Origin of the sequence: Helcococcus sueciensis DSM 17243 (assembly GCF_000423145.1) — a bacterium.
In the GTDB taxonomy this organism is placed as follows: Bacteria; Bacillota; Clostridia; order Tissierellales; family Peptoniphilaceae; genus Helcococcus; species Helcococcus sueciensis.
Map to the genome: position 1 here is coordinate 1 of NZ_AUHK01000007.1, position 57,671 is coordinate 57,671.

Annotated in this window: 43 protein-coding genes and 1 tRNA gene (1 of these 44 running past the window's edge); 37 read left to right on the forward strand and 7 right to left on the reverse strand. The window is 27.6% G+C overall.

Going from position 1 to position 57,671, the window contains the following annotated elements; genetic code table 11:
• Positions 1-50 precede the first annotated feature (50 nt).
• The 3 genes from uraA to G534_RS07760 form a co-directional block, all read right to left on the reverse strand.
• Entirely contained in the window at positions 51-1,316 is a 1,266-nt protein-coding gene (uraA, locus tag G534_RS0102960; protein ID WP_156896571.1) for a uracil permease, read from the reverse strand.
• A 184-nt stretch (positions 1,317-1,500) separates the two neighbouring features.
• Positions 1,501-2,253 (reverse strand): exodeoxyribonuclease III, encoded by a 753-nt coding sequence (locus tag G534_RS0102965; protein ID WP_027347800.1) that lies wholly within the window; start codon positions 2,251-2,253, stop codon positions 1,501-1,503.
• Entirely contained in the window at positions 2,253-3,449 is a 1,197-nt protein-coding gene (locus G534_RS07760; RefSeq protein WP_034595923.1) for a glycosyltransferase, read from the reverse strand. Before G534_RS07760 ends, G534_RS0102965 begins: the two co-directional genes overlap by 1 nt.
• A 225-nt stretch (positions 3,450-3,674) precedes the next feature.
• Between G534_RS07760 and G534_RS0102975 the strand changes: the two genes are divergently transcribed.
• Positions 3,675-4,382: an aldose epimerase family protein gene (locus G534_RS0102975; RefSeq protein ID WP_027347801.1), complete on the forward strand. Its 708-nt coding sequence runs from the start codon at positions 3,675-3,677 to the stop codon at positions 4,380-4,382.
• A gap of 54 nt (positions 4,383-4,436) precedes the next feature.
• Here the strand turns inward: G534_RS0102975 and murC are convergent, their stop codons facing one another.
• Positions 4,437-5,828 (reverse strand): UDP-N-acetylmuramate--L-alanine ligase, encoded by a 1,392-nt coding sequence (murC, locus tag G534_RS0102980; protein WP_027347802.1) that lies wholly within the window; start codon positions 5,826-5,828, stop codon positions 4,437-4,439.
• Between the two features lie 138 nt (positions 5,829-5,966).
• Here murC and glmU point away from each other — a divergent pair, with 138 nt between their 5' ends.
• The 9 genes from glmU to dinB all read left to right on the forward strand — a co-directional run bounded on the left by glmU (position 5,967) and on the right by dinB (position 19,856).
• Positions 5,967-7,340: a bifunctional UDP-N-acetylglucosamine diphosphorylase/glucosamine-1-phosphate N-acetyltransferase GlmU gene (gene glmU, locus G534_RS0102985; protein WP_027347803.1), complete on the forward strand. Its 1,374-nt coding sequence runs from the start codon at positions 5,967-5,969 to the stop codon at positions 7,338-7,340.
• Between the two features lie 10 nt (positions 7,341-7,350).
• Positions 7,351-8,322, forward strand: coding sequence for a ribose-phosphate diphosphokinase (locus tag G534_RS0102990; RefSeq protein ID WP_027347804.1), 972 nt, complete (start codon positions 7,351-7,353; stop codon positions 8,320-8,322).
• Positions 8,323-8,895 (forward strand): aminoacyl-tRNA hydrolase, encoded by a 573-nt coding sequence (pth, locus tag G534_RS0102995; RefSeq protein WP_027347805.1) that lies wholly within the window; start codon positions 8,323-8,325, stop codon positions 8,893-8,895. It begins immediately after the preceding gene.
• Positions 8,896-8,898: 3 nt separating this feature from the next.
• The gene (mfd, locus tag G534_RS0103000) at positions 8,899-12,354 is read left to right on the forward strand and encodes a transcription-repair coupling factor (protein ID WP_027347806.1); all 3,456 of its coding nucleotides are present in this window, start codon (positions 8,899-8,901) and stop codon (positions 12,352-12,354) included.
• Positions 12,354-13,352, forward strand: a complete 999-nt coding sequence (locus G534_RS0103005; protein WP_027347807.1) for a peptidylprolyl isomerase — start codon at positions 12,354-12,356, stop codon at positions 13,350-13,352. The genes mfd and G534_RS0103005 overlap by 1 nt, the downstream gene beginning before the upstream one ends.
• Positions 13,353-13,534: 182 nt before the next feature.
• Positions 13,535-13,813 carry an HU family DNA-binding protein gene (locus G534_RS0103010; protein WP_027347808.1) on the forward strand — a complete coding sequence of 93 codons (279 nt, stop codon included), beginning with the start codon at positions 13,535-13,537 and terminating at the stop codon, positions 13,811-13,813.
• Positions 13,814-13,967: 154 nt separating this feature from the next.
• Positions 13,968-16,016 (forward strand): efflux RND transporter permease subunit, encoded by a 2,049-nt coding sequence (locus G534_RS0103015; RefSeq protein ID WP_027347809.1) that lies wholly within the window; start codon positions 13,968-13,970, stop codon positions 16,014-16,016.
• A 4-nt stretch (positions 16,017-16,020) separates the two neighbouring features.
• Positions 16,021-18,426 carry a YhgE/Pip domain-containing protein gene (locus G534_RS0103020; protein ID WP_027347810.1) on the forward strand — a complete coding sequence of 802 codons (2,406 nt, stop codon included), beginning with the start codon at positions 16,021-16,023 and terminating at the stop codon, positions 18,424-18,426.
• Positions 18,427-18,650: 224 nt separating this feature from the next.
• Positions 18,651-19,856 carry a DNA polymerase IV gene (gene dinB, locus G534_RS0103025; protein ID WP_027347811.1) on the forward strand — a complete coding sequence of 402 codons (1,206 nt, stop codon included), beginning with the start codon at positions 18,651-18,653 and terminating at the stop codon, positions 19,854-19,856.
• 57 nt (positions 19,857-19,913) lie between these two features.
• Here dinB and G534_RS07765 read toward each other — a convergent pair whose 3' ends face one another.
• On the reverse strand, positions 19,914-21,746 hold the full coding sequence (locus tag G534_RS07765; protein ID WP_051177400.1) for an ATP-dependent helicase: 1,833 nt from the start codon (positions 21,744-21,746) through the stop codon (positions 19,914-19,916).
• A 191-nt stretch (positions 21,747-21,937) separates the two neighbouring features.
• On the opposite strand from G534_RS07765, the gene G534_RS0103035 reads away from it, so the two are divergent.
• The 5 genes from G534_RS0103035 (at position 21,938) to G534_RS0103055 (ending at position 30,570) form a co-directional block, all read left to right on the forward strand.
• Positions 21,938-22,168 carry a hypothetical protein gene (locus G534_RS0103035; protein ID WP_027347812.1) on the forward strand — a complete coding sequence of 77 codons (231 nt, stop codon included), beginning with the start codon at positions 21,938-21,940 and terminating at the stop codon, positions 22,166-22,168.
• 120 nt (positions 22,169-22,288) lie between these two features.
• The gene (fic, locus tag G534_RS0103040) at positions 22,289-22,870 is read left to right on the forward strand and encodes a protein adenylyltransferase Fic (RefSeq protein WP_027347813.1); all 582 of its coding nucleotides are present in this window, start codon (positions 22,289-22,291) and stop codon (positions 22,868-22,870) included.
• 91 nt (positions 22,871-22,961) lie between these two features.
• Complete coding sequence (locus G534_RS0103045; protein WP_027347814.1) at positions 22,962-24,065, forward strand: hypothetical protein; 1,104 nt, start codon at positions 22,962-22,964, stop codon at positions 24,063-24,065.
• A 188-nt stretch (positions 24,066-24,253) separates the two neighbouring features.
• Positions 24,254-29,398, forward strand: coding sequence for a SpaA isopeptide-forming pilin-related protein (locus G534_RS0103050; RefSeq protein ID WP_027347815.1), 5,145 nt, complete (start codon positions 24,254-24,256; stop codon positions 29,396-29,398).
• A gap of 77 nt (positions 29,399-29,475) precedes the next feature.
• Complete coding sequence (locus G534_RS0103055) at positions 29,476-30,570, forward strand: Mbeg1-like protein (protein ID WP_027347816.1); 1,095 nt, start codon at positions 29,476-29,478, stop codon at positions 30,568-30,570.
• 58 nt (positions 30,571-30,628) lie between these two features.
• Here the strand turns inward: G534_RS0103055 and G534_RS0103060 are convergent.
• A tRNA-Leu gene (locus G534_RS0103060) sits at positions 30,629-30,716 on the reverse strand.
• A gap of 139 nt (positions 30,717-30,855) precedes the next feature.
• Between G534_RS0103060 and polA the strand changes: the two genes are divergently transcribed.
• The 17 genes from polA to pheS all read left to right on the forward strand — a co-directional run bounded on the left by polA (position 30,856) and on the right by pheS (position 50,046).
• Complete coding sequence (polA, locus tag G534_RS0103065; RefSeq protein ID WP_027347817.1) at positions 30,856-33,492, forward strand: DNA polymerase I; 2,637 nt, start codon at positions 30,856-30,858, stop codon at positions 33,490-33,492.
• Positions 33,482-34,087: a dephospho-CoA kinase gene (coaE, locus tag G534_RS0103070; protein ID WP_034595927.1), complete on the forward strand. Its 606-nt coding sequence runs from the start codon at positions 33,482-33,484 to the stop codon at positions 34,085-34,087. Before polA ends, coaE begins: the two co-directional genes overlap by 11 nt.
• Entirely contained in the window at positions 34,074-34,706 is a 633-nt protein-coding gene (locus tag G534_RS07770) for a lytic transglycosylase domain-containing protein (protein ID WP_051177401.1), read from the forward strand. The genes coaE and G534_RS07770 overlap by 14 nt, the downstream gene beginning before the upstream one ends.
• Before the next feature lie 181 nt (positions 34,707-34,887).
• On the forward strand, positions 34,888-36,204 hold the full coding sequence (gene rsxC / locus G534_RS0103080; protein ID WP_027347819.1) for an electron transport complex subunit RsxC: 1,317 nt from the start codon (positions 34,888-34,890) through the stop codon (positions 36,202-36,204).
• Positions 36,205-36,212: 8 nt separating this feature from the next.
• Positions 36,213-37,133 carry an RnfABCDGE type electron transport complex subunit D gene (locus G534_RS0103085; protein WP_027347820.1) on the forward strand — a complete coding sequence of 307 codons (921 nt, stop codon included), beginning with the start codon at positions 36,213-36,215 and terminating at the stop codon, positions 37,131-37,133.
• Positions 37,130-38,650: an FMN-binding protein gene (locus G534_RS08375; RefSeq protein ID WP_051177402.1), complete on the forward strand. Its 1,521-nt coding sequence runs from the start codon at positions 37,130-37,132 to the stop codon at positions 38,648-38,650. The genes G534_RS0103085 and G534_RS08375 overlap by 4 nt, the downstream gene beginning before the upstream one ends.
• Positions 38,651-38,662: 12 nt before the next feature.
• The gene (locus tag G534_RS0103095) at positions 38,663-39,262 is read left to right on the forward strand and encodes an Rnf-Nqr domain containing protein (protein WP_027347821.1); all 600 of its coding nucleotides are present in this window, start codon (positions 38,663-38,665) and stop codon (positions 39,260-39,262) included.
• Complete coding sequence (locus G534_RS0103100; RefSeq protein WP_027347822.1) at positions 39,259-39,831, forward strand: Rnf-Nqr domain containing protein; 573 nt, start codon at positions 39,259-39,261, stop codon at positions 39,829-39,831. The genes G534_RS0103095 and G534_RS0103100 overlap by 4 nt, the downstream gene beginning before the upstream one ends.
• Positions 39,832-39,934: 103 nt before the next feature.
• A complete protein-coding gene (locus G534_RS0103105; protein ID WP_027347823.1) occupies positions 39,935-40,429 on the forward strand; it encodes a hypothetical protein in 495 nt (164 codons plus the stop codon).
• Between the two features lie 276 nt (positions 40,430-40,705).
• A complete protein-coding gene (gene nrdD / locus G534_RS0103110; protein WP_027347824.1) occupies positions 40,706-42,850 on the forward strand; it encodes an anaerobic ribonucleoside-triphosphate reductase in 2,145 nt (714 codons plus the stop codon).
• A complete protein-coding gene (nrdG, locus tag G534_RS0103115; protein WP_027347825.1) occupies positions 42,847-43,353 on the forward strand; it encodes an anaerobic ribonucleoside-triphosphate reductase activating protein in 507 nt (168 codons plus the stop codon). Before nrdD ends, nrdG begins: the two co-directional genes overlap by 4 nt.
• Before the next feature lie 174 nt (positions 43,354-43,527).
• On the forward strand, positions 43,528-44,094 hold the full coding sequence (locus G534_RS0103120; RefSeq protein ID WP_027347826.1) for a DNA-3-methyladenine glycosylase I: 567 nt from the start codon (positions 43,528-43,530) through the stop codon (positions 44,092-44,094).
• A 106-nt stretch (positions 44,095-44,200) separates the two neighbouring features.
• Complete coding sequence (locus tag G534_RS0103125) at positions 44,201-45,172, forward strand: glycosyltransferase family 2 protein (protein WP_027347827.1); 972 nt, start codon at positions 44,201-44,203, stop codon at positions 45,170-45,172.
• 7 nt (positions 45,173-45,179) lie between these two features.
• Positions 45,180-46,670, forward strand: coding sequence for a hypothetical protein (locus G534_RS0103130; protein ID WP_027347828.1), 1,491 nt, complete (start codon positions 45,180-45,182; stop codon positions 46,668-46,670).
• A 45-nt stretch (positions 46,671-46,715) separates the two neighbouring features.
• Positions 46,716-48,275 (forward strand): ABC-F family ATP-binding cassette domain-containing protein, encoded by a 1,560-nt coding sequence (locus G534_RS0103135; protein WP_027347829.1) that lies wholly within the window; start codon positions 46,716-46,718, stop codon positions 48,273-48,275.
• 74 nt (positions 48,276-48,349) lie between these two features.
• A complete protein-coding gene (locus G534_RS08380) occupies positions 48,350-48,862 on the forward strand; it encodes a hypothetical protein (RefSeq protein ID WP_027347830.1) in 513 nt (170 codons plus the stop codon).
• Between the two features lie 161 nt (positions 48,863-49,023).
• Positions 49,024-50,046 (forward strand): phenylalanine--tRNA ligase subunit alpha, encoded by a 1,023-nt coding sequence (gene pheS / locus G534_RS0103145; RefSeq protein WP_027347831.1) that lies wholly within the window; start codon positions 49,024-49,026, stop codon positions 50,044-50,046.
• On the opposite strand, the gene G534_RS08935 is transcribed toward pheS, so the two are convergent.
• Positions 50,006-50,095, reverse strand: coding sequence for a hypothetical protein (locus tag G534_RS08935; RefSeq protein WP_472385518.1), 90 nt, complete (start codon positions 50,093-50,095; stop codon positions 50,006-50,008). The two genes, pheS and G534_RS08935, sit on opposite strands and share 41 nt — an antisense overlap.
• Between G534_RS08935 and pheT the strand changes: the two genes are divergently transcribed.
• The 5 genes in view from pheT to G534_RS0103170 are tightly spaced (at most 9 nt apart) and all read left to right on the forward strand, a layout consistent with a single transcriptional unit that may run on beyond the window.
• On the forward strand, positions 50,055-52,436 hold the full coding sequence (gene pheT, locus G534_RS0103150; protein ID WP_027347832.1) for a phenylalanine--tRNA ligase subunit beta: 2,382 nt from the start codon (positions 50,055-50,057) through the stop codon (positions 52,434-52,436). The genes G534_RS08935 and pheT overlap by 41 nt on opposite strands.
• 2 nt (positions 52,437-52,438) lie before the next feature.
• Positions 52,439-52,972, forward strand: coding sequence for a cell division protein ZapA (locus G534_RS0103155; protein ID WP_027347833.1), 534 nt, complete (start codon positions 52,439-52,441; stop codon positions 52,970-52,972).
• Between the two features lie 9 nt (positions 52,973-52,981).
• A complete protein-coding gene (locus G534_RS0103160) occupies positions 52,982-55,330 on the forward strand; it encodes an endonuclease MutS2 (protein ID WP_027347834.1) in 2,349 nt (782 codons plus the stop codon).
• Positions 55,330-57,024 carry an arginine--tRNA ligase gene (gene argS, locus G534_RS0103165; protein WP_027347835.1) on the forward strand — a complete coding sequence of 565 codons (1,695 nt, stop codon included), beginning with the start codon at positions 55,330-55,332 and terminating at the stop codon, positions 57,022-57,024. The genes G534_RS0103160 and argS overlap by 1 nt, the downstream gene beginning before the upstream one ends.
• An 8-nt stretch (positions 57,025-57,032) precedes the next feature.
• A protein-coding gene (locus G534_RS0103170; protein WP_027347836.1) for a hypothetical protein crosses the window boundary here: on the forward strand, positions 57,033-57,671 show its 5' portion. 66 nt of this gene lie beyond the right edge of the window; 639 of the gene's 705 nt are visible here — the first part of the coding sequence; its start codon is at positions 57,033-57,035; the stop codon falls past the right edge of the window.

Sequence of the window (57,671 nt, forward strand, 5' to 3'; positions counted from 1 at the left end):
GGATATCCAAATATCTACCTATTTTATTTATTATATATTGTCCAATTAAATTATTGATTTAATAGATTAGCTTTCTTTAATAAGTGTACGAATAGTGATAATATTACTGCTACAACTGATGAAAGAACCATACCGCTAAGGTGGATACTACCAAATTTAATTGAAAGACCAGATAGACCAGCGATAAATATTACTGATGTAAGTATTAAATTCACGCTATTTGAGTAGTCTACCTTTTGATCTACTAGTAGTCTAATTCCTGATGAACCAATCATTCCATATAATAGGAATGTTACACCACCAATTACATTTCCAGGTATGGATTGTATTAGTGCTGCAAGAGGTCCAATAAATGCCATTAAGATTGAAATTATTGCAGCTGCTCCGATTACTTGTACAGAATATACACCTGTGATTGCCATAACTCCTATATTTTCACCATATGTTGTTGTTGGTACACCACCAAGCATTCCTGAAAGAGCTGTAGAAAAGTTATCTGCAAATATTGAACGATGTAAACCAGGATCTTTAATCAAGTCTTTGTTTACGATATTTGAAGTTACAACTTGATGAGATATATGCTCAGAAGTTATAACCAATAACACAGGAATCATAGCAAAGACAGATTCTAGAGAGAATTTTGGAAGCTGGAAATTTGGTATTGTAAATAATTTAGCTTCCGCTATTGGAGTAAAATTTACCATGTTAAAGAATATAGCTGTTATATAACCAACAACTATTGCTATTAATATTGGTATAGTTGATAAAAACTTCTTAAATGTAATTGATCCTATAATTGCTGTTAATAGAGTAACTAAAAATACTATCCAATCTTTTGCTTGACTTGTTTCTGTCATTAGATTTGCGCCAATGGCTCCGCCTGTTACTGTGTTTCCTGCAAGCTCAAATCCTATAAGTGCTACAACAGCGCCCATAGCTGCAGGTGGTAATATTATATCTATCCAAGATGTTCCATATTTGAAAATTATAAGTGCTAAGATACATCCTAAAAGTCCAACTACAATAAAAGCACCTTGCGCATATGGGAATCCTTGAGATGCAATAATAGCAGTACCTGGTGCTAAAAATGCAAATGATGAACCCAAATAAGCAGGTGCTTTTTTCTTGGTTATAAATATAAATAATAATGTGCCGATACCATTCATGAATAAAACAATTCCAGGATTAATTCCAAATAAAATAGGAACTAAAACAGATGCGCCAAACATAGCGAATGTGTGCTGTAGTGCCAATGGAATCAATAATTTTCCAGGAACTTTTTCTTCGATTTGGTATATCTTTTTCTTTTCCATAATTACCTCCAAAAAAATACATTTCATTAAATATAGAACAAAATTATATATTTGTCAAATCTTTTTTACAAGAATTTTACAACGAGTTTTTATGACTGATGAAATAGACATTTGATAGTGAATTTATACATTGGAGCATACAAATTCTATAAAAACCTGTGGTTAATTCCACAGGTTTTTATAAAGTCTATTTAGTATACAAAACTACTGGACAATGGTCAGATCCCAATTGTTCCATATGAATACTTGCATCAAGTAATTTATCTTCAAAATCTTTGCTAACTACAAAGTAGTCAATTCTCCAGCCAACATTTCTATCTCTTGCCTTTGTGATATAACTCCACCAAGTGTACATATCTGGAATATCAGGATAGAAATATCTAAATGTATCTATAAAACCAGCATCTAAAAGTTCTTGGAACTTTGATCTTTCCTCATCGGTAAATCCGGCATTTTTTCTATTTGATTTTGGATTTTTAAGATCTATTTCTTTATGAGCTACATTTAAATCTCCACATAAAACTACTGGTTTGGTTTTATTTAGTTCAAGTAGATAATTTCTAAAATCATCTTCCCATTCTTGTCTATAATCTAATCTTAAAAGTTCTCTTTTTGAATTTGGAGTATAGCAAGTAACCAAGAAGAAATCATCATATTCGGCAGTTATAACTCGTCCTTCTTTGTCATGTTCTTCAATCCCAATTCCGTAATTTACATTCAATGGTTCAGTTTTAGTAAAAATAGCTGTACCAGAATAACCTTTTTTCTCAGCGTAATTATAATATTCATAATAATTTTCTAAATCTAAAGCTAATTGTCCTTCTGATAGCTTTATTTCTTGTAAGCATATGATATCTGGATCTTCTTGATTTAGGTAATCCATAAATCCTTTATTAATAACTGCTCTAAGACCATTAACATTCCATGAAATTATCTTCATTAATCCTCCAATTTACGTGTTTTTTCTTCTCTTAATTTAATAGCTTTTTTATAGATTTCTATATATTCAGAAGCTTGTTTGAAATTGTTATTTTCATTTGCGTAATTAAGGGTACTTTCTTTCAATTGTAACATTTCTTCATTAGATAAACTAATAATTTTATTAAATAAATCTTTAAATTCTTCTTTAGTATCCCATTGATATCCATTTACTCCTGGAATAATCTGATATTTATTAGGTTTATCAAGCTTAATTAGAGCAGGTAAACCAGATGCCATAGCTTCAAGCATTGAGATAGAGTGCATTTCAGATAGGGAAGCTGTTGTATAATAATCCATAGCATATAAATATTTTGGTATTTCAGTATTAGGTATTTTTCCTAAGAAAATTATTCTATCGTTGAAATTATTTTCATTTATGAAATCTATTAGATTTTCTTTTTCAGGGCCATCTCCTGCAATAAATAGAACTGCTTTTTCTTTTGGAAAGTCGGTGTATATCCAGTTATTTATAAGCTCTGAGATGTTTTTCTCTCCACCAATTCTTCCGACGAATATAAAAGCTTTACAATTGTCTTCTATTCCATATTTTTCTCTAAATATTTTTCTAAATTCATCTTTTTCTTTACTTGGCAAAAACAAATCATTTTCGACTGAATTATTTACAACTACAACTTGTTTTCCAATTTTTTGTCTATCAATGTAATTCTGAGCCTTTTTTGATGGACTTGTAACTATATCGGCTGTTTTTGAAAACTTTTTAAAATATTCATCAGAAAGTTTTTTTGAAAAACTTTCAAAATATTTTAATCCTACATAAAAAAGAAATCGATCATATTCACTATGTAATGTATAAATCATTGGAATATTAAATTTTTTAGAATATTTTCTACCTGATTCTCCTATACCAAATTCATTTTGTACATGTATAATATCAGGATCAAAATCAATCAGTTTATTAATCTTTGAACTCCTTATAGGAATTGCAAGCCTATAATTATATATTTTTTTTAAGAGTATTCCTGGTATATAGATAACATTATCTATAATTTCTATATCATCTTGTTTTTCTGATCCTACTGTTACTACAAGAACTTCGTGTCCTAATTTTTCATAAGTTCTTTTTAACATTTCAGTTTGAGTAGCTACACCATTTATAAATGGTGGATAAGTTTCTGTGAAAAATACAATTTTCATGATTAACTCCTTGAATAATATTTACAGAAAATATAATTTATATTTTATTTTTTGCATAGATTAAATTTATTATTCTTAAATAATAGGATAGTTATTGTTTATTTTATCCAATCAAATATTATTATATCATAGATTTCTTATATCAAAGAAAGGTAGATTTTGATATAATTGTATTGAAAAGGTTATATATAAACAAAAAATACTTTAAAATGTTTAGGAGGTTTTATGAAAGAAATATTGAAATCTAACAATTTAGAGTTAGTTATTGACAGTGAAGGAGCTTATGTAGATTCGCTTAAATACAATGGAGTAGAAATATTATTTACAAAAAGTAATATTTTAGAAAATGGATCTATGAAAGTAAGAGGTGGTTCACATTTATGTTTTCCACATTTCGGACCTTCAGGAAAAGTTAATTTGCCTCAACATGGATTTGCAAGACAAGAAAATTGGGAAATAGTAAATGTTAAAGAGAATGAAATATTATTAAAACTTGAAAATTCCTACGAAGATTGGAAAGATATAGTTGCAACTTTAGTCTATAAAATTGAAAATAATATATTTAGTAGCAATTTATTAGTTGAAAATAATGGATCTGAAGCAAAATATGTTTCTCCAGGATTTCATCCATATTTTGCATATGAAAACGCCGATGAAATAAAGATAAATGACAATGTATTTGAGTTAAAAGAAGATTTGGTTAATTCATATTTTATGGATGAAGTAAAAACTTTTGAAACTTCAAATTACAAAATAAATTTTGAAACATTCAATTTAGATAAATTTATTTTATGGACTTCTTTTTCTGATAAATTTCTTTGCGTAGAACCAAGCTTTAATTTTGCAGCACTTGAAAATGGAAATGAGCTTTATAAAATTGAAGGTGGAAAATCAATGGAATTTAATTATAAGATAGAAATTGAAATTAAATAATGTTTTAAAAATAAAAGTGTTGATATATAATTTTTTAATATCAACACTTTTTTATTATTTATTTACAATCATTTTTGCTAATTTATCAGCATTTCCAGCACCTAAAGTTATTACAATATCATCACTAGTAAGATTAGAATCTAGATATTCTACTATTGATTCAAAATCTCCTATATATTTAGCATTTCCACCATTTTCATTTATTTTTTGAACTAAATCACGAGAATGAATAGCATCGTCAAATGGATCTCTTGCTGCATATATGTCTGCAATTATTGTTTCATCAGAATCAAAGAAAGATTTTGAGAAGTCATCAAGTAATAATTTTGTTCTTGAATATTGATGAGGTTCAAATACTGCTACAACTCTTTTCTTATATGAGTTTTTTATAGCGCTTAATGTAGATTTAATTTCAATTGGATGATGAGCATAATCAGTTATGACTAATGCATCATTCTTTCTCCCTATAGTTTCCATTCTTCTATGAAGAGTTTTATAAGTTTTTAAGCTTTTTTTAATAGTATCGATATCTATACCATTTTCATATGCAGCAATTATAGCAGCAACTGAATTTACTATATTGAATTCTCCTATTATTTGTAAATAGAAATTCACAACATTACCATCTTTCATATGTAAATTGAATGAAGGATGAGAATTTTCATCGTATTCAATATCAGACACATAATATGATGCATTTTCATCATGTAAAGAAAAAGTAATTAACTCTCCTTTAACATGTTCAAATAATCTATGAGTATTTTTGTCATCATAATTAATTATTGATTTGGAGTTGTCATCAAGATTCTTGATATAACCAATAAAGGTTTCAACTATATGATTTAAATCCTTGTAGTAATCTAAATGGTCTTCGTCTATATTTAATATAACAACAGTTGAAGGATAGTAGTTTAAGATATTTCCTTTAAACTCACATGCCTCTGTAAGAAGTATTTCACTTGTACCTACTTTAACATTTCCTTTCATATCATCTAAAAGACCACCTAATAGTATTGAAGCATCATCATCTGAATCTATCAATATTTTAGCAATCATTGAAGTAGTAGTAGATTTACCATGAGATCCTGAAATTGCAATTGATTGTTTATAATTTTTCATCAAAGATCCAAGAAAAACCCCTCTTGACACAACGTCTTTTCCAGTGGATCTCGCAGCGATTAATTCTTCATTATTTTCAGGTATGGCATCAGTATATACAAATAAATCTTGATCTGTAATATTTTCTTTCTTTTGACCAATATATACTTCAATTCCATTTTCTATTAAATGTTCTACATTTTCAGAAGTTTTATTGTCAGAACCGGTAATTTCAAAACCTTTTGATTTGAGTAGCAATGCAATACCGCTCATGCTGATTCCACCAATTCCTAAAAAATGAATTTTTTTAATATTATCTTCTTTTAAATCTAAATTAAAATTAAACATATTTTCCTCTCAATTGAATTCTTTCCCTAATATAAGCTAAATAATTATAACATATGCAAATATAAAATAGAAATTATTTTACTATTTCACTATATATTGTATAATATATAAGGGAATTAAAAAAACGAAAGAGGAGTCATGAATAAAGCTATTATAATGGCAGCTGGTGAAGGAACAAGAATGAAATCAAATATTTCAAAAGTTCTTCACAAAGTACTCAACAAAACTATACTTTCATATATCATAGATTCAGCAAAAGAATCAGGTATGAATGAAATAATAGTAATAGTTGGTAGAAATGAACAAGCTGTAAAAGAAGAATTCGGTGATAAATTAAAATTCGTAAAACAAGAAATTGGTGAAGGCATACCTTATGGGACAGGATATGCAGTTAAACTCACAGAAAATTACATAGAAGATAATGATAGTATATTAGTTTTAAATGGAGATATTCCACTAATAACTGAAAAATCATTAAGAGAATTTGCAAAATACCATAATGAAAATCAAAATGATGCAACAGTATTAACAGCAGATTTTGAAGATCCAACGGGTTATGGCAGGGTAATCACAGACGAAAAAAATAATTTAATAAAAATTGTAGAGCATAGAGATTGCAACGAAGAAGAATTAGAAGTTAAAGAAATTAATTCTGGAATATATATATTCAATGGAAAAAAACTTAAAGATGCATTGAATAAATTGGATCAAAACAATGATCAAGGGGAATTATACATAACGGATGTATTTGGAATATTAAAAAATGAGAATTCAAAGATTTCAGCATTCAAAATTATTGATAATGAAGAAATAATGGGAATAAATAACAAAGTGCAATTATCCGAAGTTGAATCAGTAATGAGAAGAAGAATCAACGAAAAGTATATGCTTGATGGAGTTATTATTGAAAATCCTGATACCGTAACTATACAAAAAGGTGTAAAAATAGGACGAGACACTGTAGTAGAACAAAATGTTAAAATATTGGGAGATGTTCAAATTGGTGAGAATTCTCTTATCGGCATGAATAGTCAAATTGTTGATTCAAAAATAGGCGATAATGTCCAAGTATATTCTTCATTTATTGAAGGAGCTATAGTTGAAAATAATGCAGATGTAGGTCCATTTGCAAGACTTAGAAAAAATTCACATCTTAAAGAAAAAGTTCACATAGGTAATTTTGTAGAGGTTAAAAACTCAGTAATAGGAAAAGGTACAAAATCTGGACATTTAACATATATAGGAGATTCTGATCTTGGAGAAAACATCAATGTGTCTTGTGGTGTAATATTTGCTAATTATGATGGAATAAACAAATTTAGATCAACAGTTGGAGATAATTCATTTATTGGATCTAATGTAAATATAATTTCACCTATAAATATTGCAGATAAGGCTTTCTTAGCAGCGGGATCCACAATTACTAAAGATGTAGAAGAGGGACAATTAGCAGTAGAAAGAGCGCAACAAAAAAATATAGACGGATACTATGATAGAAAATTCAAAAAATAATGGAGGAATCATGCTCAGTGCAGCCAATGAAGTAAAAGTATTTAGTGGTACATCTAATCTAAAATTAGCAAAAGAAATTTGTAAACATTTAGATATGGAATTGGGAAAAATTTCAATTAGTCATTTTGCAGATGGAGAAATAGCTGTGAAAGTTAATGAAACAGTTAGGGGTAGAGATGTGTTTTTAATACAGCCAACATCAAATCCTGTAAATGAATCATTAATGGAAGCTTTGATTATTATAGATGCATTAAAAAGAGCTTCTGCAAATAAGATTAACTTGGTTATGCCATATTATGGATACGCAAGACAAGATCGTAAATCAAAAGGTAGAGAACCAATAACTGCAAAATTGGTAACAGACTTAATTGAAGTTGCTGGAGCAGATAGAGTAGTATCTGTAGATTTACATGCTGGACAAATCCAAGGATTTTTTGATATTCCTTTCGATCATTTGACAGCAAGACCAGTATTGGCTGAGTATTTTGAAAAAATAATTGAAAAAAGTGGAACAAATGAGTGGACTGTAGTTTCTCCAGATTTAGGTGGAGTTACTAGAGCAAGAAAATTAGCAGATGTATTAGGATTACCAATAGCTATTATAGAAAAGTATAGACCAAATCCAAATGAATCTAAAGTTATGAATGTAATAGGTGGATTCGAAGGAAGACATTGTATAATTATTGATGATATCATTGATACTGCCGGTACAATAGTAAATGCTGCAGAAACTCTTATAAAAGAAGGGGCGAAAGATGTATATATTTCGGCTACACATGGGGTGCTTTCAGGACCAGCGGTAGAAAGAATTGAAAATTCTTCTTCTGTATGCAAATGCGTAATCACAGATACAATTGAACATCAAGATTTAGAAAACAGAGATAAATTTGAAGTTTTATCTATGGCTCCTATGATAGCGGAAACTATAAAGAGCATTGTAAACTTTAAATCTGTGTCAGATATTATGAAGGAAAGAAAATAAATGTATTTAATAGTTGGACTAGGAAATCCAGGAAGAAAGTATGAAAAAACTAGACATAATGTTGGTTTTGATGCTTTAGATATTATAGCTGCGAAATTAAATGCAGATATAAAAAAAGTAAAGTTTAAAGGAATCTATGGAGAAACTAGATATAAAGGCAACAAAATAATTTTATTAAAACCAGAGACATATATGAATGCCTCTGGTATTTCGCTTGCTGAATGTGCGAAATTTTATGGTATAAAACCAGAAAACATAATTGTATTGGTAGATGATATTGATATACAATTTGGTAGCATTAGAATAAAAAGAAATGGTTCGGCAGGCACACATAATGGACTAAAATCAATTATTCAACATTTAGGAACTAGTGAATTTCCAAGAGTTAAAATAGCTGTAAATCAAAAACCATCATATATGGATTTGGCTGATTTTGTGCTTTCAAAATTTACAGATAATGAAAGAAAAATAATTGAAAAAGAACTTGAATTAGCAAGTGATGCTGTATTTGAAATTATAGATAATAATATTGAATCGGCAATGAATATATTTAATTCTCAAACGATTGGATAAAATATGAATATAAAATCAATAGATAATTTTATAAATCTATTAAATGATTACAATTCAATATATAGTTATGGAATTATAGATGAAGCAAAGGGTCATTTAATTTACTTAATAAATAGTAAATTAAAAAGACCTGTTTTTGTATTGTCTGAAAATGATAAAAAAGCAAGAGATTTATATGAAAGTCTTGTAAATTCTGATATCGATGTAGACTTACTTCCAGACATCGATTCAAATTATCAAATGCTTGAGGATTTAGATTATACAAATAGACATAATAGAATGAAGACTCTTATAGATTTGGCAAATAATATACCGAAAATCTACATATCTTCATCAAATGCAATAACAAGAAAATTAACTAATAAAGAACTATTTTTAGAGCAAAGATTTAAGCTTGATTTAGATACTGAAATAGAATTGGAAGATTTAATAAATAAATTATCAAGTCTGGGTTATCAAAGAAGAAATATAATTCAAGCAAAGGGTGAATTTTCCATTAGAGGAGATATTATAGATATATTTCAAGTTCATGAAGATAATCCAACAAGAATTGAGTTATTTGATATAAATGTTGATTCTATTCGTAAATTTGATATCAATACTCAAATGAGTTTAAATCAAATTGATGAAATATTTATTTATCCTTTGTATGAAAATAATATTGATAACAATATAGAAGATAAAATCAATCTTATAAAAAAGGATTTAGAATTTACAAAATCTAAATTCAATGAAGAAATTTATGAAAAGGCTTCAAATAAATATAAAAAGATGATTGAAAAATTAGAATATGAAAATAGTGTAGATAATATAGATTTACTAATACCATATTTAGAGGACAATTCATCTATAGTGGACTATTTTCCAGAAAACACATTTGTTATATATGACGATTTAGCAAATATTACAAATACAATAAAAGGATTTGAAGCCTTTAGAGATGAAGATATACAATATAGAATAGAAAATGGAGAACTTTTAAAATCTCATCACGATATATTTTTAAGATTTGATGAAACTAGTGAAGATATAAATAGATTTCAAAAAGTGAATTTCTCTTCTTTATTAAAAACTATACCTAATTTTAAATCAGATGTACTTTATGAATTTAAAATAAGAGAAAATCAATCATTTCATGGACAGTTTGAAGATTTTATTTCTGATATTAATTTCAAATTAAGTCAAGGATATAAAATTATTATATATGTTCCAGAAATAAATGATGCAAATAATTTGATTTCACAATTAAATGAATATTCTATATTTTCTAAAATATATCGAGATATTACTGAAGATATTTATAGTGTTGGAATTATTATTGATAGTTTAGAAAAAGGTTTTGAATTATTTGAAGATAAGATTAATATAATTTCTTATCAACAAATATTTAGAAAAGTTAAAAAGAAGAGAACAAAAACTGTTAAAAATAAAGATATTATAAACTATTCAGATTTGGTACGAGGTGATTTACTTGTTCATGATGAATATGGTATTGGTGAATTTATTGGTATAAAAAGTATTGAATTAAACGGATTTACATCAGATTTTGTAGAACTTCATTTCAAAGGAGGAGATAAACTTTTTGTACCAACTCAAGATATGAGTATGATTTCCAAATTTATTGGGAATGGAGATAAAAGGCCTCAATTATCTAATTTAAATGGTACAGAATGGAAAAAATCTAAAGCCAAAGCTAAAAGAGCAATAGAAGAAATTGCAGAAGACTTGGTCAAACTTTATGCAAAAAGAAGTCAAATTGAAGGATTTAGATATTCATTAGATACTCCATGGCAAAAAGAATTTGAAGATTCATTTGAATATCAAGAAACCGATGCACAACTTCGTGCTATTGAAGAAATTAAAAAAGATATGGAATCTAATAAAGTCATGGATAGACTTTTATGTGGTGATGTTGGTTATGGAAAGACAGAAGTTGCATTAAGAGCTGCATTTAAAGCGATTATGGATGGAAAACAAGTTGTAATGCTTGCTCCTACAACTATTTTAGTAAAACAACATTTTGAAACTATGAAATCCAGATTTAAGGATTTTCCTATAGATATAGATTATATTTCAAGATTTAAAACTGAAAATCAAAAGAAACAAACAATAGATGGTCTGAAAAAAGGAAAAATAGACTTTGTAGTAGGTACGCATGCATTGCTTTCAGACAAAATAAGTTTTAAAAATTTAGGTCTTCTCATAGTCGATGAGGAACAAAGATTTGGCGTAAAACATAAAGAGAAAATTAAAGAAATGAGTGAAAATATAGATGTTCTTACATTATCTGCAACGCCTATTCCTCGAACTCTTCAGATGTCTTTAACAGGAATAAGAGATATGTCACTTCTTGACGAACATCCTGAAAATAGACTTCCTGTAAATACATTTGTTATGGAATATGATCCTATATATGTTAGAGAAGCCATATTGAGGGAAATGGCAAGAGGAGGTCAAGTATATTTTGTATATAATAGAGTCAATAAAATTAACTATATGTACAATAAACTAATTGAATTGGTTCCTGAAGCTAGTATCGCTATCTCACATGGTCAAATGTCTACAAGACAATTAGAAAATGTATTGGAAGATTTTACAAATAAAAAATATGATGTTCTACTTACGACAACAATCATTGAAACTGGTATGGATATACAAAATGTAAACACAATTATAATATATAATGCAGACATGATGGGTCTATCACAGTTATATCAATTAAAAGGAAGAATAGGTAGATCAAATAGAAATTCATTTGCTTATTTTACCTATCAATCAGGAAAAATAATGACGGAGATAGCAGAAAAAAGGCTTAAGGCTATAAAAGATTTTTCAGAGCTTGGTTCTGGTTATAAAGTGGCTATGAGAGATCTAGAGCTTAGGGGAGCTGGAAATCTATTAGGAGAAAGTCAAAGTGGGCATATTGAATCCATTGGATACGATTTATATGTGAGAATGCTAAAAGAAACAATTGACGAAATTAAGGGTGAAAGACCAAGAAAACCAATAATTCCTGTTAAAATTGACTTAAATCTAGATTTATTTATACCAGATGATTATATTATAGATGAAAATGAAAAAATCAATATTTACAAGAAAATATCATATATTGAAAATAAAGAAGATCATTATGCAATAATAGATGAATTAACTGATAGATTCGGAGATATTCCTATATCGGTTCAAAATATAATTGATATTGCATATATAAAATCTTTGATTATTGAAAATAATTTTGATAAATTAGAAGAGGTAAATGATGAAGTACATCTTTCATATAATAATTTGGACATATTTGATTTTGAAAAATTAAAAATACTTGCAAAAGAGTATAAAAATGATATAAGGTTTGATATGACAAATAATCCAACAATTATTATTGAAGTTGGAAAAGGATACAATTATAGACTAATCAATCTTTTAGAAATGATTAGCAAGATAAATAGAGGAGAAAAATAATGAAAAAAACTAGAATAATAAGTTTACTATTAGCTTTATCACTTGTTTTGGTAGCGTGTGGAACAAATTCTGATGAGACAACTGACGAAGGTAATACACCACGAGTTGTAGAAGAAACAAATGAAACAAATGAAGAAGAAAAAAGAAAGGAAAAAGAATACACTAAAATAGAAGATTTAAGAAATAATAAGAAAACAATGGTTTCTATAAATGGTGAAGATATCTCTCATAGAAGATTTTATGAATTTTATGATTTATATTCTTCAATAATGGGAATGGGACAAAATTTATCACAAGAAATAACTAATTTATTTATAGGTGATCAAATAATAAATAAGGAACTTAAAGAAGCGAATATTACTGTATCAGATGAAGAAATAAAGACTGAAATAGATAATTATATCAATAAATTAGGTGGTCAATCTGAATATTATAAATATTTAAGTGTATTAGGATCTACTGAAGAACTATTTAAAGAAAATATTGAAAATTCACTTAAGAGAGTTAAACATCAACAATATTTTAATGAAAAAACAAAATTAACTGATGATGAATTAAATGCTTATTACGAAAAAAATAAAGATTCAATAGATAATGTAATTGCAAAACATATATTAACTAAAGATGAAGATACAGCTTTAAAAGCTATTGAAAGATTAAATAAAGGTGAAGATTTTAAAGATGTTGCAAATGAATTATCAATTGATAAGGCTGCAAATGCAAAAGGTGGAGAATTAGGAGCAGTAAAAAGATCTGGATATGATGCTGACTTTGTAAAAGCTGCATTTGATCTAGAAGAAAATAAAGTATCTTCTCCAGTAAAAACAAAATTTGGATATCATGTAATATTAGTAACAAAAAATAATGTAGGACTTGAAAAGAATCGTGAAGAAATTCAAAATGCATTAAAAAAACAAAAATATCAAAAAGATTTACAAGAAAAAGTTAAATCTAGCGATATTAAATTCTATAACTTTGATGGAAGTGAAATAAAGTAAGAAACACAATCCGAAAATACACAAGAAATAAAGTTAGAAATTAGTAAATAATAAAAAGTATTATAAAAATATAATAAATATGTAAAAAATAACATGTAAAAGTATGATAAATGCTTGAAATATGGCTTATATATGTTATAATGAAAATACAGTTGATTAAACTGAATATTTAGGAGGAATTTATGAACAAATCAGATTTAGTAGCACAAATAGCTGCAAAAAGTGGATTAACAAAAGTTGATTCAACAAAAGCTTTAGAAGCATTATTAGATTCTGTTAAAGAAGCTTTAGTTAGTGGGGATAAAGTACAATTAGTTGGATTTGGTACATTTGAAGTAAGAGAAAGAAAAGCAAGAGAAGGTAGAAATCCTAGAAATCCTGAAGAAGTGATTCATATACCTGCTTCAAAAGCTCCAGTATTCAAAGCTGGTAAAACATTAAAAGAAGCTGTTAATAAATAATAGCATATTCCGCGGTTAAGATTTGTTCTTAGCCGTTTTTTATTTTAGTATTTTATATTCTGCTACAGGTATATAATTATTTTATATTATTTGCTGTAGGGGTATAATATATATGAAAGTTAAATATAATATTTAAAAGGTATTAGGTTGTGAAATGAAGAAAGTATCAAATTTTATAACAAAACATTACAAATTAATATTAATTGTATTTACATTTCTTACTGTAATAAGCGGGATTATGACATTTGGAGTTAAAATCAATTATTCCATACAAGGATATTTACCAGACGACTCAGAGACTATACTTGCATTAGATAAAATGAAATCGGAGTTTAAAGAACCACTTCCAAATCTCAGAGTTGTTTTAAAAGGAAAATCTGTATCTGAAGTATTAGAATATAAAGAAAAACTTGAAGAACTAGATGATGTAAAATTAGTACTTTGGATAGATACTATGGAAAACCCTTATATGCCAGTAGAACTTATAGATGAAAATCTTAAAAGTATGTATTACAAAGATGGTAATGCCCTACTAGATGTTGCAGTGGTGTCATCAAATTCAAAAACATCATTAGATGAAATCAAATCAATATTGCCAGAAGAAACAGCATATGGAGGATCTCTAGTTGAAGAAGCGGCTGCTCAAAACTCGGTTACAAGCGAAGTTGCTCAAATAACAATTTTTGCTGTTCCAGCAGCTTTATTGATATTAACTTTATCAGTGAGTTCATGGATTGAACCATTATTGCTTCTTGTCTCAATAGCTGTAGCGGTGCTATTAAATATGGGGACAAATATATTACTTTCAGAAGTTTCATTTATTACACAAGCGATTACGGCTATATTACAATTAGCAGTTTCGATGGATTATGCAATATTTCTAATGCATGAATTCCAACACCAAAAAACATTAGTTGAAGATGAAGATGAAGCACTCAAGAGAGCTATCAAAATTTCAGCCTCTGCAATAGTTTCATCTGCTCTTACAACAATATTCGGCTTTTTAGCATTGATATTTATGAGATTTGGATTAGGAAAAGACCTTGGTTTAGTATTAGCGAAAGGTATAGTATTCAGTTTAATTTCAGTAATATTATTCTTACCTGCGTTGATTAAATTGTCAATGAAAGTGATAAATAAGACAAAACATAAAGATTTTTTACCAAATTTCAAACCAGTTTCTAAGTTTATTGTTAAATATAGAAAATTAATATTGGTAATTTTATTAATAGTTCCAATTGCATTTGTAGGTCAATCAAGAAATGCATTTACTTATGGTATGGGACAATATCAAGAAGGAACGAAAGAAAGCATAGATGAAGAATTTATTCAAGAAACATTTGGACAAAATATTCAAGTTGTAGTACTTGTACCAAGAGGGAATTTAGTAAAAGAAAATAATTTAATAAATGAATTGAAAAAAAGTCCATATATAACTTATGTTCAGTCATATACAGAACAAGTAGGTAAAGAATTACCTACAGAAGTTACACCATCATATGCTATCAGTTCACTTTTAAGTGAGAATTATTCAAGGATAGTATTAAATACAAATACAAAGGCAGAAGGAGAAATAACTTTTGAATTTGTAAAATATTTAAAAGAGACTGTTTCAAAATATTATACAGATTATGAAATCTTAGGTGAATCGGTTTCAATGGAAGAAATGTCAAGAATTATTCAAAAAGATAATAGAATAGTTAATATATTAGCGATAGTTTCAATTGCTCTTGTAATACTATTTAACTTTAAATCATTATTATTACCATTGATTTTAGTATTTACAATAGAGGCCTCTATTTGGATAAATCTATCAATTCCATATTTTACAAATACCAATTTAAGTTTTATAGGATATCTAGTTATTTCGTCTATACAACTTGGGGCCACTGTTGACTATGCAATATTATATACGAATAATTATCTAGAATTTAGAAAGAAAATGGGCAAGAAAGAAGCTCTAATTGAAACTGGAGCAAAAGTATATGGATCATTGATGGCTCCAGCTTTAATACTTACAGTTGCAGGGATATTACTTTCAATAATATCATCTATAACTTTAGTATCTGAACTTGGTACGGTGCTTGGTAGAGGAGCATTCTTATCCTTCTTACTTGTAGTTGTTTTATTACCAGCACTATTATATATATTTGATAATTTAATTGAGAAAACAATGTATAAACCAAATTTTAAAAAGGAGTAAATATATGAAAACAAAAAAAATAATATCAAAAGTATTTTCATTGATATTAGCTTTTATTTTCTTCTTTTCATTTCCATTAAATGTATTTGCTAAAAATGCTAATAAAGAAGAAATTATCTATATATCAACAGATTTAGATGGCTCTGTAAAAGGAACCTATGTTGTAAATTCATTTGACTTAGATAAAGATGCTTCTATTTTAGATTATGGTAAATACGATAGTGTAACTAATTTAACAAATGAAAATGAAATAAAAGTTAAAGATGATGAAATATCAGTAGGTGGAAGCAAAGGAAAATTCTTTTATCAAGGAGATAATCCAGGAAAAGAATTACCTTGGATAATAGATATAAAATACTATCACGAAGGTAAAGAGCTAAAAGCAAATGAGATTGCTGGTAAAGAAGGAAAAATCGAGATAAAAGGACATATTTATCCTAACAAAAAGGCTAATCCCATTTACTCAGAATACTATTTAGGACAATTATCTATGAATATTGATTCTAAAAAAGCTGTAGTAACTGAATCTGAAGGGGCAACACTTGCATATCAAGGAAGTATTCAAATACTTAATTATACAGTTTTGCCAAAGAAAGAATTAAAGTTTAATATAGTAACAAATGCTACAAGTTTTGAAATGGAGCCATTTTCATTTTCAGCAATTCCATTTAATATGGATTTTGATTTACCAGATATGGGAAAATTCACAGGTGAAATATCTCAGTTAGAAAATGCTATAGCTATGCTTGGTGATGGTACAACTAGATTAAATCAAGGAGTATTTTCACTTAAAGATAATGCTAATCTTCTATTCGATTCTTTAGGAAGTATAAATAGTGGAATTCGTCAATTTGCTGATGGACAAAGAGAATTAGCAGATGGTTCAAAACAATTTGAAAATGGATTAAAACAATATTCAGTAGGAATAGATAAATTAACTAGTGAATTATCACAATTATCAGGCGGTATGAATGATTTAAAATCAGGATTAAACCAACTTAAAAATGGTAATGATGAGTTAAAATATGGAATGCTTGAATATACAAAAGGTATTGAAGAATATACCGATGGTGTATCACAAATTTATGAAGGTCATTTACAATTTACTGACGGTATAAAAAAGATGGGTTCAGAATCTAAACAATTAGTTGACGCAGGAGATCAATTAGTAGATGGATCAAAACAAATATTGGAGGGCCTATCAATAATTGATAAAATTAATTTGTCAGATAAAATCACACTTGAAGATTTGAAAAAACTAGAACCAATAGTGGATCAAATTGTAAAATTCTGGGACGATGTAAAAAAAGAAATAGAAGAATTGACCTCAGAAGATGTATTAGTTGCTTTGACTACTGCAAAAGGAATATTGGAAAACAGTATATCAAATATTGAAAAAATACAAAAAGATTTAGATGTAGACAATATATTATCAAATATAGGAATACAAGATCCTGAAAATCCAGACGTAGTTAAAATAATTGAGTATATTAAAAAAGTAAATGATAACTTAACACAAGTAAAACAAGAATTAGATAGAGTTCTTAAATTTATAGAACTTTATACAAATAATGAAGAAAATCTAAAAAAATTAGTAGAATATATCGAGCAATACAATAAAGAGATAAATGAAAAATTAAAACCATTGAAAGATGCATTGGATAACTATAATCCAGAAGATGCATATGATGCAATAGTTAAAATATCAAATTTTGGAAAACAATATGAACAATTCCATAATGGATTAATTCAATATACAAATGGCACTAAAGAATTAGTCAATGGAATAAATAATCAACTACTTCCTGGAAGTGAAAAATTTGATCAAGGCCTTGGATCCTTATCTAAGAATGGTTCAACTATTGTCAATGGAGGTAATAGAATTTCAGAAGGAATGATTGAAGTTTCCAAAGGACTAAGCTTAATAGTTTCTAAATTGGACTTCGACGGAGATATGTCTCAAGTATCAAAATTGAAATATGGGATGGATGCTCTAGTTGGAAACTATTCTAAAATATCAAATGGACAATTAGAACTTGCAAATGGAGCAGATGCACTTGCAGATGGTCTAAGCGAATATCGTAATGGTTTTGGAATGTTTAGCAATGGAGTAGGACAATTTGCAGAAGGTGTAGATGAATTATCACAAGGAGCAAATACTCTTAAAAACGAAACTCAAGGCATGACAAAATTGATGGAACAACAAATTGACGAAGCTATGAGCGCTTTCAAAAAAGAAGGTTTCAAACTTGAAAGTTTTGTAAGTGAAAAGAATACAAATATACAATTGGTACAATTTGTATATATTTCAGACTCTATAACAGTTGTAAAAGAAGATGAAGCACCAATAGAAACAGAAGAACTTACATTCTGGCAAAAGATTTGGGATATAATTACTTTCTGGGATTAAAAATGCTTTTTAGTATTTTATATACTAATTTATAAAAAATTGAATAAAAGACTTAAATTTTAGACATGAACCCCAAAATTCGTAATACGGATGGAGGGGTTCAGCTCATTTCTATATAGATTATAGGTGTTTTTTATTGATTAATTTAATTAGAGTTGAAAATTTTTGTATAGTATAATCATATATATATTATAGATATATAGCATCACATGAAAGGAAGTTTTATGGACAGAGATATTTTACATATTGATATGAATAATTGTTTTGCTTCAATAGAAATAAAATTAAATCCGAGTCTAAAGGGGCTTCCTGTTGTTGTGTCAAGATCTGATGGAGAGAATAGTGGAATAGTGCTTGCAAAATCACAAGAAGCTAAAAAGTTTGGAATAAAAACTGCAGAAACTATTTGGCAAGCTAGAAAAAAATGTAAAGATATTGTGATTGTACCTCCTCATTATGATGAATATAAGAAGCATTCAATCTGGGCTAGAGAAATATATTATTCATATACAAATCAAGTAGAGCCGTTTGGATTAGATGAAGCATGGCTTGATGTTACTGGTTCAAAAAGATTATTTGGTACAGCTGAAAATATAGCTCATGAATTAAGAAATAGAATAAAAAATGAATTAGGAATTACAGTAAGTGTGGGAGTGAGCTTTAATAAAATATTTGCAAAACTTGGTTCTGATATGAAAAAACCGGATGCAGTCACTGTAATTAATAAAGAAAACTTTAAGGATAAAGTATGGCCGTTAAATGTTGATGCAATGATTGGTATAGGCGAATCTACAAGAAAAAAATTAAATGATAATGGAATATTTACACTGGGTGATCTTGCAGAGTCTAATGAAGAAGATATTGAAAAGCTAATTGGTGTATCTGGCGAAAAGATTTGGATACAGGCAAATGGTCTTGATAATACTCCAGTGCGAGATTTCTATACTAGAGAAGATATAAAGTCTATTGGGCATGGCAATACTTTTTCTAAAAATCTTGAAACTTTTGAAGAAGTTAGAAATGAATTTCAAAAGCTTGCCATTATGATAGGAGATAGACTTATAGAAAATAATCTTGAAGCTATGGGCATTCAAATTAGAGTAAGAGATAACCAAATGAAGACGCATAGTTTTCAAGAAACTTTAGAATATTCTACTTTTTCTTCGATAGTTATCAGAGATAGAGCCATTAAATTATTTAACAATTATAAATGGATTAATCCAATAAGATTTTTAGAAATAAGAGCAATAAATCTTACAAAAGAATCAAATATACAAACTAATTTATTTGAAACATTTGATGATGCGATAAAAAAATCAAAAGTAGATAAAGCTATTTTTGATATTAAAAGTCAATTTGGTGAAATAATTACATTTGGATCACTTAATAAAAAAGATGAGATAGAAGAAGATAAAGATATTGACAATTAAAATAGAGAGTTTAAAAAAGGATATCTATGATAAATAATAAAAAAGATGAGATTTAAATTATTCATTTAAAATCTCATCTATAAACATAGATTTCTTTGTTTTGCTCATATATAAATATGATGGATAATAGATACTTAAGGATTTTTTTGCACGAGTAATTGCAACATAGAAAAGCCTTCTTTCCTCTTCTAAAATATTTAACTCTTCTTTTTGCGATGAAGAATATGCTGAAGGAAATTCTTTTTCAATCATATCTATTATATAGACATTATCAAATTCAAGACCTTTAGCTCCATGGATAGTTGATAAGGTTAAATTCGAACTTTCCATAGAGTGTGACTTTTGAATTGATATTAAATCTACTACCTTATCTTCAAATTCTTTAACAGTTTTTATTCCCCTTGAAATATTTTGTAAAGTATCTATTATTCTATCAAAGGAAATCATAGACATTGAATTTCGTCTTGCAAGTTCTTCTAAATACACATAATAATCCATTGAAAAAATTATATAGTTTATCGCTTTATCAAAATCCATATCGGAAATTTTATCTAGGTGAAATGATAAATCATATATTTTATCAATAAAAAAGGAATTTAGGCCATCGACTTGTAAAAGGCGTTTAATTATACTTTCTTCACTAGGCATTATCTTAACTTGATTTACGAAATCTCTTCTAAGGAAAAGATTAAATTTGTAATATATCCTTTCAAATAGTGAAATATCATATTGGTCTTTGGCAAAATTGATAGTATCCTTCAAATCTGTAATTATTTGATTTGAATAAAAAGCTAATTTTCCATCTTTTATATAGAAATCAGTATCTTGTGGTATTTGATTGATGATATTTATTGAAGAAATATTATTTCTGTAAAGAATTGCACAGTTTTCGCCATTTTTAATATCTTCAAGTGCACTAGTAATTACATGTTGAGCTTGTGTATAAGTTGTTTTAGTTTTGTTTAGATTTATAATATTTCCTTTTTCTTTAGTGGCATTAATGGATTTTATATATCTCTTTTTATTATTTCTAATTAATTTATTTGATATTTGAGCGATATTTTCAGTAAATCTATAATTGTCTTCCATAAAATAAATTTTAGCATCAGGATATACATTTTTGAAATCTAGTAATTGGCTAGAAGAAGCACCTCTAAATCCATATATCGATTGATCATCATCTGCTACTATGAATAGATTATTTTTAGGTTGTGCAATTAGAGATATTATCTTTAATTGAACATATGAGGTATCTTGACCTTCATCAATTTGTATATAGTCAAATTTGTTCTGAATATATTTCAATGCTTTTTTATTGTTTTGCAATATTTTCAAAGATTCCAAAAGCATATCATCAAAATCTATTAGTCCATTAGATTTTTTAAAATTTTCATATTCATTAAATATCTCAACAAATCCATTAAAAGCTCCTTGATACATTTTTTTATAGTCTTCATAATTCATCAAGGTATTTTTCAAAAATCCAGAAACTCTAAAAAATGCCTCTAAATTTTCATCTGTAATTTTTCTTTTTTTACGTCTTAGATATATTTGACTTACAATACTATATTTATTAAATTCTTTCGATGATTCTATTAAATTAATTTTGTGTGGAGAAAAATATCGCAAAATTCCATATGAAAATGAATGTATGGTAGAAAATTTTGGTCCTATCTGATTATATTTTTCATAATATCTATTTTCCATATCAAGAGCTTGAGATTTTGAAAATGTCATTGCCAATATTCGATTGGGATCGACACCATTCTCTATAAGTTTGTTAATCCTTGCTAGTAATACTGTTGTTTTACCAGAACCTGGAACAGCAAGTACAAGGCAAGGACCTTCCATATGATTTATAGCTTCTATTTGTGATTTTGAATAATTCATTTTAACTCCTTATATAGATTATATAACAATAAATATAATTTTTAAAAATGCTTGATTTTATTATCAAAAATCATTAATAAAATGTAATAATATTGGCAGTATAAATTATCCGTCTTCTGATAGACTATATATAACAAACTGGCTATATTTAGGATATAGTCATCAGGCATCAAAATGCGTGAGGGGAAATTATGAGAAATGATAAAAAAGACTCTAGAATTCCTAAATATTTTCACTCTGATGGAAATGGTATACATCTTGAAGTGGGTAAAAAATATTTACTAATAAGTGGAAATATAAAAAAGGAGATATTTGTAATAAAAGAATATAGGCATTTTTATTTTGTACGAGTAAATAAGAAATATAATGAAAATATAAGCAAATATCAAGAAGATTTTAAATTTCAAATTATCGAAAATTGACAATATATAAGTAAATTGTTAACCTACATATTATTTGCACAAAAAAAGGAGCAAAAAAATTATTAAAGATAGCAAGATATAATAAACAAATGTTAGAAAGGGCTTTAGGAATTAAATAATATGAGAAAAAATCAAGAGGAATATTTAAGTAAATTAAGAGCAATAGAGTTATGGGATAAAGAATTAATAAATAATATAGAAGTTGGCACTCTTAAAGGTTTACTAGATATTCACAAGTATTTATTTCAAGATGTCTTTGGATTTGCAGGGAAAATAAGGGATAAAAATATTTCTAAAGGATATTTTAGATTTGCTCATGTTATGTATTTAGAATCAAATTTAGAAATAATAGAAAATATGCCAGAGAATACTTATGATGAAATAATAGAAAAATATGTAGAAATGAATATAGCGCATCCATTTTTAGAAGGGAATGGAAGATCAACACGAATTTGGTTAGATTTAATACTCAGAAAAAATTTAAGTTTATGCGTAGCTTGGTATTTAGTAGATAAACAAGATTACTTAAATGCTATGGAAAAATCCCCAGTTAATGACCTAGAAATTAAACATCTTCTAAAATCATATTTAACAAAAGATATAAATAATAGACAAGTATATATGAGAGGAATCCAACAGTCTTATATGTATGAAAATCTATGTGAATATGATATAAATAATATAAGTAATAATACATATTAAAAAATTAATAATAAATTTACATTAAAATTAACAGAAGTTATTTAAACTCAGAGGTGTTGAAATGAAAGATTTAAATAACTAGGAGATAACAATGCAAAGAAGAAAATTAAATCAAGAAAATAAAGATAACAAAAAGAAATTATTTATCCTATTAGGAGTATTAGCTTTATTAGTTGTAGTAGGATCAGTAATAGCAATAAAAAATAGAAACAATAAACAAGTAGAAGAAACACCAAAAGAAACAGTTTTAGAAACTGTTAAAGAATCAGAAAAAGAAACTCAAAAAGAATCTTCTAAGAAAGAAAACAAAAAAGAAGATAAGAAAGATAAAAAAGTTACACAAAAGAAAGATGACAATAAGAAAGTCAAAGAAGAAGTAAAAGAAGATGGAACAGTAGTAATCGAATCAGAAGATGAAAAAGGAAATAAGGTAGTAACTAAAATAAAAGACAATAAAGTAGAAAAAATAGTTACAGATAAAACTGGTAAAACTAAGACAGAAAGATCAAATATAAATGACAAAGAAAATTCAGGGTTAAAAACAAAAGTCAAAGAAGTAGTAAAAGAAAAATCTGTTGCAAGTAAACCATCTACACCAAAACAAAATACAAAGACAGAAAAACCAAAAGAAAATAAGGTGACAAAGCCATCACCAAGCAAACCAAGCAAACCATCTACACCAAGTAAGCCAAAAGAAACAAAGAAAGAAGTAGTTAGAACAACTGAAACACAGTCAATATCATTTAACACAATAGATAATTACGCTTATACAGGTGGAAAATCAAGAGTATATCAAGAAGGAAGAAGTGGAGTAAAAACTATTGTAAAAGAAGATGGTAAAGTAGTATCAAATACAATTACAACACAACCACAAGATAAGATAATAGAAAGATATGTAAAAGTACAAAGTGCAGAATATAAGACAGTAGAAAAAGAAGTAGATAATTTAGATAGACCTATTTATAATGAATATGGTAGAGAAAGATGGTTTGTTCATAATGATTTAACTGGAGAAACAAAATACTTTTACTCAGCAGGAGAAGCAGAAGATTATATGTTAAATAATGCTATATTAGGAAACTGGGGTACAGCAGAAACTGAAATAGTTGTAACAGATGAAATTGTAGGTTATGAAACTAAAATAGTAAAAGAAGAAGTAAAAGTATCTGATGAAGTATGGGAATGGAAACATTAATAGATAACTTTAGTTCAAAATGAACAGAAGTTACTTGAAAGAAGGTAAAGATACCTTCTTTTTTTTATTTTAAAAAGGAGTGGAAAATGAATGAATTAAAAATGATATTCAATGAAATTTCATTTGATCCTTAAATATAAAAAATTTAACTCAAATGAAATAAAAAAATAAAAAACAAAGGAGAAAACATGATAAACAAAAGTAAAAGAATATTAAGTCTAATTTTAGCTGTACTTATGATAATTTCAGGAATAAATCTAACAATACCAGCTAAAAATGTAGAAGCAGTAAGTTTACCAAATAAGGTTACATTAAACCCTATTAAATATTTTGGTACACCTAGTTATACTATCAAAAAAACAGATAGAGTAGGTGGTTATGGAGCATGGACATCAGTTGGTAGAGTAGAAAGTACAGCAGAACAATTTCAAGATGGAAAAAATGTTTTGTTTTGTATAGAAGTATGGAACAATGTAGGTTGGTATAATGGATCAAATCCAAAAGCATTAGAATACACAGCATATGGAAGTCCACAAACGCTTGAAAGAAGTATTGCAGAATTTATTCAATATACTTCATACACACAAAGATTGCAAACATGGGAAGAATTTAAGCAAAAATATATGGCTTCAACAGATGGAGAATTTTCTAATTTATTGCAATTAGCAGTATGGCAATTAAAAGGACAAATTGAAGTAGATAAAAATAGCTATACAGGTAAATTACTATCTGATTATTGGAGAGATATTAATGGACTAAAAAACCCATTAAAATATGATGTAAAAGGTCATAAATGGAAAGAAGGTGTAAATGTAATTAAAAATACAGGATCTGGAGCATTTTCAAAAAGATTAAACGAGAATCCAACATTTACAGGAACTAATGGTGTAACAGGAAAAATAGCATTAAATGGTGATCTAACAATAAATGTACCAAAATCAGCATTAAGTTCAGGATTTTCATTTAATTTCTATCACCCAAGAATAAAAGGATCAACATTAGTTAAACAAGAATATAGAAATGAAAAAGACGGTCAAAGATTAATAGCAATAGATGGTGGTTGGGATAGATGGGATTTCTATAAATTTGAAGTAGAACCACAAACTGTGCCATTAAAATTAAAAAAAGAATCAACAAAACCAAGCTTTGTAGAAGGTAATCCAAACTACTCATTAGAAGGAGCAGAATATGGATTATATAAAAATTATGCAAATGCATTGCGTGATAGTAATAGAATAGGAACATTTACAACAAATGCAAATGGTGAAACAAATACTATTGAACTACAAAAAGGAATATATTTTGCAAGAGAACAAAAAGCACCAAAAGGCTATAAATTAGATAGAAAATCAGGTGAAAATAAAAATGGTATTGTAAAAATTGAAGTAGTAGATAAACCAGTAACATTTACTGTAAAAGATGAACCAAATACAGACCCATTAACATTAATGCTTAAAAAGACAGATGGAAGTGGAAAAGGATTAAATGGAGCAATCTTTGAAGTTAAATATTATCAAGAATTAACAGATAATGTAGAAGGTTTAACACCAAAGTATACATGGAAATTAAAAACAGGTACTGCACCAAATGGTGTTGAAGGTTATCTACAGTTAAATGATAAATTTAAAGTTGGTGGAGATGAAATTCCAAAAGATGAAAATGGTAGAACACTAGGATTCATGGGAACATACACTATTCAAGAAATAAAAGCACCAAAAGGATATAAGCTAGATGATACCCTTCATATAAGACAATTAAAAGAAGAAACTAGAGGTGGAGTGTCAGTAATGACATTTAATGCACCAACTCATGAAAACAAATCTCAATTAATGCAATTTACACTTAAAAAAGAAGATGTAGTTACAACACAATCACAAGGAAATGCAACACTTGAAGGGGCAAAATATAAAGTAGTTTTAGTTGAATCTAAATATACTGATATAAAATCTGGAACTATTGTAAAAGAAGTTGTTACAAATAAAGATGGTATAGTAAGCGTTAAAGACTTGCCACTAGGAGTGTATGATGTAGTAGAAGTTGAAAACTCACTAGGATATACACTAAACCCAGTTGCAGTAAGAGTAGAAGGTGTAGAAGATGATTTAGGTGGAGAATATACAACTAAAGTAACTCAAACTACAACAAACTCAAAGACATTAATTGATATGTTAAATTCAAAAATTGATGAATTAAATATATTAAATAAAGCAAATGCAAATGGTGGTGAGTATAGAGAAATTGAAAATGTAAAAGATAAAGAATTTAATCAAATAACAAGTGAAAATCCAACAGTTATTACAAATGAATTGCCAGAATATGGAAGAATATCTGTAACTAAACACCAAGATGGAGAAAATGGTAAAGATAATTCTTCACAATCTGGTGGAAGAATACCAGAAGAAGGTATCAAGTTTGATATATACAACTTAAATGATGAAAAAGTAGATAGTTTTACAACAGATAAATTTGGTAGAGGAACAAGTAAATGGTTACCAAAGGGAATATATATAGTAAAACAAGCAAGTAGAAATCATGGCTTTATAAATATAGAACCATTTAAGGTAGAAATAAAAGGTGATTGGACTGAATACCAATACAATTTAGAAAACTACACTAGTGAAAAATGGTTACAAATATTCAAAAAAGATGAAGAAACTGGAAATACAATTCCACAAGCTGGAGTTAAGTTTGAATTATACAAAGCAAATGAAGATGGAAGTAAGGGCGAAAAAGTAGTACAAACATTAAGATACCAAGAAACAAAAGAAATTTCAGAATTTGAAACAAATGATAAAGGTATGGTTCAACTACCTGAAAAAATACAAGTAGGAAAATACATTTTAGAAGAAATAAAAGCACCAAAAGGCTATTATTTAGATCCACAAGGAGAACCATTACAATTTGAAATAGAAGATGATGGAGATAAACCAGCACAATTAATAAAGATATTTGTAATTGAAAAAAGAAATACACCACAAAAAGGTAGATTAACACTTGAAAAAACAGCACCAATATTAAAAGGATTTAGTGTAAAAGATGGTGTTACAAAATTAGAATTTAAAGATGGATATTTAGAAGGAACTAAGTGGGAATTAAGAGCCAAAGAAGATATTATATCAGGTGATAAAGTTACAATACTTCATAAAAAAGGGGAATTAGTAGATACAATAACTACTAACTCAAAAAATCCAGTAACAAGTAAAGAAGTTCCACTAGGAAAATATACACTTAAAGAAATAAGTGTACCAGATAAATATGTATTAGATACAAGAGAGTATGATATAGAATTTACACCACAATCACAAAATGTAAGAGTACATTCTGTAACAGAAATGAAATTCAATGAAAGAAAGAATATCGAATTTGAATTTACAAAGAAATTTGAAAATGATCCATACTTTACAACTAATCCAAAAGCTGAATTTGGTATTTTCTTAGCTGATGATTACAAAGAAAATGGTGTAACAATTCCAAAAGATTCAATGCTTGATAAAGTAGAAGTTGAAGCAAAAGAATTAAATGGAGAAAAGAAAGTAGAAAAACCAGTATATGAAATAGTTGAAAAAGAAGTTAATAGATATGAAGTATCTGAATTTATTGAAACAAAAGTAGATAATAAAGATAAACCAATTATTGAAGTACAGAAAGATGTCACTTATGTATTATCTTACTTAGATAAAGAAACTAAAAAAGAAGTCGTATTGTCATTTGAAACTAGAGAAGAAGCAGAAGCAGAATTAGCTAAACAAGGTAAGAATGCAGATGAATCTTCCATAGTTGAGAATATAAAAGAAACTAAAGTAGTAACTGGATATGAACAAAAAACAACGAAAGAATTAGTTGAAGTATTTAAGTTCAATGAAGAAGAAAAAGCTAAATCTAAAATTGAAGAAATTGAAGCAAAAGGCAATATAGCAAAATTAGAAGTTATAAAAACAAAAGTTCAAGAAAAGGTACAAGTAGGAGTAGAAGAATCTAAAGAAGTTGAATATGTAATTAAAGGTAAATTTAATAGTTTACCTATTGATGGTAAATTCTACATTAAAGAATTATCAGTTGATGGAAAATATGTATTAGATAATAAGAAACATGAAACAGGATTCAAGTTTGAAGATACAAAAGAAAAAGAAAATAAAGTTGAATCAGCTGAAATAGAAAATGAACTACAAAAAGTATCAGTAGTAATTGTTAAAACAGAAATGGGATCTAACAAAGAAATTCCAGTTGTTGGAGCAAAATATAAATTAGTTGCAGTAGATGAAATAAAAGGTAAAACAGAAGTTGGAGAATATATAACTGATAAATTAGGTAAGATTGTAGTTGAAGGATTGCCAAAAGGACAATACTACTTAGAAGAAGTAAAAGCACCAGAAGGCTATATCAAAGATGATAAAAATATAGATCTTGATTTATCAAATAAAGATCATGGTGATGTAGTAGAAGTAGAACATGAAAATGAAAAAATACCACATATTAAAACAACAGCAGAAGATAAAAATACTGGTAAGAAAAATATAAACCCAACCAAAAAAGTATATATTAAAGACTATGCTTATTACAAAGATTTAATCATCGGTAAAGAATATGAAATCAAAGGTTTATTAATGGATAAGTCTACAAATAAACCACTACTTGATAAGAATGGAAATAAATATGAAACATCACTAAAATTTGTACCAGAAACAAGAAATGGTTATGTAGTATTAGAATTTGAAGTAGATTCTTCTGACGTAAGAGGAAAGACAACAGTAGTATTTGAAGATTTATATAGAGAAGGTAGATTATTATATTCTCATGCAGATATAAATGATGAAGATCAAACTGTTAAAGTAAAAGATCCTAAAATCAAGACTACATTTGCTGAAATAAAATCAGGTAAAAAAGTATTTGATCCAGTAGGAGTAGTAAAATTAGTTGATAAAGTTTACTATGAAAACTTAGTAATAGGTGATGAATATGTTGCTAAATTAAAAGTAATGGATAAAGAAACTAACAAACCATTATTAATAAATGGAAAAGAAGTAGTAAGTGAAACAAGATTTATAGCAGAAAAAGAAACTGGAGTAGTTGAAGTAACAGTTGAAATTGATTTAAGTCAAGTAAGAGGAAAAGATTTAGTTGCATTTGAAAAATTACTATACAATGGGGAAGTAATAGCAACTCATGAAGATATAAATGACGAAGGTCAAACTGTTAAAGTTAATGATATACCAAAAATACCTAAAAATCCAAAAACAGGTGATTTAGGGATATTATTGCCAACTACATTATTGTCAATATCTTCAATAATCTTATTATTCTTTAGAAGAAAACAAAGACAATTAAGTAAATAGTTTTATTTTATTGAAAAATATAGAATTATAATGTTAAAATTTGCTATAATATCTATGGTTATATACATGGAGGGTTTATGAAAAATATTAATGATTATCTAAAAAAATATGGACATTTATCATTTATAGAAAAGCCTTTTAATGAAATTGATTATTTAATTTTAGCAAGATTTTCATATATTCCTTTCGAAAGAATATTAAAAACATTCGAAGAAGAAACTATTGAAAACTTATATAGAAGCTCTATTGATATGAAAGATGAACATATAAGATATAATTGGCCTGACGACAGTCCATTTTTTGAATTAATGGGACAAAGTAAAAGATTCAAAGATTTGATTATATCTGATTTTGAACATATATTAGACACAAAACAAGAGAATCAATTTGCTGCAATTACAATTCACCTAGATGATGAAACAAAATATATATCATACAGAGGAACAGATGTAACATTTGTAGGTTGGAAAGAAGATTTTTACTTGTCATTCAAGGCACATATTAATTCACAAATATCTGCAAAAAAATATATTGAAAATATTTCCCAAAAATATCCTAATCATAAAATTAAAATTGGTGGTCATTCAAAAGGTGGGAATCTTGCAATATATGCAGGTGCATTTTGTAATGATGATATTAAAGATAGGATAATTTCGATAGTGAATTATGATGGTCCAGGATTTGTAAAAGATATTGTAGAATCTGATGAATACAATTCAATTTTAGATAAAGTTATCAATATAATTCCTCAAAATTCAATAATTGGAAGATGTATGTACAATAAAGGGAAATTTATAATACTTCAAAGTGAAGAAACAGGAATAATGCAACATGATGTATATTCGTGGACTGTGGATGATGATAAATTTGTATATATGGACGAATTAACAAGACAAAGTGATTTTGTAGAGAATACAATTACAAATTGGCTAGAAGTCGTAGATCCAAATCAAAGAAAAAAGATAATAGATGTAATCTTTGATATTTTATATGAATCAAATTATCGTGATTTTTATCAATTGTCTGAAAATTGGCTTGATTCAGCGAAATATTTAAAAGATAGCTATAGCGAATTAGATGAGGGAACAAAAAAAATAATAACAAATACATTTAAAGAATTATTAAAAAGTGCAAGAAATAATATAGATATTAAAAAGAGAATATTTAAATAAACATAATAAAAAAGATGGCTTAAAATACCATCTTTTTTGTGTTTTATATAAATATTAATGGTGCCGATAGAGGGAATCGAACCCCCACGCCCTTAACAGGCATCAGATTTTGAGTCTGACGTGTCTACCAGTTCCACCATATCGGCTTGACAAATAAAATAATAACATTTTATATAAATTTTATCAAGAGAAAATAATCGACTATTTTTATATGTTATAATCTAATTATAATTAATACGAGAGATTTTGCTTTAATGCAAATTTTATTATATTAGGAAGGAAAATATGAAGAAGATATTATTAATTGATGGTTCCAGTTTAATATTTAGGGCATTTTATGCCATAAGAAATTTATCTACTAGAGAAGGAATTCCAACAGGTGCAGTATATGGATTTATAAATATGTACAATGCAGCGTTGAAAAAAATAGATCCAGATTATGTATTAGTTGCTTTTGATAATGCTGGGCCAACTATTAGAACAAGAGAATTTGCTGAATATAAAGGTACTAGACAAAAGACTCCAGATGAATTGCTTACTCAATTTGGAATGGTAAAAGATTTATTAGATTCTTACAATGTAAAACATATAGCACTTGATGATTATGAAGCTGACGATATAATTGGAACTTTATCAAATATGGCTTCAAAAAATGGGATTAAATCATATATGCTTACAGGAGATAGAGATTATTTCCAATTAGTTAATGAAACAGCAAATGTTCTTTATACAAAGAAGGGGATTTCAAATCTTGAAATATATGATTTAGAAAAAGTTGAAGAACAGTATGATTTAACACCTGAAAAATTAATTGAGATTAAAGGTTTAATGGGAGATACTTCAGATAATATACCTGGAGTACCTGGAGTTGGAGAAAAAACAGCGATTAAATTAATTAAAGAATATGGTGATATTGAAACTATATATGAAAATATAGATAAAGTTTCTGGAAAGGTTTTAAAACAAAATCTTATAGACAACAAAGCTCAAGCATTTATGTCTAGAAAATTAGGAACAATATATACAGATATTAAACTTGATTTTGATATTGAAGATTTAAAACTCGTTGAACCTAATAGAAATGAATTGTATGAAAAATATAAAGTTTTAGAATTTGGTAAACTAACTCAAGAATTTTCTCCGAACACTGATGAAGCATTTGATTTTGAACCATTAATTGTTGGATTAAATAGAATGGCTGATGTATATCATTATGTTAAATCAGAGAAGAAACTTATATTTGATATTATTTGTGAAGGTGATTATTTACAAGAAAAACCAAGATATTTAGCTATAATGGGTAAACAAAATCATATTATGTTGGTTGATTTACTTGTGGATGAATTTCCATTTGTAACTAAATTTAAAGATTTATTTGAAGATGATGAGATAGTTAAGATTGGTTTTGATATTAAAAAACTAATTGTAATGCTGAAAAAGATAGATATAAATCTTGATAGAAATTACCAAGATTTAATGATTATATCATATCTAATCAATCCTAAGGGAGACTATTCATTAAAGGATATTGCATTTAGTGAATTGGAAAAAGATATTAAATCATTGGATGAATATTTTGGAAAAGGAAAATCTAAAAAAAATCTTGAAACTTTAGAAAAAGTTTATATAGAAGAATATTTAGCAAATAATTTATTTGTAATAGAAAGCAGTATAGATCCTCTCCTAGAAAAAATTGAAAACTTAAATATGAAAGATTTGTTGTTCAATGTAGATTTACCACTTGTTCGTGTTTTAGCAGAAATGGAATTGGTGGGTATTGAAACTCATAAAGATGAGTTTGATAAAATTGATAAAGAAATTTCTGAAAGACTTGAAACTACTACCAATCGTATTTACAAATTAGCAGATGAAGAATTTAATATAAATTCTCCAAAGCAATTAGGAGAGATATTATTTGATAAATTAAAATTACCAGTAATCAAGAAGACAAAGACAGGATATTCTACAAATGCAGATGTGCTTGCAAAATTAGCAGATGAGCATGAAATTATTCCTTTGATAGAAGAATATAGACAGTTAGCCAAACTTAAAAGCACATATATTGATGGATTAGTAAATTATATAGCTGAAGATGGAAGAATACATTCCAAATTTAATCAAACAATTGCAGCGACAGGAAGATTAAGTTCAACTGAACCTAATTTACAAAATATTCCAATTAAAACTGAAGAAGGAAGATTAATTAGAAAAGCATTTTTCGCTGGTGAGGGCAAGAAATTAATATCTGCCGATTATTCACAAATTGAGTTGAGAGTTTTGGCGGCACTTACAAAAGATGAAAATATGTTAGATGCATTTAAACATAATATAGATATACATGCAAAGACTGCATCAGAAGTATTTAATGTAGATTTAGATAAAGTTACGAAAAGACAAAGATCAGAGGCAAAAGCGGTTAATTTTGGTATTGTATATGGAATTTCTGATTATGGTTTATCAGAAGATTTAAATATATCTAGAGCACAAGCAAAAGAATATATTGATGAATATTTGAAATCTTATCCAAATATTAAAAAGTACATGAAGGATATAGTTCAAAAAGCTAAAGATGATGGATATGTTGAAACTATGTTCCATAGAAGAAGATATATAACAGAAATTAGCTCATCAAATTTCAATGTAAGAAGTTTTGGAGAAAGAATTGCTCTAAATACACCAATACAAGGTACGGCTGCAGATATAATAAAGATTGCAATGATACATGTTGCAAATAGAATAGAAAAAGAAGGATTGAAGTCAAGATTGATTTTACAAATCCATGACGAATTAATAATTGAAGCTCTGGACGAAGAGCTTGATACTATTGAGACTTTATTAAAAGAAGAGATGGAAAATGCGGTAGATATTGGAGTAAGGCTCTTAGTAGAAGTTGAAATGGGTGATAATTGGTATGAAATCTAGAATAATAGGATTGACAGGATCAATTGCTACAGGGAAATCAACAGTTTCTAAATATTTAATAAAAAAGGGATATAAAGTAGTTGATGCAGATAAAATAACTCATGAATTGATGAAAAAAGATAATATCAATTATGTTGAAATAGTAAAACATTTTGGAAATTCTATTTTAGATAAAGATGATGAAATAGATAGAAAAAAATTAGCAAATATAGTATTTTCAGATGAAAACAAATTAAATGCATTAAATAATTTGACCCATCCAAATATTTTTAATAAAATTAATGAAACGATAGAAGAATCTGATGAAAAAATTATTTTTCTGGATATAGCGTTATTAATCGAATTTATAAAAAATAATATTTGGAATATTTCTCTTGATGAGATTTGGTTAGTATATGTTAATAAAGATATTCAACTTGAAAGATTGATGAAGAGAAACAATTTTAGTGAGAAAGAAGCTAAAATCAGAATAAAAGCACAGATGGATATAGATGAAAAAATAAAATATTCTGATTTTATTTTGTATAATGATAGAGATTTAGAATATCTTTATAAACAGATTGATGAGAGGTTAAATTTATATGAAAGTAATTAAAAGATTATTAGTATTATTATTAATAATATTAATTATGTTGTTTGCATTAGGATATTTTATTTTATTTGCAACGGTAAAAAATAATCATAAACCATATATGGAATATATCGAAAAATATTCTCAAGAATATGGGGTCGAAAAAGAATTAGTTGCAGCGGTTATCAAAACTGAAAGTGGATTTAATAAAGAAGCTCACTCTAGTGCTGGAGCTAAAGGCTTAATGCAAATAACTAATGATACAGGTGATTGGATAGCGAATAGATTAGATGAAGAGTTTATAGAAGATAATCTATATGATCCAGAAACCAATATTAAATATGGTATTTATTATCTAAAATATTTAATTAATTATTATAAATCTGTAGATTATGCAATAATGGCATATAATGCCGGATTTGGGAATGTTGATTTATGGATAAGAGAAGGTATATTGACGGGGAATGTAGAGGATTATGAAAATATTCCATTTGCAGAAACTAGAAACTATATAAATAGAGTAAAAAAACAATATCATATAAATCAAGAAATTTATGATATTTATTACACTCCTAAAAATGATAATAGATGGTTAATATCTTGGAATCTATATAAGACATTTTTATCAGATTTGTTTAGATAAAAAAAGATATCTGTTGGAATTTATATCTAGCAGATATTTTTATTTTAAAATATTATTAATAAAATTTCTTTTTTTACTTTCTATATAACTGATATTTGTTAATTCCAGAAAAATAGTTTAGATTGTGATATAATGTAATAGGCTATAAAGTTAAATATTAATCAATAAAAGGAGATTACATATGGTGTTTAAGAAAACATTTAAACAAGGTCATCATATTCCTGCACATAAGGAAATGAGCCGAGGAAATAAGTACATAGAAATGCCAACTCCAGATATCGTTAAATTACCAATGTTACAACATATTGGGACTCCTGCAAATCCTATTGTTGAAGTAGGAGATTATGTAAAAGTAGGACAAAAGATAGGGGAAAAAGTTGGTGCTATTTCAGCAAATGTTCACTCAAGTGTATCAGGTAAGGTTATAAAAATTGAAAAATCTGCTACTACACGTGGAAATACAGTCTGTATATTTATCGAAAATGATCATAAAGATGAATTGGCTTATGAGTTAATGAATAGAGATTATACAACAATGTCAAATGAGGAAATCATCAATATCATTGATGAGGCTGGTATTACTGGATTAGGTGGGGCATCTTTCCCAACATCTGTAAAATTATCACCAAAAGAAGTGATTGAAGATGTAATTATAAATAGTGCAGAATGTGAGCCATATTTAACATCTGACGATACAATGATGAGAAATTTTTCAGAAGATATTGTAACTGGATTGAAAATTGAAATGAAAGTGGTAAATGCTAAAAGAGGTCATATTTTAATTGAAGATGATAAACCTCAAGCGATTAAAGCGATTAAAGAAGCTGTAAATAACGATCCAAATATAAGCGTAGTTGTAGCTAAAGCTAAATATCCACAAGGTGATGAAAAAAGAGTTATTCAGGTTGCTACTGGAAAAGTTGTACCATTTGGACAATTACCATCAGCAGTTGGATGTATAGTATCAAATGCTACAACTGCATACTCAATTACTCAAGCGGTAGTACATAATAAACCTTTATATGAAAGAATAGTGACATTTTCAGGAGAAGCAATGAAGGCGAAGTTAAATGCTTTGGTAAGATTTGGAACTTCTGTATCATTTGCTATTGAGCATATAGGTGGAATAGATGAAGGTGTATCTAAATTTATTTTAGGTGGTCCTATGATGGGGCTTGCATTAGAAAATTTTGAAATACCTCTTGAAAAACCAACAAATGGTGTTTTAGCTCTTTCTTTAGAAGAAAGTGATTATCCAGAGCAAGAACCATGTATCAAATGTGCAGCATGTGTTGAAGCTTGTCCAGTGTATTTACAACCTTTTAATTTAGAGCAATTAATTAATAATGGTGAAATAATGGAAGCAAAAGCAAATGACTTGATGGCATGTATTGATTGTGGATTATGTTCATATGTTTGTCCATCACATATTCCTCTTGTTGAAACCTTTAGAGAAGGTAAGAGACAAGTAAGAGAATTACATTTGAAAGATAAATAGGAGGAGATATGAAAAAAAGATTAACATTATCAACTACACCTGCTCCTCATATTAGAACTCCAAAAACTACTCAAACTATAATGCTTGATGTGATAATAGCAATGTTGCCAGCATTAGCAGCATCTATTTACTTTTTTGGAATAAGATCACTATTTTTAACTTTGGTTACAGTGGCAGCATGTGTATTGTCTGAATTTGCGATACAAAAAGCTATTCATAAGAGAGTAAGAGTAAGAGATTTATCTGCAGTCGTAACAGGTATGTTACTTGCATTTAATTTACCAGTAGAATTTCCATTTTGGATGGCAATTATAGGTGGAATATTTGCGATTGTAGTAGTAAAAGAATTATTTGGTGGTATTGGTCAAAACTTTATGAACCCAGCATTAGCTGCTAGAGTATTTTTAATGATTAACTGGCCAGCACAAATAGGTACATTTACATATGATGGAGTAGCAGGAGCTACACCACTTGGTGGTAGACCAACTTCACTAATGGATTTATTTATAGGTAATATACCTGGGACTATCGGTGAGGTTTCAAAATTAGCTATACTTTTAGGTCTATTATATATGCTATATAGACAAGTTATTAATTTAAGGATGCCAGTAATTTATGTGGCAACATCAGCAATATTATTCTACATATTGAGATATGATCTGTATGATACACTATATCAAATATTATCAGGTGGTATTATTTTAGGTGCGGTATTCATGTTAACAGACTATTCATCATCACCAATGTCACCACAAGGGCAGATAGTGTATGCAATAGGTGCAGCGATACTGACTGTAGTTATTAGATTATATGGTGGATATCCTGAAGGTGTATCTTTTGCGATTATCATAATGAATGTTTTAGTTCCTACAATTGATAAATATATTAGACCTCATGTATTTGGTGTAAAAGTGGGAGGCAATAAATGAAAAAGACTAGTTCAATAATTATTTTAATTTTATTAATTGCCTTAGGTATAGGATTAATATATGGAACAAGCAATTTACTTGCAACCGTTGAAGAAAAAGAAGGCGGAGTAGTAAGTGAATATGCTTCAGTATATCCTGATGGAGTTGAATTTAATCCTATTGAAATTGAAAGTGAAAATGATTTCAATAAGGTTTTAGAAGTAACAGACGGTTCAAATGTAATAGGTTATGTATTTGATGCTGTTACAGCTGGATATGGTGGAGATTTGAATTTTAGAATTGGAATTTCAAAAGAAGGAATAGTTCAAGGATTTCAACCATTATCACATAATGAAACTGAAGGATTTGGTAAGAAAATAGAAGAATCAGAATTTATTGATGGAGTTAAAGATGTAAATCTTTCTACAGGAAATATAAATTTTGGAGAAGGAAACAAAGATAATGGTGAAATTGTAGCCATATCTGGAGCTACAATCACTACAAGAGCTATTACAGATGAATTAGTGAAAATAATAAATTCACTTTCTAAAATAGATGAAAATATTAAATCTGTAGAAAAAGAAATTCCATATTATGCAAATAAATGGCAAGAACTTTTCAAAAATGCACTTCATATATTTAGTTTTGAAGAATTTAAAGATGAAGATATTTACAATGAAAACTTTAATAGAATTATAAGAGTAAAAGATAAAAATGGTGAAGTAGATTCATATATATTACAATTATCAGAACAAGGATTTGGCGGTTCTATAAACTCTCTAGTTAGAGTTTCAAAAGATTATAGAATATTTAATATTGCATTTGGAGAATTTAATGAAACACCAAATTATGGTTCCTATGCTGATACAGATGAATATAAAGAATTTGTGAAAGGAATTAACTTAGATAAGAATTTAATAACAAAATCAATTAAATTGCTTGAGAATCCAAAACATGAAAAAGATTTATTATTAATTTCTGGAGCAACAGTAACATCTAAAGCATTGCAATCTTCATTAAATGCAGCAATCGAAGGCTTAGTACAATTTGATAAGATAAAGAATGAGGATGATAAATATGAAGCTTTAGATGTTGAAAAATTACTTGCTGAAAATAAGGAAGACAAAGATGTATCATTCGATCATTCAGAATTTGATGTAGAAGAAACTACACCAATTGATGGTGGTAAAAATGATACAGTACTTCAAGTGTCTGTAACTAAAAAAGGCGGAGAGTCAGTAGGTCATATATTTGATTTAGCGACTTCCGGATTTGCTGGAAAAGTTGAATTTGGTGTATATGTAGACAATGATGGAATTATAAAACAAATAGTTATTTATAATCATAATGAAACTGAAGGTTTTGGTAAAGAAATAGAAGAAGAATCATATCAAAAATCAGTAATTGGTAAAGATTTGAAATCTATTGACACTTTCAAAGCAGGCGATAATATAGATGCTATTTCAGGCGCAACAATTACAACTGATGCTATGATAAAAGCATTTAATGCATTATTAGAATCATACAAAGGTTTATAATAGGGGGTTAATATGAAAAGAAAATTAGATAATATTTTAGTTGATAATCCTGTATTAGTAAGAAGCTTTGGTTTTGTTTCAATACTTGCAGCAAGCACAACAGTAAAAGGTGCGTTATTAATGGCTTTAGCAGTTACAGCAATTATGATTGTAACAAGTTTAATAGTTTCGTTATTAAAAAATTTAATCGATGAAAAATTCGAAGATATTATATTATTAGTATTAATTGCAGCATTTTCAGTAGTTGCAACTATGCTTTTAGAATTTTATTATCCAATAACAGTTCCAAAAATGGGACTATCAGTACCGCTAATAGCAGTAAACTCACTTCTATTACATAGATTACAATCTCATGCAATAGGTGAGGGAGTTGGAAGTGCTTTGGCGGGTGCTATTACTGACGGATTTGGATATTTATTAGTAATACTTGTAATGGGAGCTTTTAGAGAATTATTTGGAATGGGTACACTATTTGGAATAAGAATAATTCCACAAAAATTTACTATTCCTGCATTTTCAACTCCAATATTTGGATTTATAATTTTAGGTCTTTTAATAGCATTTAGTAATTGGTATACAAGAAAGACAAAACTTGGGAGGGCTAGAAAATGATATTAATTCAAATAATTATAGCAACTGTTTTAGTGAATAATTTGATTCTTAATCAATATATTGGAATCAATCCAGCTATTGCAGCTTCAAAAAATCATGAATATACAATTACGATGAGCCTTGCAATAATGTTTTTAATGACAATATCAAGTCTTCTTACAAAATTGATTAATGATTATATTTTGTTACCTAATTCACTTGGAGATTTTAAAATATTTGCATTTGTAATAGTCATAGCTTTAGTGATATTTATCGCAAATATAGTTTTAAAATCTGTAATGAAAGAAAGATATACTAAAATGACAAATTTCATGCCTATAGTAGTAATAAATAATCTATTTTTAGGTGTAGCTTTACTTGTGACTCAAGAAGGATTAAGCCTTGTTGAAACTATAGTATATTCTATAGGTGTATCACTTGGATTCATGCTAATTTCTATTATAGTATCATCAATTAATTACAAATATAGACGAGCAAATATGCCAAGACATTTTTTAGAAAAACCTATAACTCTATTAGCTTTAGGACTTATAGCACTAGCGTTTTACGGATTTTCTAGCTTAGTATAAAACACATAAAGAGATGAGTAATCATCTCTTTTTAATTTTTAAATACTTATAGTATAATAAGATAATACATAAAATATATGTCTATGTTTTGGAAGGAGAATTGATGAAAAAAGAAAAAAATTTCAACAAACATGATATTAAAAATGAAAAAGATTTAATAAGAGAAGAAATAAATAGTAAAGAATCTGAAGTTGACGAAATTCCAACGCTAAATACATGGAGTATAATCTTATATTCATTTGGTTTAACTTTTATAGAATTGCTTACTTTTGACTTAGTAATTTCTGATATTAATATTTCTCAATATAGGATGAATATAAGTTTAGGATATATAATTACATTTATAATAATATCTGCAGTAACTGTTGTATATATGGCTGATAGATTCAAAGATTTTAGAGAAGGATTTATTGATTCAAAGACAAACAAAATTTTTATGATGATAGGTATAGTTTCAACAATAATAATTGCAAATGTTTATTTATCAAAAACTTTATTTAGTATAAGTATTTTAACCGTAATAATTATTGCAGCACTTACATTTATATCTGGAAGAATAATAGAGAAAAAAGATAAAGAAAAAAGAAATAATAAATAAAAAAGAGATATTTCAAAATTAATTGAAATATCTCTTTTCGCTATGTAACATGCGCATTTTGCGACTTTTATGTTAAGTAATGTTTATTTTATATATGTAATTACATAGCATAATCTCATCTAAGAAAATCTTAGATTAGGGGCGAGACTATTTATATTATAATAAATAAATAAATATTTTTCAACTATATATATTTTTAAATAATACACAATTTATCGGGTTACCTCTTGAATTAAACACTATATATTGTATAATATTATTGTTGGAGGTATAAATATGGAAGTTATTAAAAGAAATGGAACGATAGCTCAATTTGATAAAGAAAAAATAATAATAGCTATTGAAAAAGCTATGAACTCATTTACTGGAATATATGAGGAAGGACTTGCATTAAAGATTGCAAATGAAATAGAAGAGATAGCTTCAAAGATGGATAGAGCTATTACCATTCATAGCATAGAAGACGAAGTCTATTATAGATTAATTAAATATGGTAATTTAGCAACAGCAAAATCGTATGAATCTTATAGATCTGTACAAGAGTTTAAGAGGAAAATGAATACAATCGATAATGATGTATTAGGTATACTTGATAAATCTAATTCTGAAGTTATAAATGAAAATTCAAATAAAGATGCTAAAATTGTAAGTACTCAAAGAGATTTAATAGCTGGAGAAGTCTCTAAAGATATAGCTAGAAGAAAGCTTATACCAGCAGACATATTATTAGCTCATGATACAGGAGCTATACATTTCCATGATATGGACTACATAATGCAACCAATGTTCAATTGCTGCCTAATTAATTTGGAAGATATGCTAACAAATGGCACAGTTGTAAATGGTAAAAAAATAGATTCACCAAAAAGTTTCCAAGTAGCGTGTACAGTGACTACTCAAATAATTGCTCAAGTAGCATCAGGTCAATACGGTGGTCAATCAATAAATGGGATCGATAGAATTTTAGCGCCATTCGTAAGAAAATCATATAATAAATATTTTGAAACTTCCTTAATAGAACAAAAAGAAGTCTATGGAATAGAACCAGATATTGAAAAAGCTAAAAAAATTGCGTGGATGCGTACTAAAAAAGAAGTCAAAGATGGTATACAAACGATTCAATATCAAATTAACACATTAATGACTACAAATGGTCAAGCTCCATTTGTAACTTTATTCATGCACTTTTTACCTGGATTTGAATTCGAGAAAGAAGCAGCTTTAATCCAACAAGAAATATTAGAACAAAGATATCAAGGTATAAAAAATGAGGCTGATGTATTTGTTACACCTGCATTTCCAAAATTAATTTATGTACTAGATGAACACAATGTACATCCAGACTCGAAATATTACTACTTAACAAAACTTGCTGCAAAATGTACTGCAAAGAGAATGTACCCAGACTATGTTTCTGCAAAAAAAATGAAGGAATTATATGAAGGAAATGTGTTTTCACCAATGGGCTGCAGATCATTTTTAGCACCATGGAAAGATGAAAATGGGGATTACAAATTTGACGGAAGATTTAATATGGGAGTTGTAAGTTTAAATTTACCGCAAATAGCCATACTAGCAAATCATAGTGAAGAAAAATTCTTTGAAATACTTGAAAAACGTCTAGAACTTGCTAAAAGAGCTTTATTGCTTAGATATGATTTATTGAAAAATGCAACAAGTGATGTATCTCCAATTCACTGGCAATATGGTGCTCTAACAAGACTAGATAAAGGTGAAAAAATTAAGCCATATCTTGAAAATGGATACGCAACCATTTCTCTTGGATATATTGGGATATATGAAGCTTCTGTATTAATTACAGGGAAGTCTCATACTGAAAAGGGAAATGATTTTGCACTTAAAGTTGTTAGAAGATTAAGACAAGCGACAGATGCTTGGAAGAAAGAAACAAAACTTGGTTTTGCGCTTTATGGAACGCCAGCAGAAAGTTTAACACATAGATTTGCATCAATTGATAGAAGAAGATTTGGGGAAATTAAAGACGTTACAGATAAAGGATATTACACTAATTCATATCATGTGGATGTAAGAGAAAATATAACAGTATTTGATAAATTTGATTTTGAATCACAATTCCAAGAATTATCAACTGGTGGTATGATTTCATACGCAGAAATACCTAATATGAATAATAATATCGAAGCGGTTGAAACTTTGGTAAGATATATTTACGATCATATAATGTATGCTGAATTTAATACCAAATCTGATTATTGTCACGAATGTGGATTTGATGGTGAAATCAAAGTAAATGAAAATAATGAATGGGAATGTCCTAATTGTCACAATACTAATAAAGATAAACTTACAGTTATTAGACGTACATGCGGTTATTTAGGAGAGAATTTCTGGAATGAGGGACGTACTAAAGAAATAAATGCGAGGGTTTTACATATATGAGAGAATATGGTAATTACGCTCAAATAAGAAAATATGATGTGGCAAATGGATTTGGAATAAGAGTATCAATATTTTGTACAGGCTGTACACATAAATGTCCTGGATGTTTCAATGAGCTTTATCAAGACCCAAATTATGGTGAAAAATGGACACAGGAACAGACTAATTTAGTTGTAGAATATATGAAGGATACAGCCGTAAAAGGATTAACATTACTTGGTGGTGAACCATTCCAAAATACATGGCTAGTTGATGTAATACGTGAAGTAAAAAAACAAACAAATAAAGAAATATGGGCGTATTCAGGATATACATATGAAAAATTAATTGAGGATAAAGATAGACTGGAAATGCTAAAAGAATGCGATATATTAATCGATGGGCCATTTATACAGGAATTAAAAGATTTGAAATTAAGATTTAGAGGATCTTCAAACCAAAGGGTAATCGATGTTCAGAAAACGTTAGAAACAGGAAAAGTTGTGGTATTGGATATTGATTAAATAAAAAATAGATTGAAGAACATTACTATTTTAGTAGTGTTCTTTTGTGATTGAATAATAAAAATATAATCTAAAATTGAAAATTAAAATTAAACTGTTATGATATTAAGGTTAAATTTCATTTTTATTTATCCTTATTTTTTGATAAGCTATTATTGATATAAAGGAGTTGACATGGACGATAAAAAAAGATGCCCTTGGGCTGACTCGACTGATAGCATGAGAGAATATCATGATACAATTTGGGGAAGAGAAGAAAAAGACGAAAGAAAAATGTTTAGAATGCTAGTTCTTGAAATGTTTCAAGCAGGATTATCATGGCAAACTATTTTAAATAAAGTAGAATATTTTGATGAAGCATTTGATGATTTTGATATTGAGAAAATTGCCAATTATGATGAGTCAAAGATAGAAGAATTAGTTAATAATGAAAATATCATTAGACATAGAATGAAGATTGAAGCTACTATCAATAATGCGAATAAAGTTATTGAAATTCAGAAAAAATATGGTTCTTTTTCAAAGTTTATTTGGAGATATGTAATAGATACTCCGATAATAAATCCATGGTCTGAAATGGAAGAGGTTCCATCACAAAATTATCTTTCCGATAAAATAACTCATGATTTGAAAAAATTAGGATTTAAGTTTTTAGGAAGCACAACTATTTATTCATGGCTTCAAGCAATAGGAATGATAAACGACCATTTACTTTCATGTGATTTCAAATACATTGATTAGAACAATATAGTTTATTATTGACAAAAAATCAATAATAAACTATATTTTTGTAGATAAATAAAATATATAAAAATAAGGGTTAAAATATTTTATATAGGAAGTTTGTATGGAAAAGAAAATATTATGGATTGTAATTCCTTGTTACAATGAACAGGAAGTCCTTCCAATAACAGCTCCAATGTTTTTGGAAAAATTAAATAGGCTTATTGATTCAGGTAAAGTTTCTAACAAAAGTAGAATACTTTTTGTTAATGATGGTTCAAAGGATGAAACCTGGGAAATTATTAAGAATATATCTAGACAAGATAAGCATTTTTTAGGCATTAGTCAAAGTAGAAATAGAGGTCATCAAAATGCAGTTTTATCTGGTTTGATGGAAGCAAAAGATTACGCAGATATCACAATTTCAATCGACTGTGATGGTCAAGATGATATTAACGCAATGGATGAAATGATTGAAAAATATATGGATGGATATGATGTCGTTTATGGAGTTAGAAATGACAGAACTTCAGATACAATTTTTAAAAGATTTACTGCACAGACATATTATAAATTATTAAACAAACTTGGAGTTGAAGTTGTTTATAATCATGCAGATTACAGACTTATAAGCTCAAGAGTTTTAAATGAATTTAAGAACTTTAAGGAAGTAAATATATTTTTAAGAGGATTAATACCATTAGTTGGATTTAAGAGCACATCAGTTTATTACAAGAGAAATGAACGCCTAGCTGGAGAAAGTCATTATCCTTTATTTAAGATGATTGCTCTTGCGGCAGATGGCATAACAAGTCTTTCAATAAAACCTATTAGATTTGTAACTACACTTGGAATAGTGATGAGTTTTGTTTCATTTTTAGGAATAATATGGGCAATTATAACTGCTCTTACAGGAAATACTGTAAGTGGTTGGGCTTCACTTGTTTGTATAGTTTCACTTATTGGTGGATTGCAACTATTTTCTTTAGGAATAATTGGTGAATATGTAGGCAAGACATATTTAGAAACTAAGCAAAGACCAAGATATATTATTTCTGAGAGAACATATGAACATACACAAAATATAAAGGATTAGACGACTTATGAAGAAAATTAATAATAGATTGATAGATATTTTTAATATAATATCAAGAGGTTTAGCTTTTATATTTTTAGCTATATTAGTTACTTTTTTATTATTTGGTTCTGTACATATTCAAATTAATGAAAAAACAGAATTTATATTTTGGAAGTTTGGTTGGGTATTTTTTTTATTTGGACATTTGATAGCTATACTTTTGATTCGAAAAAATTATAGAAAAATTAATGAAAAGCTATTTTTTCTTATACTTTCTGCAATTTATTTACTAATTGGAATGTATATAATATATTTTCTAAGTTTTAGAATTAGAGCAGATGCATGGATTACATATACTGCAGGAAATGAAATTAGAAATGGAGATTTTTCAAGATTTGCAAAAACAGAATATCTAGGATATTATCCTCATCAGCATGGAATGGTGTATTATAGCTATTTACTTACAAATATCATTGAAACTTCAAAGATATTATTTAGTGCAAATATGTTAGAGATTATTGGAATAAACTATTTTATTTATAAGATTACAGATACGCTTTTTGATTCTGATAAATTGAAGAACTTATTAGCTATTTATTTATCATTTGCATTTGTACAACAATTGATATTCATAACTTTTCCGTACAATTTAATCCCTGGATTTTTATTTATGATAATCGGACTTTATTTTGTTATTAAATTTAATCAAAATAAAGGATATAATAATTTGATTTTTGCGATACCATTTCTAATAATTTCTTGTTTTATTAGATCAAATTATATTATCGTTGTAATTGCAATATTTATATATATCTGGATTACAAATGTAAATAAATTAAATTCACTTAAATTTTTGATTGCATTTTTAATTTTTAATCAAATATTTTCTTTTTCAACTAAGAAATTTACAGAAAATCTTACAGACTATGAAGTAAGTTCTGGTGCTCCTAAAATTCTATGGATTGCAATGGGAACAGATCCTGAAAATTGGAGAATTGGACCAGGTTGGTATAATGGATTTAATAAAACTGTAATGGAAGAAACCGATTACGATTTTGATAAAGCAGGGAAAATTGGAAAAGAAAAATTAATAGAAAATTTAAGATATTATATTTCAAATCCTAAATCTGCAGGGAAATTTTTTGGAATAAAATTTCTAACTACATGGGCTGAAGCTACTTACGAATCTGTTTGGAGTGGACCACATATTAAATATGAGCAGGAAAATAATAGTAAAATATTAAATTCATTATTTAATGAGGGGAATATATACTGGGTAATGTATAATTATATGAAATCAATACAGTTTCTGATATATGCATTAAGTTTATATTACTTATTTAATAAGAATATATATAATAAAAATATTTCAATTTTCTTTATATATTTCTTAGGCGGAGTGGTATTCCATCTTATATGGGAAACAAAGAGTCAATACGTATATCCATATGTAATTCTTTTAATACCTATTGTTTGTGAAAGTCTAGGATATGTATTTAAGAAAAAGAAAATCTAAAGAAAATATTGTTTTAACATTACTAAAATATACTACGGAGGGAAGATGAGTATTTTATCAGTTTCAAATCTTTCGCATAGCTATGGAGGGAGAGAAATACTTGAAAATGTAAATTTTAGATTATTAAAAGGAGAGCATGTTGGTTTAATAGGGCCTAATGGTGAAGGAAAATCGTCCTTTATGAATATTATAACTGGTAAATTAATACCAGATAATGGAACTATTGAATGGGCAAAATATGTTAAAGTAGGGTATTTAGATCAATTAGCATCATATGACAAAGATGTGACAGTAAGAGAAGTTCTTCAAGATGCTTTTTTAGATTTGTTTGAGAAAGAAGCTCGAATAAATGAACTTTATATGGCTATGGCAGATGCTAGTGAGGATGAATTAAATGAAATGATGGAAGAAGTAGGACTTCTTCAAGATATAATAGAGTCGAGAGATTTTTACGCAATTGATTCCAAAGTTGATGAAATTGCACATAGTATGGGAATCATAGATTTGGGATTAGATACTAAATTTTCGGATTTATCAGGTGGTCAAAGATCTAAGGTGCTTCTTTCAAAATTATTATTAGAAAAGCCAGATATTTTAATGCTTGATGAACCTACAAACTATTTAGATGAAGATCAAATAGAATGGCTTAGAAGATATTTACAGAACTATGAAAATGCATTTTTACTTATATCACATGATATAGAATTTTTAGATTCAGTAATAAATTTAATTTATCATGTTGAAAATAAAGAATTAAATAGATATGTTGGAAATTACTCAGAATTTGAAAGATTATATGAGTTGAAGCAAAAACAAATTGAAAATGCATACAAAAAACAACAACAAGAGATTAAAAGACTTGAAGATTTTGTTGCAAGAAATAAAGCTAACATTGCTACACGAAACATGGCGATGTCAAGACAAAAAATTCTTGATAAAATGGATAGAATTGAATTACAAAAAGAAAAGCCTAATCCAGAATTTGAATTTAAAGAGATAGGATCTACATCAAGATTAATATTTGAAACTAAAGATTTAGTAATTGGTTATGATAAAGATAATCCACTTACAAAACCATTAAATTTAAGAATGGATAGGGGTGATAGAATAGTAATAACTGGTATGAATGGTTTAGGTAAAACTACTCTGGTTAGAACTATTTTAGGTGAAATACCACCATTATCTGGAGAAATTCATTTTGGACAAAATCTAAATATAGGGTATTTCAAACAAGAAGAATCCTATGGAAAAGAAACAGGTATAGAAGATTTTTGGGATGCATTTCCATCACTATTACAAAATGAAGTAAGAGCAGCACTTTCAAAATGTGGTCTTACGACTGAGCAATATGAATCACAAGTCAAAGTTCTTTCAGGTGGGGAGAAAGCTAAGCTTAGATTATGTAAAGTTATAAATAAGCCTACAAATATAATAATGCTTGATGAACCTACGAACCATTTAGATCAAGTTGCAAAAGAAGAGTTAAAAAGAGCGTTGAAAGAATATAATGGTGGACTATTTTTAATTTCACATGAAAAAGCTTTTTATGAAGATCTTGCATCAAATATTTGGGATATGGAAGAATTTAGTTTATTATTCAAATAAAAGATAACTTTATAATATTTTAATATATGTTATAATATGATATGTTTATAAGCAAAGATTTAAGAGAGGAAAATATGAAGAAAAAATTAATAGTTCTATTAGGAGCAATCGTATTTTTAGTTGCTTGTAATAAGAATGTTGAAACAGAAAAAGAAACAGTTCAAGAAACTGTAAAGGAAACAATCCAAGAAACTGAAAAAGAAACAGAAAAAGAAACAGAAAAAGAAACAGAAAAAGAAACTGAAACAGAGAAAGAAACAGAAAAAGAAACAGTTCAAGAAACTGAGAAAGAAACACAATCAGAATCTGACTTTGAAAATCCAATACCTGATCAATTTACAATTGATGATTTTGAAAATAAAGAAGATTATATTATATATAAATTAAAACCAATTACAAATATAAAAAATTTATCTGTTTTAGCTACTGGTAATGAAATAAATATAAATGGAATTTTAGCGGAAGAATACCAAGTATATGAAGATAATTCAGGCCACATAGTAACACATGGATATTATGCGGTAGATAATGCAGGTGTTATTTATGAGAATGATATAATCACAAATCAATGGAATGAAATTGAATAATTGATAATATAAAAAAATATTTATAAAATACTACAATGAAATTAAATTTGTAGTATTTTTTTTATCTTAAATAAAATATTTAAGTAAATATATAATACATAGCTTTTATATAGTAAATATCGCCATTTAATGATATAATTAATAAGATTATGGAGGTAAATATGAAAGAAAGATTAGAAGAAATTAAAATTAAATCACTTGAAGCCATAAAAACCGCAAAAGAAGAAAGTGGAGTTGAAGAATTAAGGGTAAAACTTCTTGGAAAAAAAGGAGAATTAACACTTTTACTTAAAGAAATGGGCAAACTTTCTAAAGAAGAAAGACCAGTAGTTGGTAAAATTGCAAATGAAATTAGAAAAGAAATTGAAAAAGCAATAGAAGAAAAAAAAGAAAGCTTTAAGTGGGAAAAACTTAGAAAAAGACTAATAGATGAAAGAATTGATGTGACAGCATCAAAAGATGAAGTGAAATTGGGTCACAGACATCCACTTAATCAGACAATGGAAGAGTTAGAAAATTTATTTAGATATATGGGATTTTCAGTAATTGATGGACCAGAGATAGAAACGGTTGAAAATAATTTTGACAAATTAAATTCACCAAAAAACCATCCTTCCAGAGACTTAAGTGATACATTTTATATAGACAAAGAAACATTACTTAGAACTCATACATCTCCAGTACAGGTACGTACTATGCTTAGCCAAAAACCTCCAATAAGAATGGTTTCAGCAGGACGTACATTTAGATTTGATGAAGTGGATTCAACACATTCACCGATGTTTCATCAGATTGAAGGACTTGTAGTTGGTGAAAATGTTTCAATGGCAAACCTAATAGATACGATAAATGTATTTATTAAGGAGTTATTTGGAGAAGAATTTGAAACGAGATTTAGACCACACTATTTCCCATTTACAGAACCATCAATGGAAGTTGATGTTTCATGTTTTAATTGTAAAGGAAAAGGCTGTGAAGTATGCCATAATACAGGATGGTCAATGGAACTTTTAGGATGCGGTATGGTTCACCCACAAGTGCTTGAAAATTGTGGAATAGATAGTGAAAAATATACTGGATTTGCATTTGGTATGGGTGTAGACCGTATAACTATGGTTAAATATGGTCTTGATGATATAAGACTTATTTATGAAAATGACAAGAGATTTTTAGAACAGTTTTAGGGGGATAGATGTTAGTACCAGTAAAATGGCTTAGAGAATATGTAGATATTAAAGCTGACACAAAAGAAATAGCAAAAAAAGTAACAGATTCTGGTTCACATGTTGAATCCATTAGAAGATATAGTGGATTATCTAATTTAGTTGTAGCTCAAATATTAGAAATAAATAAGCATGAAAATGCAGACAATCTTTCAATTGTAAAACTTGATTTAGGAAGTGAAGAATTAGAAGTTGTAACAGGTGCAAAAAATATGAAAGTTTCTGACAATGTAGTACTGGCAAAAGTTGGTGCAACATTACCAGGAAATATCACAATTGGTGTAGCTGAGTTTAAAGGAGTAAAATCTCCAGGAATGTTATGTAGTTACAAAGAACTTGGTGTAGCAGATAATTTAGCGCCTAAGAACTATGAAGATGGAATTATTATTTTAGGAAATGAAGTAGAACCTGGTGATGATGCAATAAAGGTCTTAGATTTAGATGATGATATTATTGAATTTGAAATAACACCAAATAGACCTGATTGCCTATCTATAATAGGAATGGCAAGAGAAGTTGCTGCAGTATATGAAACAAAAATTCAAGAACCATCTAAAAAATTAGAAAAAGAAGAAGATTCATATGAAGATTATTTCAATGGAGTAGAAATACAAACAGAAAATTCTAAAAGATTTTTATCTGCAGTAGTTAAAGATATAGTTATAAAAGATTCACCACTATATATTCAAAATTACTTAAGAAATGCAGGTATGAGACCAATATCCAATATCGTAGATTTTACGAATTTTGTTATGTTAGAGTATGGACAGCCTCTACATGCATATGATTTGGATACAATTGACGGAAAGAAGATTATAGTTCGTCAAGGTAATGATAATGAAACTGTTAAAACAATAGACCAAAATGAAAGAAAAATATCATCTTCTGACATAGTAATTGCTGATGGGAATTCAAGAGCTATAGGTATTGCAGGAGTTATGGGTGGATTCGATACAGAAGTTACAGATAATACTAAAACTATCTTAATTGAATCAGCTAATTTTAATCAAGAATCTATAAGATTAACTTCAAAGAGATTGGGATTAAGATCAGAAGCTTCATCAAGATTTGAAAAAGGAGTTTCTCCTGTTACAGCAGAACTTGCTATAAAAAGATTTTTAAAATTAATTGAAGAAACTGACTCAGGAGTTGTAGTTTCTGGAATAGAAGATTCTGGAGATTTTAATGAAGAGAAAATAACAGTAAGTCTATCCAATAAAGCTTCAAACAATCTTTTAGGCATAGAATTAAGTCCAGAAGAAAGTAGTAAATATTTAAATTCTTTAGAAATAGAAACTAAAATAAGTGGTGACGAAATTTTAGCAACTATACCATATTTCAGAGAAGATTTGAGAATAGAAGCTGATTTAATTGAAGAAGTTGGAAGACTATATGGATTCCATAATATCAAACCAAAATCACTTGTTGGAGGATTAACTCAAGGAGTAAAATCTGAATTAAGAATTTTTGAAGATAAAGTTAGACAAGAAATATATTCATTAGGATTTTCTGAAATAATGACATATTCATTTGTTTCAAGAAAACAATATGAAAAATTAAATTTAAAAGAAGATGATAAAATACAAAATAGCATAGAAATATTAAATCCGTTGGGAGAAGATTTTTCAGTTATGAGAACTACCCTAATTGGAAATATTTTAGAAGCTATAAGAAGTAATCTAAATAAAAAACAATATGATTTAAGATTTACAGAATTAGGAAATACATTTACAAAAGAAAATGATAATATAATTGAAACTAAAAAATTAGTAGTTGCTTTAGTTGGAGATTATGATTATTACTATCTAAAGGATGTACTGGAAAAATTATTATTAAAACTAAATATAATAAATATAAGATTTGAAAGAGAAGAAAATAATCCTATATTCCATACAGGGCGTTGTGCAAATGTAATAAAAGATGGTAATTTATTAGGTACAATAGGAGAAATAAGTCCTATGGTACTAGATAATTTTGAAATTAATCAAAGGGTTAATTTATTCGAATTAAATGTAGAATTATTAAATAGTTTGAGAGAAGAACTTGTACAATACAAAAAAATATCTAAATACCCGCTAGTAGAAAGAGATATAGCGTTTGTTATAGATAAAAGTGTAGAATCACAATCAATAATTGATGTTATAAAAGAAAATGGTGGGGACTATCTAAAACTAGTTAAATTATTTGATACTTATGAAGGTAATCAAATTGATAAAGGTAAGATATCTTTAGCGTATAAATTAGGTTTCCAATCCGATGAATATACATTAAAAGAAGAAACCGTAAAAGAAGCGTTTAACAATATAGAAAAAGGATTAAAAGAAGCATTTAATATTGAAATAAGGAGATAATTATGAGTAAGAATAGCTATGAAATTAATATAAATGGAAATAATTATCTTCTTAAGACAGAAAGAAGCAAGGAAGAAACTGACAAGATTGTAAATTATGTAGATAGGGAAATAGAAAAGGCAAATAATTCTTTATTAAATAAATATATTAATCCCACAATGTCAGCAACGCTTGCATGTTTAAATATAGCTGATGATTTATATAGAGTAGGAAAAGAGTTTGAAAATTTAAGAGAAATTTCTAAAGAACCTCTTGAAAAATATGAACCACTCAGAGATGAATTTGAAGAGTATAAAGAAAAGCATAAGGATGCAGATCAAAAAATAACAGATCTTTTAGAAAAGCTTGATAAACTAGAAACTAGTATTGAATTATTGACTATAGATCGTGATAAATATAAATTAGAATTAGATAGACAAAACAATATTGTGAAGAAAGCTAAAGAAGATAATGAAATTTTACGTAGCAATCTTCTCGAACAAGAAAAATTGACTCTCCAAACTAAGAAACAATTACAAGAATTATTAAAAAGATAATGGAGAAAAATGGAACAAAACACAATTAACACATTAGAATGGGTTAAAATACAAGAAAAATTAATAGAATATTGTGCATCTAATCTAGGTAAAGAAAAAGCTTCAAAGATAATGCCATTATATGAGAAGTCTAAAATTGAACATATGTTAAATAAGACAGAAGATGCAATTGAGCTTATAAGAAAATTTTCATTTCCACCTTTATATGGTATTCATGATTTAAAGTCGATTGTAAAAAGACTTAAAAAACAAGCGATACTCGAAAATTATGAATTTATGCAAATAGCTGATTCACTCAGAGTATCACAAAGTCTTAAAGATTATAAATCAGAATATGAAGGTGAAAATATAATATCAGTTCAAATAGATAAGCTTTATACCAATATCAGGATACAAAGAGAGATTGAAAGAATTATAGTAGATGATGAGACTATTGCTGATGATGCTTCAAGGACACTTTATAATATTAGAAAATCAATAAAAGATAAAGAAGATGAAGCAAGAGCTAAATTACAATCTATGGTAAAAGGCGACAATATAAATCTTCAAGATGGTTTTATAACTATGAGAGATGGAAGATATGTAGTTCCTGTAAAGGCTGGAGCTAGATCAAAGGTTCCAGGAATTGCACATGATTTGTCATCTTCTGGACAAACTATATATATCGAACCCATGGAAATTGTTGAAATCAACAATAAAATTAGAGATTTAGAAATTGAAGAAATTGAAGAGATTAGAAGAATACTTAAAGAACTTTCAGAAATGGTATTTATGTATCATGAAGAAATTGAAAATAATCAATATCATTTAGTAGATTTAGATTTTACATTTGCAAAGGCAAAATATGCTTTAGATATGGGATATCATAGACCTTTAATTAATGATGAAAAAATTATTGATATAAAAAATGCAAAACATCCTCTATTAAAGGGAGAAGTAGTTCCTATAGATATAAGATTGGGCGATACATTCAAGGCTTTAGTGATTACAGGTCCAAATACTGGTGGTAAAACTGTATCATTAAAAACTTTAGGTTTAATAATTCTAATGTCTCAAGCAGGACTATTTATACCAGCGGATGATTTCTCAAAAATAAGCATTTTTGATGAGATATATACTGATATAGGAGATAATCAAAGTATTGAACAATCTTTATCTACATTTTCAGCATCAATGAAAAATATAGTTCACATATTAGAACATGCAGATGAGAATTCTTTAGTATTATTTGACGAGCTTGGAAATGGTACAGATCCGGTAGAAGGAGCTGCTCTTGCCATGGCAATCATCGATACATTGGTAAAAAGAGGAACATTGCTTGTTTCGACTACTCATTATAGCGAGTTGAAGCTATATGCAATGTCAACGGAAGATGTACAAAATGCAAATGTAGAATTTGACGTAGAAACTTTATCACCAAAATATAAATTAACAATTGGTAGACCAGGTAAATCAAATGCTTTTGAAATCTCAAAAAGACTTGGACTAGATAATGAGATATTGAGAATAGCTGGAACATATTTATCTGAAGAAAATAAAGATTTTGAAGATATAATAGCAAGTATTGAAGAAGATAAATCTGTATTGGAAGCAGAGATTAGAGAAACAAATAAAGAAAAATTAAGATATAAAAAATTAATTGAAGATTTTAATAAAGATTTTGAAAATAAAAAACAAAAAGCTTTAGATGAAGTAGAAGAAGCAAAAATTGAAGCACGTAGAATATTAGAAGATGCTAAAAATGAATCTAAAAATATGCTAAAACTTGCAAAATCAAAAAGCAAATCTCAAACCGCAGATATTGATAGAACTTATACTAAAATTAATGAAAAGTATAAAGATATTAGTGGTCAATATGAAAATAAATCAAAAACAAAAAATAGAGTTAATAAAAATCTAGACTTGAAGCTTGGTGAAACTGTAAGAGTTATTTCGATGAATGATTTAGCTACCGTTCAAACTTTACCTGACAATAAAGGAGATTTGATGGTTCAAATGGGTATATTAAAATTTAATATACATATAAGTGATATTGAAAAAACTGATGAAGACATCCAAAAAGAAAAATCTAAGTCATCTTACAGAAAATTAATGATGAATGCATCGGATAGAAATACAAGTCAAGAAATTGATTTAAGAGGATTAAATGTCGAAGAAGCAAGGATTGAAATAGATAGATTTTTTGATACTTCATCTTTAATAGGCATGAAAAAGGTTTATTTAATACACGGAAAAGGAACTGGAGCTTTAAGGTCTGGTGTAATTGAGTATTTGAAAAAATCAAATTATGTAAAAGAATACAGAATAGGAAATCATGATGAGGGAGGAGCTGGTGTTACAGTAGTGACACTAAAATAATTATGGATTATAAATTAGAAATTAGTAATTTGCTTGGAGGATTAGATATTGGTTTATCTCAGGACGAAATATTAAATCTAATAGAAGTACCTAAAAACAAAGAATTGGGAGATTTTTCTTTTCCGACGTTTAGATTAGCTAAAACAATGAGAAAAGCTCCTAATATAATTGCTGAAGACTTAGTAAGTAAGATACAATCAGAATTATTTAGCGAAGTTAAAACAGCTGGACCCTATATCAATTTTTATTTAGATCAAACTAAATTTAATCAAATAGTACTTGAAAAGGTGTTTGAAGAAAAATATAAATATGGTTCATCAAAAATGGGTGAGGGAAAATTAGTTACTATTGACTATAGCTCTCCAAATATTGCTAAACCTTTCCATATAGGACATATAAGATCTACCGTTATTGGAGATTCATTAAAGAGAATATTTAGATTTTTAGGTTTTACTGTAGAAAGTATTAACTATTTGGGAGACTATGGTACACAATTCGGAGTTCTTATTTCTGCGTATTTAAAATGGGGAGATAAAGAAGTCATAGATAAAGATCCTATTAGAGAATTGTTGAAATTATATGTAAGATATACAAAAGAGTCAGAATCAGACCCTGCGTTAAAAGATGAAGCAAGAGCATGGTTCAAAAAACTTGAAGAAAAAGATGAGTTTGCTCTAGAAACTTGGAGATGGTTTAAAGAAATAAGTTTGAAAGAATTCAATCGTGTATATGACATGTTAGGAATTGAATTTGAATCTTATAATGGGGAATATTTCCATGCACAATTTATACCTGAAATTAGAGAAGAAATTGAAAAGTCAGGTCTATTATATGAGTCAGAAGGTGCTCAAGTAATAGATATGGGTGAAGAAAATCCACCAGCAATGATTTTTAAGAGTGATGGATCGTCTTCATATATTACAAGAGATATGGCTACTGCAAGATATAGAAAGCAACATTATGATTTTTATAAAAATATATATGTTGTAGCTACTCAACAAAATCTTCATTTTATAAGTTTATTTAAGATTTTAGATAAAATGGGATATGACTGGGCAAAAGATTGTGTTCACGTATCATTTGGAATGGTAAGTGTTAAAGAGGGGACATTATCAACTCGAAGAGGAAATGTAATCTTTTTAGAAGATGTATTGAATAAAGCTATTGAGAAGACTGAAGAAATAATTGCAGCAAGAAATCCAAATCTTGAAAATAAAGATGAAATTGCTAAAGATGTAGGTATTGGAGCTGTAAAATTCCAAGAATTATTCAATCAAAGAGTAAAAGATTATGTTTTTGACTGGGATCAATTATTAAACTTTGAAGGTGAGACTGGTCCTTATGTACAATATGCACATGCAAGAGCAAATCAAATTTTAGAAAAAATAGATATCGAAATTACTGATGATGTTGATTTTTCTTTATTAAAGGAACCGCAAGAAATTGAATTAATTAAATCAATATACAATGCTCCTGAAGCTATTATTCAAGCTATGGAGAAATATGAGCCATTTATAATTACTAGACATGTTACAGAAATAGCACAAAAATTCAATTCATTCTATAATAGTATTCATATTTTGAATTCTGAAGAAGAAGAGAAAAAAGCTAGAGCATTATTAGTATATGCAACAAAAGTGACAATTCATAATTTATTAGATTTATTAGGAATTAAATCACCTAATAAAATGTAGGAGGATTAATGAATATTATTTCTGACGTAATAAATGTAAATAAAAGTGCATTAAACAAAACATTTAAAAATCTAAAATATATACCTCTATTAGCATTAGTTATTTTAGGATTAACTGTAGCTGAATTTTGGGTTCAAACATTACTATCCGGATTTGATGGTGGAATAAATTTTTTATTAGGATTCGCTAGATATATCGTATCCATAGTCTTTGGTGCTGCTTTAATTGGAATATTATATGATTTAGTCTTATATAATAGATTTAGAATAAATGGAATTATAGATGGTTATAAAACATTTTTTGGACCATTTTCATCAGTTATGTTTCCATATGTGTTATTAGAATATCTATTTTTATTTTTAGGAACAACAAGTTCAATATTCAATATGATAGGAACTTTAATACTGTTTGGAATCATGTCATTATTATATGAAGAAGTGTATATTGCTAATAATTATGGGGTAGAAGCTTATTCACATATATTATCTTTCTTAAAAGAAAATATATTACACTGGATAATTCCATTAGTATTTTATGTTTTTTTACAATATAGAATGCAATTTGTAGGATTAGCAATATTTAATATCTCATATTTAGTACAATCATTAGTATACTCATTACTTCTTGCATTTATATATTTATATAAA

Bases quoted from the DNA above. Each gene is read 5' to 3' on its own strand.
- G534_RS0103155 (WP_027347833.1), top strand. From the start codon at position 52,439: ATGAGTAAGAATAGCTATGAAATTAATATAAATGGAAATAATTATCTT.
- coaE (WP_034595927.1), top strand. From the start codon at position 33,482: ATGAAATCTAGAATAATAGGATTGACAGGATCAATTGCTACAGGGAAA.
- nrdD (WP_027347824.1), top strand. From the start codon at position 40,706: ATGGAAGTTATTAAAAGAAATGGAACGATAGCTCAATTTGATAAAGAA.
- G534_RS0103035 (WP_027347812.1), top strand. From the start codon at position 21,938: ATGAGAAATGATAAAAAAGACTCTAGAATTCCTAAATATTTTCACTCT.
- G534_RS0103010 (WP_027347808.1), top strand. From the start codon at position 13,535: ATGAACAAATCAGATTTAGTAGCACAAATAGCTGCAAAAAGTGGATTA.
- G534_RS0103005 (WP_027347807.1), top strand. From the start codon at position 12,354: ATGAAAAAAACTAGAATAATAAGTTTACTATTAGCTTTATCACTTGTT.
- murC (WP_027347802.1), bottom strand. From the start codon at position 5,828: ATGTTTAATTTTAATTTAGATTTAAAAGAAGATAATATTAAAAAAATT.
- G534_RS0102975 (WP_027347801.1), top strand. From the start codon at position 3,675: ATGAAAGAAATATTGAAATCTAACAATTTAGAGTTAGTTATTGACAGT.
- fic (WP_027347813.1), top strand. From the start codon at position 22,289: ATGAGAAAAAATCAAGAGGAATATTTAAGTAAATTAAGAGCAATAGAG.
- G534_RS08375 (WP_051177402.1), top strand. From the start codon at position 37,130: ATGAAAAAGACTAGTTCAATAATTATTTTAATTTTATTAATTGCCTTA.
- G534_RS0103130 (WP_027347828.1), top strand. From the start codon at position 45,180: ATGAAGAAAATTAATAATAGATTGATAGATATTTTTAATATAATATCA.
- rsxC (WP_027347819.1), top strand. From the start codon at position 34,888: ATGGTGTTTAAGAAAACATTTAAACAAGGTCATCATATTCCTGCACAT.
- dinB (WP_027347811.1), top strand. From the start codon at position 18,651: ATGGACAGAGATATTTTACATATTGATATGAATAATTGTTTTGCTTCA.
- G534_RS07770 (WP_051177401.1), top strand. From the start codon at position 34,074: ATGAAAGTAATTAAAAGATTATTAGTATTATTATTAATAATATTAATT.
- G534_RS0103015 (WP_027347809.1), top strand. From the start codon at position 13,968: ATGAAGAAAGTATCAAATTTTATAACAAAACATTACAAATTAATATTA.
- G534_RS0103100 (WP_027347822.1), top strand. From the start codon at position 39,259: ATGATATTAATTCAAATAATTATAGCAACTGTTTTAGTGAATAATTTG.
- G534_RS0102990 (WP_027347804.1), top strand. From the start codon at position 7,351: ATGCTCAGTGCAGCCAATGAAGTAAAAGTATTTAGTGGTACATCTAAT.
- G534_RS07760 (WP_034595923.1), bottom strand. From the start codon at position 3,449: ATGAAAATTGTATTTTTCACAGAAACTTATCCACCATTTATAAATGGT.
- pheS (WP_027347831.1), top strand. From the start codon at position 49,024: ATGAAAGAAAGATTAGAAGAAATTAAAATTAAATCACTTGAAGCCATA.
- G534_RS0103050 (WP_027347815.1), top strand. From the start codon at position 24,254: ATGATAAACAAAAGTAAAAGAATATTAAGTCTAATTTTAGCTGTACTT.
- G534_RS0103085 (WP_027347820.1), top strand. From the start codon at position 36,213: ATGAAAAAAAGATTAACATTATCAACTACACCTGCTCCTCATATTAGA.
- G534_RS0103135 (WP_027347829.1), top strand. From the start codon at position 46,716: ATGAGTATTTTATCAGTTTCAAATCTTTCGCATAGCTATGGAGGGAGA.
- G534_RS0103105 (WP_027347823.1), top strand. From the start codon at position 39,935: ATGAAAAAAGAAAAAAATTTCAACAAACATGATATTAAAAATGAAAAA.
- G534_RS0103045 (WP_027347814.1), top strand. From the start codon at position 22,962: ATGCAAAGAAGAAAATTAAATCAAGAAAATAAAGATAACAAAAAGAAA.
- pth (WP_027347805.1), top strand. From the start codon at position 8,323: ATGTATTTAATAGTTGGACTAGGAAATCCAGGAAGAAAGTATGAAAAA.
- G534_RS0103120 (WP_027347826.1), top strand. From the start codon at position 43,528: ATGGACGATAAAAAAAGATGCCCTTGGGCTGACTCGACTGATAGCATG.
- G534_RS0103095 (WP_027347821.1), top strand. From the start codon at position 38,663: ATGAAAAGAAAATTAGATAATATTTTAGTTGATAATCCTGTATTAGTA.
- G534_RS0103020 (WP_027347810.1), top strand. From the start codon at position 16,021: ATGAAAACAAAAAAAATAATATCAAAAGTATTTTCATTGATATTAGCT.
- G534_RS07765 (WP_051177400.1), bottom strand. From the start codon at position 21,746: ATGAATTATTCAAAATCACAAATAGAAGCTATAAATCATATGGAAGGT.
- G534_RS0103160 (WP_027347834.1), top strand. From the start codon at position 52,982: ATGGAACAAAACACAATTAACACATTAGAATGGGTTAAAATACAAGAA.
- pheT (WP_027347832.1), top strand. From the start codon at position 50,055: ATGTTAGTACCAGTAAAATGGCTTAGAGAATATGTAGATATTAAAGCT.
- glmU (WP_027347803.1), top strand. From the start codon at position 5,967: ATGAATAAAGCTATTATAATGGCAGCTGGTGAAGGAACAAGAATGAAA.
- G534_RS08380 (WP_027347830.1), top strand. From the start codon at position 48,350: ATGAAGAAAAAATTAATAGTTCTATTAGGAGCAATCGTATTTTTAGTT.
- G534_RS0103055 (WP_027347816.1), top strand. From the start codon at position 29,476: ATGAAAAATATTAATGATTATCTAAAAAAATATGGACATTTATCATTT.
- G534_RS0102965 (WP_027347800.1), bottom strand. From the start codon at position 2,253: ATGAAGATAATTTCATGGAATGTTAATGGTCTTAGAGCAGTTATTAAT.
- G534_RS0103125 (WP_027347827.1), top strand. From the start codon at position 44,201: ATGGAAAAGAAAATATTATGGATTGTAATTCCTTGTTACAATGAACAG.
- mfd (WP_027347806.1), top strand. From the start codon at position 8,899: ATGAATATAAAATCAATAGATAATTTTATAAATCTATTAAATGATTAC.
- nrdG (WP_027347825.1), top strand. From the start codon at position 42,847: ATGAGAGAATATGGTAATTACGCTCAAATAAGAAAATATGATGTGGCA.
- polA (WP_027347817.1), top strand. From the start codon at position 30,856: ATGAAGAAGATATTATTAATTGATGGTTCCAGTTTAATATTTAGGGCA.